Raw genomic sequence first — 56719 nt, forward strand, 5'->3', positions numbered from 1 at the left:
TTCCCTTCGGCAGAGTGCTCCGCGAAGGTGCAGAGCCGTGCAGTTTATCGAGGGGATCGACGCCCGGGAATACCCGACCCCCCACAGCGTTGAACTTGAGTGCACGTCGCTCAACTTTAAGAAACAGGAGACATCAGTGCCCGAGAACTTCACTCCCGAGAACAACGGCGAGAACTCGTTCGACGAGTTCCTGGCCCGGTATCTCGCGGGTGAGCGTGCGCGCGCCGCACGCTCCATCGACATCAGCCGGTTCCTGAGCCGGCGCACGCAGGAGCTCCTCGCGGAGGCCGGTCGGTACGCCCTGGCGCACGGCCACCGCGAGCTCGACGCCCTGCACATCCTCCGCACCATGGCGGAGCAGGAGCCGGCCTCCGACGCGATGCGCCGCATCGGCGTCGACCCGGCGAAGGTCGCCACGGCCGCCGAGCTGCGCCTCCCCGCCTCCGGCTCGGCGATCGACGCCGACGGCGCCTCGATCACGGCGTCCGCGCAGCGCGCGCTGTTCCACGCGTACCAGGTGGCCCGCGCCTCCGGCTCGACCTACATCGACCCCGAGCACCTCTTCTTCGCGCTCGTGATCGGGCAGGACGTCCCCGCCGGGCAGGTGCTGCAGGCGGCCGGCGTCACCCCCGACGCCCTCACCTCCGCCATGCGCCAGACCGAGACCGTCGGCGGCGTCAGCGGAGAGCAGGAGGCCGCCGAGAGCGAGTCGGCGACCCCGATGCTCGACAAGTTCGGCACCGACCTGACCGCGCTCGCTCGCGAGGGCCGGCTCGACCCGGTCATCGGCCGGCTCGACGAGATCGAGCAGACCGTCGAGATCCTCTCCCGCCGCACCAAGAACAACCCGGTGCTGGTCGGCGAGGCCGGCGTCGGCAAGACCGCGATCGTGGAGGGCCTGGCCAGCGCGATCGTCGCCGGCGACGTCCCCGAGCAGCTGCGCGACAAGCGTGTCGTCACGCTCGACCTGGCGGGCATGGTCGCCGGGACCCGGTACCGCGGCGACTTCGAGGAGCGGCTCACCAACCTGATGGACGAGATCAGCGCCGCCGATGGCGACCTGATCGTGTTCATCGACGAGCTGCACACCGTGGTCGGCGCCGGAGGGTCCGGCGAGTCCGGCGGCATGGACGCGGGCAACATCCTGAAGCCCCGCCTTGCCCGCGGCGACCTGCACCTGGTCGGCGCGACGACGCTGAAGGAGTACCGCCGCATCGAGAAGGACCCGGCGCTGGAGCGCCGCTTCCAGCCGGTGACCGTCGGCGAGCCGTCGGTCGAGGACGCCGTCCTCATCCTCGACGGCCTGCGCGGTGCGTACGAGGAGCACCACGGCGTCCGCTACACCGAGGACGCGATCCGCGCCGCGGTGGAGCTGTCCGACCGCTACATCTCCGACCGGTTCCTGCCGGACAAGGCGATCGACCTGATCGACCAGGCCGGCGCGCGGCTGCGCCTGTCGCTGGGCAAGCGCGTCGACTCCTCCGAGCTGATGGCGAAGCTGGCGACCCTGGAGTCCGAGAAGAACTCCGCCGTCGCCGCTGAGCACTACGAGGAGGCGTCCCGCCTGCGCGACCAGATGGAGGACGTGCAGCGCGAGCTCGACGGGCTCAGCGCCTCCCCGCGCCCCGACGCGGTCGTGGACGAGGCCGAGATCGCGGCGATCGTGTCGCGCTCGACCGGCATCCCGGTCTCCCGCATCGGCGAGGCCGACCGCACCCGGCTGGCCCGCCTGGAGGCGGAGCTGCACGAGCGCGTCATCGGCCAGGACGACGCGGTGACCGCGGTCGCGAAGGCCGTGCGCCGCAACCGCACCGGCCTCGGCGACGAGCACCGCCCCGTCGGCAGCTTCCTCTTCCTCGGCCCGACCGGCGTCGGCAAGACCGAGCTGGCGAAGGCCCTGGCGGCGTCGCTGTTCGGCGACGAGAAGGCGATGCTCCGGTTCGACATGAGCGAGTTCGGCGAGCGCCACACCGTCGCCCGCCTGGTCGGCGCCCCTCCCGGGTACGTCGGCTACGACGAGGCCGGCCAGCTGACCGAGCGTGTCCGCCGCACCCCCTACTCCGTCGTGCTGTTCGACGAGATCGAGAAGGCGCACCCGGACGTGTTCAACCTGCTGCTGCAGGTGCTGGACGACGGGAGACTGACCGACGGCCAGGGCCGCACGGTCGACTTCCGCAACACGGTCGTGATCATGACCTCCAACCTCGGGTCGGAGTTCCTGGCGTCGCGCAGCGGCGCGATGGGCTTCGTCGCCGGCGGCGCGGACGGCTTCGCCTCGGAGAAGGACATCCGCGACCGGGTCATGGGCAAGCTCCGCGAGGCGATGCGGCCCGAGTTCCTCAACCGCATCGACGAGCTGGTGCTGTTCCGCAAGCTCGACCAGGAGCAGCTGCGCTCCATCGTCCGCCTGCTCCTGGGTGCGACCTCGGGCCGTCTGGCGGCCCGCTCCGTCGCCCTCGAGGTCACGGACGCCGCGGTCGAGTGGATCGCCGAGGCCGGCTACGAGCCGGAGTACGGCGCCCGCCCGCTGCGCCGCGTCATCCAGCGCGAGGTCGACGACCGCATCGCCGACCTGATGGTCTCCGGCTCCCTCGAGGACGGCGGAACCGTGGTCCTCGACGCGGCCGACGGCCAGCTGCGGGTCACCGCGGCCCGCGCGGAGGTGCCGCTGGCGGCGTGAGCCGCGCGGCCCAGCCGCACCCGACGCGAAACGGCGCCGGTCCCGAAGGGGGCCGGCGCCGTTTCGGCGTTCTCTGAACGACCTTTCATCCGCACTCACCCCCCACCCACCCCCTCCACAGCCCGCGCGGGCACCCTGTGGGACGATGACCACCCGTGACCCCGCCCGCCCGCTCGCGCCCCGCGTGCCCGCCCGCCTCGATCGTCTGGCCGAGCCCCTGCGCGGCTTCGAGCTGCGCATTCCGCGCACCCGGGCGGGGGCGGTGTGGAAGTTCCTGGCGTTCGCGCTCGTCGCGGCCGTCCTGAGCACGCTGTTCCTGCTGCCCGGTGTGCTGGGAGCGGGGGCGACCGCGGCCGCGGGGGTGAGCGACTTCGAGTCACTGCCGGACGACCTCACCATCGGGCAGTTCGCCCAGAACTCGACCGTGTACGCCAAGCAGGGCGGGCAGGATGTGCCGATCGCGCAGTTCTACGCGCAGGACCGGCAGGACGTCGGCTGGAAGGACGTCGCGCAGGACGTCAAGGACGCAGCCGTCTCCGCCGAGGACCCCCGTTTCTACTCAGAGGGTGCTGTGGACATCCTGGGCACGATCCGCGGCGCGCTCGCGACCGTCGTCGGCGGGGATGTGCAGGGCGGGTCCTCCATCACGCAGCAGTACGTGAAGAACATCGGGGTCGAGAAGTGCGAGGCGCTCACCGACCAGAAGAAGCTGCAGGCCTGCTACGACGATGCCGCCGGCGTCACGCTCCAGCGCAAGGTGCAGGAGATGCGGTACGCGGTGGGGCTCGAGAAGAAGTACAGCAAGCAGGAGATCCTGCTCGGCTACCTCAACGTCGTCGGCTTCGGCGGCCAGGTGTACGGCGTCCAGGCGGCGGCGCACTACTACTTCGGCACGACGGCCGCGCAGCTGACTCTGCCGCAGGCGGCGACGCTCGTGGCGATCCTGAACAACCCGTCGAACCTCCGCATCGACCATGCCGACGACAAGGACAACGGCGCCGCGAACGGCTACAAGCTCACCAAGGAGCGGCGCGACTACGTCCTCGACCGGATGTACAAGACGCACACCATCACCGCGGCCGAGCGCGAAGCGGCGAAGAAGACGCCCGTCCAGCCCGTCATCACCCCGACGACGAGCGGATGCGCCGCCGCCGCCCAGTACAACGCAGCGTTCTTCTGCGACTACGTGCGCGACGTCGTGCTCAACGACTCCGCGTACGGCAAGACAGCGAACGACCGCTGGGCCACCCTCAACCGCGGCGGCCTGAAGATCTACACGACCCTGAACCTCGACCTGCAGGCCACGGCGCAGCAGGCGCTCAGCGCGTACGTCCCCGCCTCCCGCCCCGACATCGACCTCGGCGGCTCCAACGTCTCGGTCGAGGTCGGCACCGGGCGCATCGTCACGATGGTGCAGAACCGGGCCTTCAACAACACCGACCAGCCGGCCGACGGCACGACCGCGGTGAACTACAACACCGACGAGGACTACGGAGGCTCGCAGGGCTTCCAGACCGGCTCCACGTTCAAGGCGTTCGACCTGGCGGCGTGGCTGGAGGCGGGGCACGGGCTGTACGAGACGGTGAACGCGTCGCAGCACCTGTTCCCGACCTCCGACTTCACGAACTCCTGCCAGAACATCGACGGCCCGGACTGGCCGGTCACCAACGACGAGGGGTCGGCCAGCCGGCTCTCGGTGCTGGCGGCGACCGCCGAGTCGGTGAACACGGCGTTCGCGAGAATGGGGACCGAGACCGACCTGTGCTCGATCCTCAACGCCGCGAAGAGCCTCGGCGTGCACCCCGCGTCGGCGGAGAACCCGCTGACGTCGACGCCGTCGATGATCCTCGGCACGAACTACCTCTCGCCGCTGACGATGGCGACCGCGTACGCGGGCATCGCCAACAACGGCTCCGCGTGCACGCCGATCGCGATCGACCGCGTGGTCAATGCCGACGGCAGCGAGCACCCCGTCACCAAGACGACCTGCACGCCGGGGCTGAAGCCCGACATCGCGGCCGGCGTCGCCTACGCGCTGCAGGGCGTCATGCGCGGCGGCGGAACGGCCGCGAGTGCCAACCCGTACGACGGGACGCCCATCTTCGGCAAGACCGGCACGACCGACGACTCGCTGCAGAACTGGCTCGTCACCTCGACCACCAAGGTCGCGACGGCCACCTGGGTGGGCAACGTGTCGGGATCGACGCCGCTGCGCGACCTCGAGTTCAACGGCGTGAACGGCGGCAACGTGAAGTTCCACGTCGCCGAGCCGATCCTCACCGCGCTCGACGCGCTGTACGGCGGCGACGACTTCACCGAGCCGAGCGACGCGGTGCTCTACGGCGCCGACAACAGCAGCTCGAACTCCGACTCGGGCTCTGGGTCGGGCGACGGGGAGGCCACCCCGACGCCGACGCCCACGCCGACGCCGTCCGCGACCGAGGAACCGCAGCAGACGCCGGAGCCCGTGCCCACGCCGACGCCCGTGCCGACGCAGGAGCAGAACGCGCCCGGCCTCCCTGTGCCCAAGCCGACGCCCTAGACGCGCTCGCTGCCCAGCCACGCCTCCAAGACGCGCCCGCGCAGCGCGTTCGACCGCTCGGCGAAGGCGCGCTGGCGCCGGACGTACTCCGCCTTGCCCTCCGGCGTCTCGATCCGCACCGGCTCCCCGCCCCAGGCGCGGGCGTCGTAGGGAGACGCCTCCATGTCGAGGCGGCGGATGTCGCGCGCCAGCTCGAACGCGTCGAGCAGCAGCTCGCCCGGCACCAGCGGGCCGAGCTTCATCGCCCACTTGTAGACGTCCATCCCGGCGTGGAGGCATCCAGGCTGCTCCAGCTCGGGCTGCGTCTCGCGCGTGGGAGCGAACCGGTTGCGGGGCACCGCGTCGGGCGTGAAGAAGCGGAAGGCGTCGATGTGCGTGCAGCGCAGCTCGTGCGTGTCGACGACCGCGTCGGTGCCCTCCTGCCCGAGCCGCAACGGCACGGGGTGGCGGTGCTCGCGCTGCCGGTACACCATCGCCCACTCGTGCAGGCCGAAGCAGCCGAACTGTCCGGGCCGGGCGGAGGTGGAGCGGAGGATGCGTTCGACCGTACGCAGCATCGGCGCCTTCTCGGCCTCCAGCGCCTCCCCGTCGACGGTCAGGCTGCCGGGCGTCTCGCCGGCGCGGTACCAGCGCCACTCGGCGCGCGGAGTGTCTGCGGCCTCCAGCAGCTCCACCCCGGCGCCGGGATGCCAGCGCCGCAGGAGCGACGGCGAGTACGAGTAGTACGTGTAGAGGAAGTCGTCGACCGGGTCCTTCTCACCGCGCGCCGCGCGCTCGCGGCGACCGGCGGTCAGCGCATCGGCACGCTCGGCGTGCGCGGCCTCGCGGGCGCGCCACTCGGCGGGGGAGAGGAGGATCGGCACCCATCGAGGATAGGCGACCGCCGCCGAGTCGTGACATCACGTCACTTCTCGCGCGCGCAACCCGCAACGGCTCACGACTCGACGCCGGAACCGCCCAGCCCCTCCAGCGGGTTCTCGCGCAGCTTGCGGGCGACGCCGCCGTCGACCAGCCGCCGGGCGGAGGTGTCGGGCTTGCGCTCGGCCTGGTCGGTGACGCAGGCGGTGAACTCCGCGCCGAGCGCCAGGCGCGGGTACGCCGCGAGCACCTCCCGCATGAACGGCTCCGGCAGCACGTCGGCGCGCGCGCCCGAGATGTCGAGGGCGGTCGCGATCTCGAGCAGGTAGCCCTCGACGTCCATCGCCGGGTCGACGGACGGCCAGTTGTGCCGCACGATCACCTCGTGCACGCGCGTGCGCCGGGCCTGTGGCCAGCCGGCGCCCGCAGTCAGAGCAACGCCGACGTGGCCGCCGGCGTCCTCGTAGGCGAGGGTGTGGTTGTCGAAGGCGGTGACGATCCCGATGTCGTGCAGCATCGCAGAGACATACACCAGCTCGCGGTCGTAGCCGGTGCGCCCCTCCACCGCGGCGAACGCCTCCGCCCACAGCCACGACCGGGTGACGTGGTTGAGCAGCGAGGGCGAGTGGTACTCGGCGGCGAGATCGCGGGCGGCGCGGGCCGCGGGGGTGTCGGGAGCGGTGAAGGCGGGGAGGCGCAGATCGGTCACCCCTCCATGGTTGCCGGGAGGCCGGGGTCGCGTCGACAGAGATCGCGCCGGAATCGGAGGATATCCGGCCAGGAGACGCGCGCCCCTCCTCCGTTCCCTGCCAGGACTCGGCGTGGCGGCCCGCGCCTCCTCCCTTCCCGACGGCCTTCGGCCTCAGTCCCGCGTCGGGTCGAGCACCGCGATCCCCACCGGCGGAGCCGTCTCGGCCAGCGGCAGCAGCCGTGCCGCCTCCGCCAGCCCCACCCGCGCGCCGAGCAGCGCCTGCGGCGACACCGCTCCCGACGCGACGAGGTCGAGCATCGCGGGGTAGTCCGTCGCCGACATGCCGTGGCTGCCGAGCACGTCGAGCTCCCACCCGATGACGCGGTCGAGCGGCAGGGCGGGCCCGCCGGTCAGCAGCCCGATCTGCACGTGCCGCCCGCGCCTCCGCAGCGACCGCACCGCGGCTCCGGCTGTCGCGACCGACCCCACGGCGTCGACCGACACGTCCGCTCCACCCCCGGTCAGGTCGGCGATGGCGCCGGGGGTGGAGTCGTCCGACAGCACGGTCTCGGCCGCGCCCAGCTGCCGCGCCAGCTCCAGCGCGGCAGGGGACCGGTCCACGGCGATCGGACGCGCGCCGAGCGCCGCGGCGATCATCACCGCGCTGAGGCCGACGCCGCCCGCGCCGTACACCGCGACCCACTCGCCCTCCCGCACGTGCGCCCGCGCCGTCAGCGCCCGGAAGGCCGTCGCGAACCGGCAGCCGAGGCTCGCGGCCGCGTCGAACGCGAGCCCGTCCGGGACGGCGACCAGGTTGAGGTCGGCGGCGCGCACCACGACCAGCTCGGCGTGCGACCCCCAGTGCGTGAAGCCGGGCTGGGTCTGCTGCGGGCACACCTGCGCCTGCCCGCTGCGGCACCACTCGCAGCGCCCGCAGCCGTTGACGAAGGGCGCGGTGACGCGGTCGCCGGCGCGCCAGTGCTCGACCCCCGCGCCCACGGCCTCCACGACACCGGCGAACTCGTGCCCGGGGACGTGCGGAAGCGACACCGAGTCATCGTGCCCGGCCCACGCGTGCCAGTCGCTGCGGCACAGCCCCGACGCGGCGACCCTGATCAGCGCCGCGCCGTCGGGGACCGCGGGATCGGGCACCTCGGTGACGGTGACGGGGGCGCCGAAGGCGTCGTAGTACAGGGCTCTCATGGTCGTTCTCCCAGGGTTGCAGCCGGATGGAGGAGGGGGTCCGTCACCGCCGCACCGCCCGGCAGGCCAGGTGCACGGCGAGCCGTGTCTCCGGGTCGGCGAGGTCGAGGCCGAGCAGCTCCTGCGCCCGGGCGATGCGCGTGGACACCGTGTTGCGGTGCAGTCCCAGCGCGTCCGCGGTCGCCGCGATGCCGGATTCGTGGTCGAGGTAGGCGGTGAGCGTCTCGACCAGCTCGGGGCCGCGGGCGAGCAGCGGGGCGAGCAGCGACTCCGCCGCCGGCACGAAGGTGTCGCTGCCCGTCCACGACAGCAGCAGCTGCTCCAGCCCGAGCGCGTCGATCCGCAGGAAGTACCCGGTCGCCGAGCGGTCGGCGGCGAGCCGCGCGGCGTCGGCTGCGCCCTCGATGGTGGCGACGAGGCCCGCGGGGCCGGTCTCGAGCGTGCCGATGCCGGTGGCGACGGTGAAGGACCGGCGGGCGGAGGCGTGCAGCATGCGCAGCGCACGCACGGCCTCCTCGACCCGGCTGGGGGCGGGAGGCGCGGCGAAGCTCAGCCACCCCGTCACGCCGCGTCCGCTGGTGGCGACGTGCGAGTCGAGCGGAAGGGCGGTCAGCTCGCGGGTGACGAAGCGGAGCAGTTGGAGGGTGTCGACGCGGCTGCGACCGATCATCCGGAACCCCAGGTGGTAGCCCGTGGTCCGCCAGCCGCGCTCGAGCATCCGCTGCTCGAGCTCGGCGTCGCGGTCGTCGCTGCGCTCGAGGAAGTCGCGCAGCAGCCCGGAGGCGACAGCGGCGTCGTTGACGTCGGCGACCTCGTCGATGAGGATGCGTGCGGCGACCGCCGGCATGGCGACCTCCGCCGCGATGCCGAGCGCGCTGAGCTGGAACGTGCTCAGCCCGGTGCCGAAGACCGCGAGCCGCAGCCCGGCCCGGCTGGGGCTGTCGACGCGGACGGACGCCGCAGAGCCGTCGGCGACCGCCACGGTGTCGAGCCAGGGCCCGAAGTCGATGGCCGCGTGCACCGCCGACGGCAGCTCGCCTCCCGCCTGCAGCAGCACGCCCTCCCCGTCGATCAGGGCGACGCCGTGCCCGACGCTCGCCGAGAGGTGCCGCAGCAGGTCGGCGAGGTTGTCGGCGTGGTACTCGATCGACTGGGCGACCCGGCGCACGTAGCCGAGCGTCAGGGCGTCCCGGCCCTCGACCAGCTCCCACGCCGCGCGGGCGAGCGCCATGGGCTCGTCCACGGCGAGCAGGGCCAGACCGAGCCGTTCCGCGAGCGCCCGGGTTCCCGGCCCGAAGCCCTCGGCGCCGGGGGCGGCGAGCGCGCGGTAGCCGCGGTCGCGCACCCGGCGCACCAGGGCGTCCTGCTGCCACGGCGTGGCCGGGGGAGCGGAGGTGAGCAGCGCGAGCAGGCCGGTCCCGTCATCGGGCAGGTCGGTCTCGCCCGCGCCGACGACGAGGTCGCGCCACTCGGTGGCCGGGTCCGCCCCCGCCACCGGGTGGAGGCCGCCGCCGGCCGGGTGGGCGAGCAGCGCCGCGAGGGTCAGGCGGTCGCTCATGCCGCATCCACCCCGTCCCCGTCGACACCGGCCGATCCGGCCGGCCCGTCCAGCCCGTCGACTCCGCCCGGCCCGTCCACCCCGTCCAGCCCGAACGCGGAGGGCGTGATGCGCCGCAGCCGCGCCGCGCGCTCGGTCCACCACGCCGGGGCGGGCAGCGCGAGCACGGTGACGTGCCGGGCGAGCGTGACGCCGTCGGCCTGCAGGATGTCGCGCGACAGCGTGTCGAGCGCCACGATGATCTCGGGCGTGGCGGCGACGGTCTCGCCGTCGCGCACGACGGCCAGCAGCTCCGACCCGGCGACGAGCCGCAGCAGGGAGCCGTCGTCGCCGTCGACCTGCAGCGCGCTGACATAGGGGTCGTGCGCCGACGGCTCGATCCTCGTCACCCGGCCGGCGCCGACCAGGCGCCCGCCCAGCGCGGAGACGAGGGCGTCGGCGCTGCCGGACACGGCCTCCGTCATCCGCTCGCCGAGCTCGAGCGCCCGCGAGATCGTGCCGTTGACCGCGTGCTCGCGCAGGTCGCCGACGGTGAAGCCGGCCATCAGCACGGCCGCCGTGCCGCCCGCTTGGACGATCGCCGCACGCACCTGCGACTCCACATCGGCGGCGCGCGCGCTCTCGATGACGACGACGCCCCTCCCGGTGTCGCAGACGGTGACGACGCCGGGCACCTCGTCGACCAGCAGCGAGACCTGGTCGAGCCGGGGGAGGGCGCGGCCCATGCAGTCGGCGTCGACCACCGCGAGGCGGTCCGCCACCAGCAGCGGGCTGAGGCCGTTCATGCCGCCGCCTTCCATCGCGCACACGGCCCGCGCCGCCACGCCGGTCCAGCGCTCGGCGGCGGCGAGCAGCGGGTCGAAGGCGGTGGCCGCCGGGATGCGCTCGGTCAGCAGGTGGGTGGAGCCGGCGAACGCGACGGTCGCGCAGGGCGTCGCCGGGTCGAGGTCGGCGACATCGTGGAGGCGCACCGGCCATACCGGCGCCCGCGCCGCCATCAGCCGTAGCAGCGTGGTGGTCCCTCCGCCGCCCGAGCCGAGCAGCGAGAACCCCCGGCTCAGCGCGTCGAGGCGCCCGGGGCCGAGGGTTCTCATGCTCTCCAGGGTAGGCGCTGCGATGCCGGTCGCGGCCGGCTCAGGCCGATCCGACCCGGGCGAGACCCAGAGACTCGACCGGCACGAACTCCTCGGTCAGGCCGAAGGCGCGCGGCCCGAAGGCGGCCAGCGCCTCCGCTGTGCGCATCATCGCCGGCGTCGAGATGCCGAGCACCCTGACCCGCTGGCCGTAGCGCAGCCCCTCGGTCGTGATCGGCTCGCCCGACTCGATGTCGGTGACGCAGATCAGGTCGGGGACGATCGCGACCAGCTCGCCATCGCGCAGGGCGATCAGGTTCTCGTTCTGGAACCGGATCTCGAGGGTCGCGTCGTCGGCAGCGTCGAGCGACGAGATGGTGGCCCTGCCCTTCGCGAAGCCCTCGGTCGTGCGCCGCTCGACGTCGGTGACCTTGCCGCTGAACAGCTCCCGCACCTCCGAGTAGAGGGTGGTGGAGAGGGTGTCCGCGATCGCCTCGAACGGCGAGCGGTGCTGCTCGCGCGCCTCCCGGATCGCCCGGCCCAGCGCCAGCGCCATCGAGAGCGTGCGGGGCACCGCCGTGCGTCGCACGTCGGCGCCGGTCATCGCGTACTCGGCGATGTGGCCGACGCCGCCGAGCCGGATGGTCACCCCGCGGGCCAGCCACTCCATCTGCCGGTCGTCGTCGCCGGTGTCGATCACCACGGTCTCGCCGCGCTCGCCCGCGAGGGCCAGCGGGGAGCCGTGCACTCCGTAGACCGCGAAGGTCTCCATCGACAGCTCCGGGAACGCGCGGCCCATGCCGTCCGCGTCCACGACCGGCAGACCGGTCTCGGCCGCGACGATCAGCGGGATCATCGAGTTGATACCGCCGCACTCGATCGGCATGGTGGCGTCCGCCGTGCGGCCGAGGTGCGCCTCCAGCGTCCGCAGGGCGAGCGTCGGCTCGGTGCCGGCCGGGATCTTCTCGATCATCACCGTCGGCGCGCCCATTTGCGCGGTCGGGATGACGAAGAGGTCGTCGGCGAGGTCGTCCGGGTCGAGGATCGTGATCGAGCGCTCGCCCTCCGGGCGCTGCTCCAGCACGCGGGCGACGAGCATCTGCCCGATGTACGGGTCGCCTCCGCCGCCCGTGCCGAGCAGGGTCGCGCCACGGGCGAGGTCGGGCAGGTCGGCCGCGGTCAGCGTCCAGCTCATGCGCCCGCCTCCACGAGTTCGCGCTCCGGCGTGCCGTCGAAGCGGTGCGAGGGGAGGTCGTAGCCGAAGTATCCGGGGCCGACCATCGCGAGCGCCTCCGCCGTGTGCCAGCGCGGGTCGCTGGGGGCGGCGACCACGCGGACGCGCTGCCCGTAGCGCAGGCCCTCCGTCGTGATCGGCTCGCCGCTCTCGGCGTCGAGCACGATGATCAGGTCGGGCGTCGTCGCGTAGGTCACGTCGCCGGACTGCGCGACGAGGTGCTCGTTCTGGAACGACAGCTCCAGCGCCTCCGCCGCATCGCTCTCGACGGCGGGCGCCTCGATGCGCGCGCGGCCGCGGGCGAACCCGGTGGTCGTCGCGCGCTCGACGTCCACGACCTTGCCTGCGAAGAACTCGCGGCCGCCCAGCCGGGCGACGGTCGCCGCGACCGGGTCGGTCTTGGCGAGCCGCGCCTCCGCGATCCCGGAGCCGATGGCCAGGCTGTGCGAGAGCGAGCCGCCGACGAGCGCCTCCCGTGCGACCGCGCCGCTCATGGGGAAGCCCGAGATCATGACCGAGCAGCCCATCTCGACGCACGCGACGCGGGCGATGCGCTCCGTCCAGTGGTTGTCGACCGTCTGCAGCACGCCGACGTTGCCCTTCTCGTCGCTGAAGGCGAGGGGAGACGCGGTCACGTCGTAGAGCGTCGGCAGCACCATCTGCAGCTCGGGGAACGCCCGGCCCATGCCGTCGGCGTCGAGCAGCGGCAGGCCCAGGGCCGCGGCGGCGGCGACCGGGATGGTGGAGTTGACCCCGCCGATCTCCGCGCACGCCACGTGCGTGACGGGCCGGCCGAGGTAGGTGGCCAGCGCGTGCACCGGCGCCACGACCTCGTCGAGGCTCGGCAGCTTCTCCACCATGACGGTCGGTGCGCCCATCATCGCGACGGTCAGCACCAGGGCGTCGTCGGGCACCTCGTCCAGGCCGACCACGGTGACGGGGCCGTGCTGCGCGAGGGCCTGCCGGGCGAGGAGCGAGCCGATGTACGGGTCGCCGCCGCCTCCGGTGCCGAGCACGGCGGCGCCGCGCGCGAGGTCGCCGATGGCGTCGGCGGTCAGGGTCCAGCTCATACCCGCACCCCCATCGCCAGGTCGCCGACCGCCTTCACACGGATGCGCGTGGCGTTGCCGGGGAGGTAGGGGATGGGCACCTCGTCGAAATCGACGATCGCCACCGACGAGGGGGATGCGCCGGCGGCGATCGCCTTGTCCACCGCCTCCGCCCGAACGGCGGCGATGGCCTGCTCGCGCCGGCCGGGCTCGACGGCGTACACCTTGTCGATCTCGCCCCCGACCTGCGCGATGGATGCGCCGATCGCGTTCGCGACGGCGTAGTTCTCCGGACGGTGCACGGCGCCGAAGATCGGCAGCTCGTCGGGCAGGAGGATGGAGCCGCCGCCCACGGCGACGACGGGGATCGGGTCGGGGGAGGTCCGCATCCGGTCCACCGCCTCCGCGATGCGCTCGGCGATGCGGGCGAGCACCCGCTGCACGAAGGCGGGGTCGAGGTGGGCGACCTTCGACGGGTCGCCGACCTGCGCGCGCCCCGCGGCCACGGCGATGTCGGTGGCGGTCAGCGTCGACCCGCCGAAGACGAGCGCCTCGGAGGTCAGCCGGTAGCCGACCGACTCCGGCCCGACCTCCGCGGTCTCGGTGTCCACGATCGAGCCGCCGCCGATGCCGATGGAGAGCACGTCCGGCATCCGGAAGTTGGTGCGCACGCCGGCCACCTTGACCTCGTTGGCGGTCTCGCGCGGGAACCCGTTGATCAGCAGGCCGATGTCGGCCGTGGTACCGCCGATGTCGACCACTGCGCAGGTCTCGAGTCCGCTGGTGAGGGCCGCACCGCGCATGGAGTTCGTCGGGCCGGAGGCGAAGGTGGCGACCGGGTAGAGGCGCACGTAGTCCTCGTCCATCAGCGTGCCGTCGTTCTGGCTGAGGAAGATCGGCGCATCGATGCCCTGCGCGCGCACGGCGGAGGTGAGGCCGTCCACGATCTCGGAGGCGAGCTCGCGCAGCGCCGCGTTGATGATCGTCGCGTTCTCGCGCTCGAGCAGGCCGATCCGGCCGATCTCGTGCGAGAGCGAGATGGCGACGCCCTCACCGAGCTCGGCCGCGATGACCGCAGCGGCCTGCGTCTCCACGTCGTGGTTCACGGGCGAGAACACCGACGAGATGGCGACGGAGCGCACGCCGGCGGCCGCCATGTCGGCCGCGATGCCCTTCAGCTCGGCCACGTCGAGCGGTGAGATCGGGCGTCCGTCGAACTCGTAACCGCCGTGGGCGAGGTAGCTGCGGCCTCCGATCGCCTCGATCAGGGTCTCCGGCCAGTCCACGAGCGGGGGGAGGGCCTTGGTGGCCGGGAGGCCGAGGCGCAGGGCCGCGGTCGGGGCCAGCCGCTTCGCCTGCACCAGCGCGTTGATGAAGTGCGTGGTGCCGATCATCACGGCGTCGATGTCGCCGCCGTCGAAGCCGCGCGCCTCCCGCAGCGCCTCGATGGCGCTGATGATGCCGCTCGTGACATCCGGGCTGGTCGAGTTCTTGACGCCGGCGAGGGTGGTCCGGCCGTCCATGAGCACTGCGTCGGTGTTGGTGCCGCCGACGTCGATGCCGATGTGCATGTGTTCCGCTTTCTGCTGTGCTGCGTGCGCCGCGGTGGGCGGCGCACGCAGCGGGTGGATCGGGTGCGTGCGAGCCGGGCGGCTCAGTTGGTGGCGACCGCCTCCGGGCCGGCCGTGGCCGGGCCGGCCGTGGCCGGGGTCGTCGCCGCGGAGTCGGCCGGGGCGGCCTGCTGCGTGGTGGCGCGTCCGACGCCGCGGACCCAGCCGAGCTTGCCGGCGATCGTGTAGAGCACGATCGAGAGCAGCAGCGACCAGATCGCGGGGATGCCCCAGGTGACGAAGTAGCCGACCAGCGACGAGACGAGCCACACCACGAGCGTCACCGGGACGATCCGCGGCGCGTACTGCGGCAGGCGGCCGGAGGCGCGGGTCGCGTCGAGGTCGCCGCGCCACTTCCGGACGAAGAAGTACTCGGCCACGATGATGCCCGCGATCGGCGGGAAGGCGACGCCCAGGATGGTCAGGAAGCCGGTGAACGCCGACAGGATGCCCGCCGCCGCCAGCACGGTGCCGACCACACCGAGCACGATCGTCGTGGTCACCCGGTGGAGGTTCTTCGAGAACGCCGTCGAGATGAAGTTCACGAGGCCCAGCGTCGACGAGTAGAGGTTCCAGTCGTTGATCTTGAGCGTGCCGGTGATGACGATGATCAGGCCGACGAAGCCGATGGAGGAGGTCACGATCGCGACGACGTCGCCGGTCGCCGCCGCGTGGGCGAGCAGCACGCCGGCCAGGCCGATAACGAACTCGCCCAGCGTGACGCCGAGCACGGTCTGCTTCACGACGTCGGCGCGGCTGCGGTTGAAGCGGGTCATGTCGGCCGTGATGATCGCGCCGACGATCAGGCCGCCGGCGACGATCCCGGTGCCCTGCCAGATGGTCATGGTCGGGCCGGGCGCGGGCGAGGTCAGCAGCTCGCCGAACGAGTGCTTGGTCAGCTCGCTGATCACCGACCAGCCGACCAGGATCAGGAACAGCGGCACGGTGATATTGGCCAGCCACTGCATCCCGACGAAGCCGAACGCCACGACCGCGGTGACGGCGAGACCGAAGAGCACGCTCCATACCCAGATCGGCATGACGCCGGGCATGAGCGCGTCGAGCGACTGCGCGGAGATGGCGGACTGGATGCCGAACCAGCCGATCAGGCTGATGCCGATCGCGAGGCCGACCAGCGAGGCGCCGATCTCTCCGAAGCCGGTCCAGCGGGCGAGCAGGGCCGTGTTGAGCCCCTCCTTCTGCCCGATGATGCCGACGATGCACATGATGATCTCGAGGATGATCGAGCCGAGCAGGAGCGCGAGCGCGGCCTCCCAGAAGGTCATGCTGTAGCCCAGGGTCGCCCCGAGCAGGAACTGAGAGAGCGCAGAGACCTGGCCGAACCGCTGCACCGCGATCCCGAACCACGGCTTGCGGGCGTCGGGGGTCACGCGGGAGAGGGCGAAGTCGTCGGCATGTGCTGTCCGTGCCATGTGGTGTCCTTCTGACGGGTGTGAGGGGGAGGAGCGGGTTCCGTACACCGTAGAGGGGGTGTTCTGCAGCACGGAATGTGCGATGCGCCTTGATCGAGCGTGTTTCTGTGCCGTTTGCACACCGGCTCGATGGGCCGGGGTCGGTGTTAGCCGCGCGGCGACAGCCTCGCCACCACGGCGAGGTCGGCGTCGGCCCAGTTCAGCGCGCCGAGGTCGCCGGGTGCGACCCACTGCAGCGCGTCGTGATCGGTGCTCGCCGTCGGCGCCCCCTCCGCGAGGGTGGCCGCGTAGCAGGCGAGGTCCACCCGGCCGGTGGTCGTGCGGTCGAGCAGGGCGCCGACGTGGATGGGCACGCCGAGCTCCTCCCGGATCTCCCGCACCAGCGCCTCCTCCGGCCGCTCGCCGGGCTCGACCTTGCCGCCGGGGAACTCCCACCGGCCCGCCGCGTCCTTGCCGGGCGCGCGACGGCAGGCCAGCAGCCTCCCCTCGCGCTCGATCACCGCGGCGACGACGTGGACGGGAACGAGGGGCATGCGTTCATCCTGGACGCTAGCATCCACGTATGTCGACCGTCGCCACCGCCCGCCGCCCCCGCGTGGTGCTCGGTCTCGTGGCGAGCCTGGCCGCGCAGCTCGCGATGATCGCCGTCGGCCTGTGGGCGGTGGTGCTGGAGGAGGACGCCGAGAACACCATCGGCCTGCTCGCCACCTGGTGCGCGATCGGGACCGTGTACGAGATCGTCGTGCTGATCGTCCTGGGGCGTGCCGCCCGGCGTCCCGCGACGGACGTGGGCCGGCCCTCGCGCTTCGAGGTGGGCCGTCTGGCGCGCACGGTCTCGATGACGGCGACCATCCTCGCCAGCCTGATCGGCTTCACCGCGGCGCTGCAGGTGCTCGGCCTGCACAACGACCCGCAGATCGGCTCGCTGATCGACCTCGTCGGGGTGTGGTCGATGCTCCTGGCGTGGGGCTTCCTGCACTGGGGCTTCGCGCAGATCTACTACCAGCGGTACTACTCGGCGGAGGAGCCGATGCTGCGGTTCCCGGCGCCGGTGGCTGCTCCCGCTCCGGCGCCGCGGTTCGTCGACTTCGTGTACTTCGCGTTCACGCTCGGCACGACCTTCGCCGCCTCCGACGTGGAGGTGCTCACCTCCCGCGCCCGGTGGACCGTCGTGTGGCACTCGGTGCTCAGCTACTTCTTCAACGGCCTCATCATCGTGCTCGCGCTCAACACGATCATGTCGGTCGGGCGCTGAGGCCGCGGCCGCCTCCGCCGCGTCGCCTGGCAGGATGAAGGCGTGACCTCAGCCATCCCCACCGTCCTGATCGTGATCGACCTGCAGAAGGGCGTGCTCGAAAGCTGCGTCGACGCCGACGGCGTGGTCGCGCGCACCGCCGCACTGGTCGACCGGGCGCGTGCCGCCGGCACCCCCGTCGTCTGGGTGCAGCACGAGGAGGAGGGCGACCTCGAGCACAGCACCGAGCCGTGGGAGTTCGCCGACGCCCTCGTCCCGGCGGCGGGGGAGACGGTGGTGGCGAAGCGCTACCGCGACGCCTTCGCCGACACCGACCTCGACGAGGTGCTGGAGGGACTGGACGCCGCCCGGCTGGTCGTCGCCGGAGCGCAGAGCGACTTCTGCATCCGCACGACCACCCAGAGCGCGGCCGTCCGCGGCTATGACGTCACGCTCGTCGGCGACGCGCACACCACCACGGACGCCGAGTGGGAGGGCGTCACGATCAGCGCCGAGCAGATCATCGCGCACACGAACCGCTACTTCTCCGGCCTGCGCTACCCCGACCAACTCTTCGCCGTGGAAGCGGCGGCGGAGGTCGTGTTCGGGGAGTAGCGGCGGCGCCACCTTCACGCCCGGGCGCGCAGCAGCACCAGCTCGTGCGTGTCGGCGAGGTAGCACCCGTCGTGGGTGCCGTCGGCGACGGCGAACCCGACCGGGTGCCCGAGCACGCGGAGCGACCCACGGACCGCCGAGGTGACCTCGGTGTAGTGCCAGTCGGGCGCCGCCCACCACAGCTCGTGCACGTACGCGTCCCTGCCGACGAAGAGGACGTGCTGCGTCGGCCGGCCGGGGCCGCCCTCGGCGGCGTAGGACGCGGGCTGCGTCGTGGCCTGCGCTGGCGGCGCTCCCGCCGCCGCGGTCAGGTCGCTGTGCTCCCACTCGCCATCGCCCCGCCACAGCTCGTGCACGTGGCCGTCCCCGCCCACGAAGTCGACGTGTTGGGTCGGCTCCGCGGCGAGCACGTACCCGCACACCATCTCGGCGTCGGAGGCCACCGGTGAGCGGGTGGCGAGCGTCAGGTCCGTCCACGCCCACTCCCCGCCCTCCTCCCGGTACTCGAGGAGGTGCCCGTCGGCGGTCCGCACCACCACGTGGGCGCTCCGCCGGGCGTCGAAGCCGTAGCCCGCGGGCGCGGCGTCCGGAGCGCAGGCCGGCGACCCGGTGAGCGCGGTGAGGTCCTGGTGCCGCCACGCCCCTCCGCCCTCCGCCAGCTGGTGGATGTGCCCGTCGCGCCCCTGATACACGACCCGCTGGGTGTCGTCGTACCGCGTCTCGAACCCGGAGGGCTGCGACAGCGCGAGCGGAGCCTCCGTCACCGCGGTGAGGTCGCGGTGCGCCCAGTCGTCCGCCGCGTCGAAGCAGCTCAGCTCGTGCACGTGCCCATCGAACCGCCGCCCCTGATAGACGACGTGCTGCGTCCCGTCCGCGGACCGCGCGTACCCCCGCGCGGTGGTCGCCGCCTCCGGCGCGCCCGTCAGCGCCGTGAGATCGGTGACCGCCCAGGAGGTGTCGGCGGGGAGGTCCGTGGTCCGGTTGCGCTCACCCTGCTCGCCCTCACCAGGCTCACCGCCGCGCGCCGCAGCCCGGAGCAGGTGGAGGTGCCCCGTCCCGCCGGTCACGGGGGAGTACCCCTGGAACACGACGTACCGCCCTCCGGCCGCGTCGGCCCACGCGGCCGGCTGGTGCACGCCGAGCGGAGCACCGACCGCCTCGGTCAGGTTCGTGACGGTCCACGCGTCGGCACCCATGCTCGACTCCATCCCCTCGAGGTGGATCTGAGCGTAGGCACGCGCGCGGTCGGCGCGGCAGCAGACTCCTCGTTCCCCCAGCAAGCTCGCGTCCGCCGTTCAGCCTGCCTCCAGCCCGCGCGCTCGCGGGTGCTCCTACAGCAGCGTCTCCACCCCGATGCGCACCCGATCGCCCAGCTCGACCCCTTCCGCCCGCCGCACCGACCCCTTGATCGGCAGGACGAACGGCCCGTCCGCGCTCTCCGGGAAGATCGACGTCGCCCATCGCGACCCTCCCAGCGTCACCATCACCTTCACCGACCCGAACCCGGCCGGGGGATGCGGCTGGTCGTGGATCTCCTCCGACACCTCGTCGGGCAGTCGCGCGAACACCCACACCTCACGCCGCGCCGCCCACCGGAACAGCTCGGTCTCGAACTCATATCGCACCCCCGCCACACGACCACTCTGCCACGGACCACCGACATCCGACCCCGGCGACGGACATCGGACCCGCCGCCACCCCTTCCCGCAGCACCCTCACCCCACTACCGTTTCCCCATGTCCGCCACGACGCCGCCCGCCTCCTCCGCCTCCGCCGCTCCCGCCCGCCGCCCCGGCTCCGTCACCTTCGTCGCCGTGCTCACCTACATCAACGGCATCGCGAACATCGTCGGCGGCGTCCTCCTGCTGTTCACGCGCGAGTCGATGGCGCGGGAGAGCGGAGGCTCCGTCGTCGGCCTCACCACCTCGGCCGTCCTCGCGCTGATCCTCGGCATCGTCACGCTGATCGTCGCCAGGGGCCTGCTCGACGGCAGCCGGGTCTCGCGGGCGATCGTCACGGTCGTCATGATCGTGAACCTGATCAACGGCATCCTGCTGCTGTTCACGCTCCAGTTCTTCTCGGGCGTGATCGAGGTGCTCTGGACGCTGCTGCTCGTCTCCCTGCTCTACACGCGCCGCGCCAACGCCTTCTTCGCGAGCGGCCGCGGCGCCTGATCGTCCCGCCGCGGCGTCCCGCACACGCCGCCCGGCAACACGCAGCCGGCGCCGAACGCGCCGACCCGCCCTCCTGATCGGGGAGAATGGTCTGGGCGACGCCGCCGGGCGTCGCGAGTCGTGCTCGGGGAGGTGACGCATGCGCTGGCCGTCGTGGTTCCGCAGGCGCTCCGAGCCGTCCGTGCGCACGCGCCGGTTCGATGAGGACGCCCTGCCGGAGCCTCCGGCCCCCACACTGGAGCAGTCCGTCGAAGAGGGCATGCTGCTCGCGGAATACGCCACCCGCATGGCGGTCAAGAATCACATCGTCGTCGACACGATCCAGTACGGCCACGACTTCGACCCGTCCCGGCACACCGCCGAGGCTGCTGCGATGCTGCGCGAGCTCGCCGCCGAGCAGGGGGAGGCCGCCGGCCGCATCGAGGAGGAGCTGGCCGCCGCCTCCGGCCTGCGCGGCGACGCGATGCACCCGCACGACTACCGCGACGTCGACACCGCCAACCTGACCCTGCGGCGCGACGCCGCGCTCGCGCTGGCCGGCGCGCTTCGGGCGAAGGCCGACTCGGAGCAGCAGCTGCTCGACCTCGTCGAGCGCGGCCGCGCCGACGCCTGGGACGAGGTGCGGCGCGCCATCGAGGCCGGGCTCGACGCGTTCTCCGGCCGCGAGGCGCTGCGCGACGACTACGAGCGCGAGCGCCCCGCGCGCCTCAAGCTGCTGATCTGGCGCGACCTCGCCCGGCTGCAGGAGGAGCGCACGGGGTACTGAGCAGCGCCGGGTACTGAAGGCGACCCCGCCTATCCACGCAGGCTCACCGCCGGCACCAGCGCGCCGACCTCGCTGCGCACCCAACGATCCCCGGTCCGCCGCTTCTCTTCGCGCGTCGTGAACCGGTAGAGGTACATCGTCGCCCGCACCGCCCTGGGCGCACGCCCGTCGAAGGGGTCGGCTCGCAGCAGCTTCAGCGTCGCCCGGTCCGCCTCCAGCAGCCGCAGCAGGAACACCTCGAACCACGGCGAGTCGCGCGAGCCCAGCGCCAGGAACCACATCAGCCAGTCGAGCCGGAGGTGGTACGGCGCGAACTGGCGCGGCAGCCTCCGGACATCGCCCGGCTTGCCCTTGAAGGCGTACTCGTACCACGCGGCGTCGGGGTCGTGCGGATCGTCCTCCGTGCCCTCCACCACGACCTCGAACCGCTCCTTCGTCACGCTCCCGAACGCCCCGTACGCGTTGACGAGGTGCCAGCGGTTGAAGCTCGCATTCATGAGCTGGCGCCGCGAGAACAAGTTCTTGAGCGGAGGCCAGCTCAGCACGACCAGGAACACCGTCACCGCGAGCGACACGATCAGGTACCAGAGCGGGAGGGTGGAGGCGCCGAACGCGCCCACAGGCGCGCCACCGAGCAGCCACGACCACACGCCGTCGCTGATCCCGGCGAAGGCGAGCACGATCGTGATCCAGTTGAGCCAGGCGAAGTTGCCCGTCGCCACCAGCCACAGCTGCGTCAGGATGATGATGGTCGCCGCCGCGCTCGCCACCGGCTGCGGCAGGAACAGCAGCCACGGCACGACGAGCTGCGCGACGTGGTTGCCCAGCACCTCCACCCGGTGCCACCACTTCGGCAGCAGGTGCGCGGTGCGGCTGAGCGGGTTCGGCATGGGCTGCGTCTCGTGGTGGTAGTAGAGGGCCGTCAGGTCGCGCCAGGAGCGGTCGCCGCGCATCTTGATCATCCCGGCCCCGAACTCCAGCCGGAACACCAGCCACCGCACGAAGACGATGATCGTGACGGGCGGTGCGGTGTCCCAGGCGCCCAGGAAGGCGACGACGAAGCCGGCCTCGCAGATCAGGCTCTCCCAGCCGAACCCGTAGAAGGTCTGGCCCACGTTCACGATCGAGAGGTAGAGGAACCAGATCACCAGGAAGACCGGCACGAACACCCAAGTCGGGGTGAGCTGCAGCAGGCCGAGGACGACGAGGGCGGAGAGCGCCGCGCCGGTCCAGGCGACCGCGAGCAGCAGGCGGTCGGAGTAGCGGCGGCGGAACAGCGTCGGTTGCTTGCGCGCGTAGCTCAGCTGCAGGAACCGCGGGACCGGCAGGAGGCCGTGCTCGCCGAGGAGCGCCGGGAACTGGTTCACCGCCGAGACGAACGCGACGAGGTACAGGGCCGCGACCCCGCGTTGCAGGATCTCGCGCGCGATCGTGTACTCGTCTCCCGCGAGCCAGCCGAGAACGTCCATGCGCTGTCACCGTACGCCCGGGCCCGCGTGCGTGCGAGGCGTGCATTTCCGCGCGTCGACGCTCTGGTGACGCGCCGGAGGCCGCGGATAGCGTGCTCGTACCCCACCCGATCCGGCGGTGGGGAGGACGTACCAGGGGGAACGGAATGCTGCGCATCACCACGGTCGACGAGGCCTTCGCCGACATCGACGCCACACTGATCAGCTTCGACGGCGACTCGCTCGCGTGCTGGCGGGAGCCGGCCGTGGAGCCGGTCGCACGGTACCGGCTGCTGCAGGTCAGCACCGTGCAGGCGCTGGCGCCGCCCGCGTCGGCGGTGACGGCCGCGACCGGCCGTGCCCGCGCGAGCACAGAGCATCCGAACGCCTTCCGCCGCTGGACGGAGGCCGACGAGCACACGGTCATCGAGGCGTACCACCGCGGCGACTCCCTCGACGAGATCGCGGTAGCGGTCGGGCGGAGGGTAGGCGGAGTACGCGCCCGGCTGGTCGCGCTCGGCGTCGTCGCGGCGGAGCCGGGGGAGCAGTTCCGGTTCGCCACCACGGCGCGGCCGGCGTTCGGTGACCGCGTCGGCGGTGCGGGGGAGCGTCCGCGCCTGCAGGTGCTCGGGGGAGGGCGCGGGGAGGCGGGAGGCGCGGAGTCGTCCGCCGTCGCGGAGTCGTCCGCCGTCGCGGAGGGCGCGCCGTGACGGGCGCGTGGGCCTGGCCGCGGGCCGGCTCTGCTCCTACGCCGCCAGCCGCGCGTCCAGGCTGATGGCGCGGTGGTCGGAGGCGCCGGCGGGGAGCACGTCCACCCGCTCGATGTCGAAGCCGGTCGAGGTGACGAAGTCGAAGTAGCCGCTGAAGAACCGGTACCGCAGGTAGGTCGGCTCGGTGCTGCGCTTGAGGGTGTAGCCCGAGGTGGTGAGGCGGCGCTCCAGGCCGTGGATGAACCACGGGTAGTTGAAGTCGCCCACCATGATCGCGGGGGTGTCGGGGGCGAGGGAGCGCATCCCCTCGTGGGCGGCGGCGATCTGCTTGCGCCGGAGCGAGTTCGAGGCCGTGAGCGGCGCCGCGTGGAAGGAGCCGATCAGCACGTTCTCGCCGGTGTCGCGGTCGCGCACGTGCACCGCGAGCAGCCGCTCGTGGGCGGGGGCGAGCACGCGGTCGTGGAGGGACTTGTGGACGGCGAAGACCTGGGTGTGGAGGATCTCGTAGCGGTCCTCGCGGATGTACACCGCGAGGCCGAGCCGGTTTCCGCGGGTGGCGTCGGCGAGGACCATGTGATGCAGTCGCTCCGGCAGCGCCTCGTAATCGCACTCCTGCAGGCAGAGGGCGTCCACGTCGTACGTCGAGGCGATGTCGGCGAGCTCGTGGCCCGCCGCGTGCTTGCGGAGGTTGTAACTGACGATCCTCAGGTGGACGCACCCCTTCTTCTCTTCGCTCGACCGCGACGCGGACGCGTCATCATTGTGGCCCATCCATCTGGGGAGACAAGCGGAGCGAGGCCATCGCACACGGAATTCACAACGCGGTCACGAGGAGTTCGGGCGGTACGGTGTTCGCATGGCCTCCGACGCAGTCGTCCTCACCATCCCCGGTCCGCACGGCGATCGCGAGCTGCGCCTCTCCAGCCCCGGCCGCGTGCTGTGGCCCGAGCTGGGCATCACCAAGCTCGACCTCGCGAACTACCTGATCGCGGTGGGGGAGCCGTTCGTCCGCGCCAACGGCGACCGGCCGGTGTCGCTGCAGCGGTTCCCGGACGGCATCGACGGCGAGCAGTTCTTCTCCAAGAACCCGCCGCGTGGCGCTCCCGACTTCATCCGGTCCGTGCCGGTCGTGTATCCGAGCGCGCGGTCGCACCCCCAACTGGTCATCGACGAGCCGGCGGCGGCCGTGTGGGCGGCGCAGATGAACACGGTCGTCTTCCACCCGTGGCCGTCGCGCGCCGAGAACTCGGACAACCCCGACCAGCTCCGCATCGACCTCGACCCGCAGCCGGGCACCGGGTTCGCCGACGCCGTCCCCGCCGCCATCGAGCTGCGGGCCGTGCTGCGGGAGGCCGGGCTCGAGCCCTTCATCAAGACCTCCGGCAACCGCGGCCTCCACGTGTTCGCACCGATCGAGCCGACGCACGAGTTCCTCGACGTCCGCCACGCGGTCATCGCGGCCGCCCGCGAGCTCGAGCGCCGGATGCCCGATCAGGTGACGACCGCGTGGTGGAAGGAGGAGCGCGGCGAGCGCGTCTTCGTCGACTTCAACCAGGCGAATCGCGACCGCACCATGGCGGGCGCCTACAGCCCGCGCGCGCTCGCCCACGCCTCCGTGTCGACGCCGATCACCTGGGACGAGCTCCCGGAGGTCGACCCGGCCGCCTTCACGGTACAGACCATCCCGGAGCGCCTGGCGACGACCGGCGACCCCTGGGAGCGCTTCGACGAGAACCCCGGCCGCATCGACGAGCTGCTGTCCTGGTGGGCCCGCGACCTGGAGGCCGGACTCGGCGAGCTGCCGTTCCCTCCCGACTACCCCAAGATGCCGGGCGAGCCTCCCCGCGTCCAGCCGAGCCGCGCGAAGAAGGAGTAGCGCACCGCGACGTTCCGCGGCTGCGCGCCGCCGAGCAGCGCGGAGGGATGCTCCGCTGCCCCTTCATCCACTTGTCACGACACGCCGCCTCAGGCACCGCCGGGGCGGCATGTCTCGCCCTATCGACGCGTCGGGTCAGGACGTCTCAGGTCAGCACGTCGCCCAGGTCGTAGGCGATCGGGCGGTCGAGCTGTTCGAAGGTGCAGGAGCGGGCGTCGCGGTCGGGGCGCCAGCGTTCGAACTGGGCGGTGTGGCGGAAGCGCATTCCCTCCATCTGGTCGTAGCGCACCTCCAGGACCCGCTCCGGGCGGAGCCGCACGAACGAGACGTCCTTGCCGGAGGAGAAGCGGCTGCGGTCGGTCTCGCCGGTGACCGCGTTGCCGGAGGCGTCGCGCTCCACCAGCGGGTCGAGCTCGTCGATGAGGGCGAGCCGGGTCTTGTCCGTGAAGGCGGAGACGCCGCCGACGTTGCGCAGCTCGCCGTCGTCGCCGTACAGGCCGACGAGCAGCGACCCGACGCCGCGTCCGCTGGTGTGGATGCGGTAGCCGAGCGCGACGACGTCGGCCGTGCGGTGGTGCTTGATCTTGAGCATCGTGCGCTTGTTCGGCGCGTACGCGCCCGAGAGCGGCTTCGCGACGACACCGTCCAGTCCCGCACCCTCGAACTCGACCAGCCAGCGCCGGGCGAGGTCGACGTCGGTCGTCGTCCGTGTGAGCTGGATAGGGGCGGGGAGGTCGCCGGCGAACTCCTCCAGTGCGGCCCGCCGCTCGGCGAACGGCCGGTCGACGTACGACTCGTCGCCGATCGCGAGCAGGTCGAACGCGACGAACGTCGCCGGGGTTTGCTCGGCGAGGAGTTTCACCCGGCTGGCGGCGGGATGGATGCGCTGCGAGAGCGCCTCCCAGTCGAGCCGCTGCCCGCCTGGCTCCCCGCTCGGGACGACGATCTCGCCGTCGAGCACGCACGGCCCGGGGAGGATCCGGCGGAACGCCTCCACGAGGTCCGGGAAGTACCGCGTCAGCATCTTCGACCCGCGGCTGCCGATCTCGACCGGGCCGACTCCGCCATCCTCGCCGGGCTCGGCATAGACGATCGCGCGGAACCCGTCCCACTTGGGCTCGTAGCTGAGCCCGCCGGCGACGCTGTCCGGCTCCGGCACCGCGGGAACGGCCTTGGCAAGCATCGGGGCGATGGGGGAGTACGGGGTCGGGCGCATGGACCGATCATCCCGCGCCCGGCCGGAGAGTGGAAGTGCGGTGAGGGACCGTGCGGGCCGAGGGAGGTGCAGCCTCGCCAGCTCCCGGCCGAGCTTAGGTAAGCCTCGCCTATACTCGTCGGTGAGATGTACCGACCCGATCACGCCACCCACACTTCGGACACCGCGCACCACGACGACCGCGTGCAGTTCGTCGTCGTCGGCGACGAGTCCTCGCTGACCGAGCTGGAGGCGGAGCTGGCCCTGCTGCCGCTCTGCGCCCGCGGCCGCGTCTTCGTGGAGGTCGAGGACGACACCCAGATCGTCCCGCTCGCGGCCCCCATCCGGATGACCGTCACCTGGCTGGCCAGGGCGGCCCGCTCCGGTCGTCCGGGAACGGGGGAGCGCTGCCCGCGAGGCGAGGCCGCGACCCGCGCCCTCCGCGCCTGGTCCGCCGAGATGCTGTGCGACGGCCCCGGCGCCACCCGCGCGATCCTCACCGGAGGCGCCGCCCTCGTCGCCGAGGTCCGCGACCACCTGGTCGACACTGTCGGCATGGCGCCGGAGGCGGTCGTCGCCCGCGCCGCCGCGGCGTGACGTCTACCGCATCCTGACTCCGCCGGATCCTGGCGCCGCTGGGTCCTGGCGCCGCTGCAGCTTGACGCTGCTGGGTCCTGGCGCCGCTGCAGCTTGGCGCTGCTGCAGCTTGGCGCTGCTGCAGCTTGACGCTGCTGCGGCCTGGCGCTGCTGCGGCCTGACGCCACATCCTGACGCCGCGGCCTGTCACCGGCGCATCCGGACCCAGCCTCGCCACGATCCATTTGTCGCGACACGCCGTCTCCTGGACCGTCGGCGCGGCATGTTGTGTCAACTCGATCGGGCCAGGCGGCGTGTCCAGCCAACTCGATCGGGCGCGACGGCGTGTCGTGCCAACTCGATGGGGTGCCTTGTCCCGCCGAGCCGCACGCCGTCCCTCACCCGGCCCCTCTCACCCCCGCACCGCGTCCGCCGTCAGCAGTTCCGTCGCCGACCACAGGTCGCGGCCGAGCTGGGCGTCCCTCGCCTGGGCGGCGGTGCGGCCGTTCGCGTGGAGGCGGTCGAAGTAGGTGCCGCTCGGTGCACCGACCGGGGCCGCGCCGGCGAGGAGGAGGAGCGGGGCGGCGCCCACCTCCACCGGGATGCCGTAGGAGCCGCGGGTCACGGCGTTGCCGAAGCGGATGAGTGGCGAGGTCGAGCCGAAGTTCGTCGCGATCGTGCCGGGGTGGAACGAGTATGCGGTGATGCCCGTGCCCGTGAGACGCTCGGCGAGCTCCGCGATGAAGAGGATGGTCGCGAGCTTCGCGGTGCCGTACGCGCGCCAGCCGCCCAGCCACGGGCGGCGCTCCCAGTCGAGGTCGTCGAGGCGGAGGTGGCCGAAGCGGTTCGCCAGGCTCGCGGTGGAGACGACGCGCACGTCTCTGCCCTCGGCCGCCGTCTGCTGCAGGCGCGGCAGCAGCAGCCGGGTCAGGAGGAACGGCGCGAGATGGTTCGACTGGATGGTGCGCTCGTGCCCGTCGACCGTCAGCTCCCGCGTGCTGTACAGACCGCCCGCGTTGTTGGCCAGCACATCGATGCGCTCGTAACGCTGGAGGAGGGCCTCGGCGAGCCGGCGGACGTCGTCCAGCCGCTCGAAGTCGGCGAGGAACGCGGTACCGCCGACGCGCTCCGCCACCTCCCTGGTGCGCTCGGGGTTGCGCCCGACGACGGCGATCTCGTCGCCCGCCTCGGCCAGCCGTGCCGCGGCAACGGCGCCGATCCCCGAGCTCGCACCCGTGATGACGATCGTGCGGCGCTCCGCGTCGGTCATCGGTATCCGCCCTTCTCGAGGCCGGCCTCGATCTCGAATCGATTGCGCAGCGGATCACGCCCGGAGAGCAGGTAGAGCAGCGGGAACAGCATCCCGTACCGCTGCCACTGCCGCTTGTGGACCGCTTCGTGCTCCAAGATGGCGTCGCTCACGTTGTGGTCGGTGAGGTAGCACCCGCCGACGCACGATCCGCCGCGGCCGAAGGTGCGCTTCGGCATCCCGCGGAAGACGAACAGCCCTCCGCGCCGCTCGACCCGCCCGGTGCTCCAGAGGAAGCCCCAGGTGAAGCCGACAGCGGTGGCGTACAGGTAGCCGAGCCTGCTGATCGGGGAGTCCAGCAGGAGCCGGCCGAGAGGCCCGCTCACTTCTCGGGCCGGCCGTAGGTCTCGAGCAGGCGCAGCCACACCTCGCTGACCGTCGGGTACGACGGCACCGCGTGCCACAGGCGGGTGAGCGGCACCTCGCCCACGACCGCCACGGTCGCGGAATGGAGGAGCTCCGCCACATCCTGCCCGACGAACGTCGCGCCCAGAACCACCCCGCGGTCCTCGTCCACCACCATCCGCGCCGTGCCCTTGTAGTTGTCGGCGACGACGTAGGCGCCGCTGACCGAGCCGATCTCGTAGTCGACGACGCGGATGCGGTATCCCGCCTTCTCGGCGCGGGCCGCCGTGAGGCCGACCGACGCGACCTCGGGATCGGTGAACGTCACCTGCGGCACCGCCTGATGGTCGGCCGTCGCGACGAAGGCGCCCCACGGCTCGAGCGACACCTCATGGCCCTTCGCCCTCGCGGCGATCGCGTCGCCCGCTGCGCGCGCCTGGTACTTGCCCTGGTGGGTCAGCAGCGCACGGTGATTGACGTCGCCGACGCCGTACAGCCAGCCGCCGTCGACGGGCTCGCCGTCCGCGCCCAGCACGCGCATGCTGTCGTCGACGTCGAGCCAGGCGCCGCCCTCGAGGCCGAACGCCTCTAGTCCGAGATCGATGGTGTGCGGCACACGCCCGGTCGCGACCAGGAACTGCTCGGTCACGAGCTCCTGCCCATCGCTGAGGGTCACGCGGAAGTGGGACTCCTCGGTCCGGGCGACCGCCTCCACGCCCGAATCGAGATGGAGGGACGCCCCCAGCTCGCGGAGGGACTCCGCCACCAGCTCGCCGGCGAACGGCTCCTCGCCGCCGAGCAGCCCGCTGCGGGCCACCAGGTGCACCTGCGTGCCGAATCCCGCGTACGCGGTCGCCATCTCGGTCGCGACCACGCCGCCGCCGAGGATCGTCAGCGATTCCGGTGCCCGCTCGGCGCTCGTCGCCTCGCGGCTGCCCCACGGCTCGCTCTCGCGCAGACCGGGGATGTCGGGGAGGAGCGGCGCCGACCCCGTGCAGACGGCCACCGCGTGCTTCGCCGTGAGGACGGTCACCGAGCCGTCGTCGGCCGTGACCGTCACCTCGCGCGGGGCCGTGATCACTCCGCGGCCGCGCACCAGGTCGATGCCGGCGCCGTTCAGCCACTCCACCTGGCCGTCGTCGTTCCAGTCGTTCGTCATGTAGTCGCGCCGACGGAACACGGCGGCCACGTCGAGCTGCCCGGTCACGGCCTCACGGGTGCCGCCGACCCGCTGGGCCGCCCGCAGCAGCGCACCGCTGCGGAGCAGCGTCTTGGACGGCATGCACGCCCAGTACGAGCACTCGCCTCCGACCAGCTCGGCCTCGACGATGACCGTGCGCATCCCGCCCTGCGCTGCCCGGTCGGCGACGTTCTCGCCGACCGCTCCTGCGCCGATCACGATGACGTCGTACTCGGTGGTGGTCATGGGTTCTCCTGACGTGGTGCTGCTCGGTGGACGGTGCTCAACGGCCGACGAACTCGGCCTCGGTACGGGTGAGGAACGCCTCCATGCCGATCCGTGCGTCCTCGCTGCCGGCGAGTCGCACGAGGGCGGGCTGGAGGTCGGCGGCGGCCGCGTCGTCGCCGTCGCGCACCGCGCGCTTGGCGTTGGCGAGCGCGGCCTGCACGGCGAGCGGCGCCTGCGCGGCGATGCGCTCGGCGATGGCGAGCGCGCGGTCGAACTGCTCGCCGTCGTTCACCACCTCCTGCACGAGGCCGATGCGGTACGCCTCCTGCGCGTCGAACAGGTCGCCGGTGAGGATGTACCGCATGGCGTTGCCCCAGCCGACCGCCCGTGGGAATCGCAGCGTGGCCCCGCCGAACGGCAGGATGCCGCGCGACACCTCGATCTGCCCGAACCGGGTCGACCGTGCGGCCACCGCCACGTCGGAGGCCAGGATCAGCTCGATGCCGAGCGTCAGGCAGGTGCCCTGCACGGCCACCACCACCGGCTTGGTGAGCGGCGGCCCCGACACCTGCCAGGGGTCGACGCCGTCCGGCCCGACGAACGACAGCCCGTCGGCGCCGATGCGCGGCCCGAGGTCGGCCAGGTCGAGCCCTGCGGTGAAGTGGTCGCCCACCGCATGGACCAGCCCGACCCGGAGCGACGGGTCGCGTTCGAGCTCGCCGTACGCGTCGGCGAACTGCGTCAGCAGCTCGTAGTCGGCGGCGTTGCGCTTCTCGGGACGGTGGAGACCGATGAGCAGGACGTGCCCGCGGCGCTCGGTGCGGATCTTGGCTGAGGTCATAGCGACACGGTACCTGTCGCCGTCACACGCCCTCCCCGGCATTCGGCGGATCTGTGGACAAGTGGCGCGGACCGCGAGGTGTGGATGAATCCGGGGCCGCCGAGGGAGCGACGGCCCCCGCTCCACCAGCCGAGCCGCCCGCACCCGCCGAGCCGCCCGCCCTGCGCGCCACCGGGCCCGTCAACGCCCCGAGGATGCGCAGGATCACGGGGAGGTCGCGCCCGGCCGCATCCGTCGACTCCGGCGCGAACTCGGTCACCGCGGCGCCGGCCAGCCCGAACCGCGACCGCAGCGCGCGGATCGCGTCGCACAGCGCCTCCGGCGTGACCCCGAACGGCTCCGGATAGCCGATCCCGTCGATCGCCGAGGGGTCGAGCACGTCGAGATCGACATGCACGTACACGGTCGACGCGCCCGTGGCCTCCACCGCCCGCACGATCGCCTCGGGGTCCTCCAGCTCACCCGCCGCGACGAGCCGCACGCCCACCCGGTCGAGGTAGGCGGACTCGCCGTCGTCGAGGGCCCGCGTCCCCGCGAGAACGAGTTGGGCGGGACGCAGCAGCGCGTCGCCCGTGGAGGCGAGCCCGTCCGGCCCGTCGCCGAGCAGCGCCCGCACGACCATCCCGTGGAACGCGCCCGACGGCGACGACTCCACATCGTTGATGTCGGCGTGGGCGTCGAACCAGACGACGGCCACGTCCGCCGAGGGATGCGCCGCGAGCGCGTGCTGCACGCTCGCCAGGTCGGCCGCGCAGTCGCCGCCGATCGTGACGACAGGAGCCTCCAGCAGGGCCAGCTCCGCCAGCGCCGCTTCGCGCACCGCCGTCAGCGACGAGAACCGGTTCACGCCCGTCCCCAGCGACTCGCCGGCCGACGCGGGCACCGGGACGAGGTGCGTGGCGGTGGCGGGGAGGTCGCCGCGGATCGCGTCGGCGCCGTCGATGAGGCGCATCGCGCGCGACGACCCCGAGCCCTGCCACTGCGGGACGACGAGGAAGGACGCGCTCACTGACCCGGCGTGTACGACGCCGACGCCGAGTCGCCCGACCCGGCCTCCACCGCCGCCTGACCGCCGCCGGTCTTCAGGGCCGCGAGCCGCGCCTCCACCTCGGTCATCTCGCCGAGGTCGTCGAGGTCGTTGAACTGGGCGTCGAGGCTGGAGGCGGCGAGCTCCTGGGCGCCGCGCACCCGGGCCTCCTCGCGCTTGATCTTCTCCTCGAAGCGGGAGACCTCGCTGGTGGGGTCGAGGATGTCGATGCTCTTGACCGCGTCCATCACCTGCGACTGCGCCTGGGCGCTCTTCGCGCGGGCGACCAGCTCGGAGCGCTTGCTCTTGAGCTGCTCCAGCTTCTCCTTCATACCGTTGAGGCCCGCCTTGAGCTTCTCGACGACCTCGGTCTGCGACGCGATCTGCGGCTCGGCGGCCTTCGCCTCGTTCTCGGAGGAGATCTGCCGCTGCAGCGCGACCTTCGCCAGGTTGTCGAACTTGTCGGCGTTCGCGCCGTCGCCGGCCGCGCGGTACTTGTCGGCCTGCGTGCTCGCGGCCAGCGCCTTGCGGCCCCACTCGGCGGCGGCCTCCACGTCTTCGCGGTGGTCGTCCTCGAGCAGGCGGAGGTTGCCGATGGTCTCGGCGATGGCGCTCTCGGCGTCGGCGATGCTGTTCGTGAAGTCGCGGACCATCTGGTCGAGCATCTTCTCCGGGTCCTCGGCCTGATCGAGCAGGGAGTTGATGTTCGCCTTCAGCAGCTGTGAGATGCGGCCGAAGATCGACTGCTTTGCCATTGCTCTTCCTTTCGTCCCGCCCCCGCAGGAGGCGCTGATCGTCGCATTCGGTTCAAGCCCCGGTGGGCGGTCGGTCAGAAGCGGCCTCCGCCGCGCCTGCCACGGGTGCCGCCGCCGCCGAAGCTGCCGGGGCTGAAGCCGCCGCCTCCTCCGCCGAAGCCGCCACCGCCGCCGAACATACCCCCGCCACCGCGGTTGCGGCCGCCCCCGCCTCCGCCGAACATCCCGCCCCCACCGCTCAGCACGGAGTCGATGAGGATGCCGCCGAGGATCGCGCCCATCGCCCCGCTGCCGCCGCCGCGCCCGGAGGTGCCGCCGCCGAACATGCCGCCGAGCCCGCCCATGTCGGGCTGGAACCCGCCGACGTCGCGCTGCGCGAGGTCGGTCGCCTCCTCGGCGAGCTGTGCGGCGCGCTGCGCCTGGCCGAGGGCCGTGACGGGGTCGGAGGCCGCGGTCTGCTCCGCCTGCACGACCAGCCGTCCGGCCTCGGCGAGGCGGGTGCGGGCCTCGGCGCCGACCGCGCCACGGCGGGCCGTGATGAAGTCCTCGCACGCGGAGACGCGGGCGTGCGCCGTCAGCAGCGCCTGCCGCAGCGCCGACTGCGCGCGCTGGGTCTGCATCCGGGCGTCGCGGACGCCCTGCAGAGCCTGGTCGATGGAGCGGTTGGCGGTATCGAGGCGCTGCGCCAGCTCCAGCGGATTGATCGGGGGAGCGGCGAGCCGCGCCTTCACGTCGCTCAGGGTCTGCTCGGTGCTCGCGACGACGCCCGCGATGGAGCCGCCGGGGTCGCCGGCGGCCGCCAGGGCCCTGGCCTCGGCGAGGTCGCTCTCGAGCTCGGGCACGAAGGCGTCGATCGCCTGCTGCGTCTTCGCCAGGTCGGCGCCGACCCGGTCGACGGCGTCGAGGAGGAGCGCGGCCTGGTCGACCGACTCCTCCGCCGCGCGGACGCCGACGGCCGCCGCGCTGGTGTCGCCGGCGGTCGCCTTCTGCTGCGCGGCGGCGAGCGCCGAGACCGCGAAGTCGAGTCGCTGCCCGGCCTGGTCGATGTTGTCGCTGACCGTGCTGAGGGAGGCCGCCGTGTACCGCCGGCCGAGGTCGGCGACGGTCGCCTCCGTCTGCTGCACCCGGGCGCGCGCCTTCTGCTCGGCCGCCGCCACCTCGGCGCTCGCCTCCGGGATGCGCTTCTCGAGCGCGCGCAGCTCGTCGAAGGCGTCGGCCTGGTGGTCGAGCCCCTCGTTGGCGGAGGCGCAGAGCTGGATGATGCGGATGTTCCACGCGCGGCGTTCGTCGTCGGTGTCCGGTTCCGCGTCGTCGAGCTGCTGCTTGAGCCGGAAGGCGTCGCGGAGCTGCGCCTTCGCCTGGTCGAGCGCGGCCTGGAAGGGCACCACCGCCTCTGCACCGTACTGCGCGGTGGCGAAACCCAGCTCCTCCTCGCTGGTGCGGATGGCGTCGTCTGTCTGCACGAGGGCCGAGCCCGCTCGGCGCTCCAGGTCTTTCAGCGGCATGGTCTGCAGCTCGCTCTGCGGCTGCGCCGGCGCACCCGGTGCTCCCGGCGCTCCCGAGCCCGGCGCGCCCGCACCGACCCGCTTGCGCGACCGGCCGCGCACCACGAAGAAGATGATCAGCCCCACCACGATCACGCCGATCAGGAAGAACCAGAAGAAGCCGCTGCCGCCGCCTCCACCGCCTCCCGCCGCGTTGGAGAGCCCGTCGACCGCCGCGAGCGCCGCCCCCGACCAGTCGTCGTCGTGCAGCTTGGGCTCGATGTCGTCCTGCTCGATGCGGGTGAGCTGGTCGGAGGAGACAGGGCCGCTGTCGTCGCCGGAGAGGTAGTAGGTGCGGCCCTGCGTCGCGACCGCGAGCACGTAGTCCGACGGACCGAGCCCGTTGCGGCTCGCCGTCTCGTTGGCCCAGTCCTGCGCGTCCGTCGGGTTGGTGAAGTCGTCGACGTACACCACCCACAGGTCGAGCTTGTGCTGCTGGTACAGCCCGTCGATCGCCTTCTCGACCGCGGCGGTCTCGCTGCCGGAGAGCACGCCGGCCTGGTCCACCACCCGGTTCGTCCCCAGCTCGACAGGGTCCTGCGCAGGGGCGGAGCCCGCCGCCGCCACCGCCGGAGCCACCGCAAGGCCGATCGCCAGGAGCACCCCGGTCAGCACACGTCGCAAGCGCATCCCCACACTCTCCCGGCCGTTCCTGAGTTGCCGCCCTGAATCGCTGCCGAGTCTATTGGCGGCGTCCGACGCTGTCACTGTTTCGACCTGTTACGCGCAGGGATGCGGCCGGCGCGGCCTCCCGCCAGGATCGTATGGTCAGCCCACGGCGAGAGGAGGAGCCCGTGCCCGCATCCGGCGCCCGCTCGCTCGCCGTCGTGGAGGCCACGCGCTTCCGCGGCCACGACCCGGCGTACCACGCGTACGTGCAGCTCCTCGTCGGCTCGGTCATCGCCGAGGCGGAGGCGCAGGCATGGCGCGTCAACCGTCTCGCCGCCGACGAGGGCCGCGAGCTGCTGCTCGCCCGCACCGAGGCGGCCGACGCCGTCGTGATCGTCGGGGGAGAGGACATCGCGCCCCGCTTCTACGGCGGCAGCACCGGCTACCCGCACGAGAGCCGCCACCTCGAGGTCGCCGACGACGCGCAGCTCGCGCTCGTGCACCGCTCGATCGAGCGCGGCGTGCCGCTGCTCGGGATCTGCCGCGGCCTCCAGATCGTCAACGTCGCCCTCGGCGGCACCCTCCTGCAGGACCTCGGCGATCACGCCGGGCACGTCAACCGCGGCGTGCCCATCCCCGAGGTGCTCACCACGCACCCGGTGCTGCTGGAGGAGGGGAGCCTCGCGCAGCGCCTCCTCGGCGGGTCCGTCGTCGACGTCCGCAGCGCCCACCACCAGGCCGTCGACGTCGTGGGGGAGGGCCTGGTCGTCACCGGCCGCGCCCCGGACGGACACGTGGAGGCGATCGAGCACCGCGACGCGCCCGTGCTCGCCGTGCAGTGGCACCCGGAGGACCGGCTCGCCCCGGCCGGCCAGCTGGCCGCCCTCCTCGGTGCGCTCAGCGCGGTGCCCGCGGCCGCCGTCGCCGCCTGACCAGCCGGTCGCGCCCGGCCCGCACTCAGGCCTCCCCCCTCAGGCCTCCGGCCACGCCTCGTCCCCGACGAGCGGCACGAACGCCACCGCGCCGAGGTTCGTCTCCCGCAGCTCCCCGTCGGCCCGCCGCTGGAACACGGCCAGGTGCTGCGCCCCTCCCGGCCGCCCGATCGGCATGACGATCCGCCCCCGCGGCGCGAGCTGCTCGACCCACGCCCGCGGGAGGGAGGGCCCGGTCGCCGCCGCGACGATGGCGTCGTAGGGGGCGCCATCGGTCCACCCCAGCGTCCCGTCGCCGGTGACCACGTTCACCCGGTAGCCGAGCGCCTCCAGAGTGGCCGCTGCGGTGACGGCCAGGCCGGGATGCCGCTCGATGCTGACCACCCGGTGCGCGAGCTGTGCGGCGACGGCGGCCGCGTAGCCGGAGCCGGTGCCGACGTCGAGCACGCTGTCCTCAGGGCCGATCCGTGCCGCCTCCAGCATCAGGGCGACGATGTACGGCTGCGAGATCGTCTGCCCGTCGCCGATGGGCATGGGATGGTCCTCGTAGGCGTACCGCGCCGCCGTCTCCGGCACGAACTCGTGCCGCGGCACGCGCCGCATCGCGTCGAGCACACGCTGGTCCTCGATCCCGCGGGCGGCGAGCTGCTGCTCGACCATCCGCCCGCGCTCGGCCTCGTAGTCGACGTCCATGCGGTCATCGAACCACCAGGGGTGGGCGCCGCGCGACGGTGGCGTCCTGCCGGTCGCGGTCAGATCGAGCGCGCGTGCTCCACGAGCCGGTCGAACGCCGCGTCGAGGTCGGGGTCCAGGCGCTGGCGGGAGGCGTCGGCCAGGTACCACTCGACGATCTCGCCCGCGCCGTGCGCGAACGGCACGCTCGCCTGGAACTCCGGCACCAGCGCCTTCACCTTGCTGTTGTCGAAGTGCATCGAGTGCGCCTTGTCGCCGATCAGGCCGGGGCCGAGGTCGGGCACCTCGCGCGCGATCGTCTCGCTAGCCACGTGCACGAGCTCCGCCTCGACGCCGAGCGCCTCGGCGAGGTCGCAATAGATGCGGTCCCAGGTGGGGGCCTCGTCGCCGGTGATGTGGAAGGAGTCGCCCACCGCCTCCGGCCGGCCGAGCAGCCCGACGAAGGCGACGGCGAAGTCGGAGCTGTGCGTGATCGTCCAGCGGCTGGTGCCGTCGCCGTGCACGACGACGGGAGCGCCGCGCCGCATGCGCTCGAGGTCGGTCCAGTGCCCCATGGTCGGGATCATGGTGCGGTCATAGGTGTGCGAGGGGCGCACGATCGTGACCGGGAAGCCGCGCTCGCGGTACGCCTCCACCAGGAGGTCCTCGCACGCGATCTTGTCGCGCGAGTACTGCCAGAACGGGTTGCGCAGCGGCGTCGACTCGGTCACCGGCACGCGCGACGGCGGCTTCTGGTAGGCGGAGGCCGAGCTGATGAAGACGAACTGGCCGACGCGTCCCTCGAACAGGTCGAAGTCGGTCCGGATGTGCTCGGGCGTGAACGCGAGGAACTCGGCCGCGACGTCGAAGCTCCGCTCGCCGAGCACGTGGTGCACGCTCTGCGGGTCGCGGATGTCGGCGTGGAGCACCTCCACCCCGTCGGGCAGCGGACGGGTGGAGCTCGTCCCGCGGTTGACGACGGTGACCTCGTGCCCCGCCTCGAGCGCCCGTGCGACGCACGCCGAGCTGATCACTCCGGTGCCGCCGACGAAGAGGGTCCGCGTCGCTGCCATGGCTCTCCTTACGTTTCGGGGCGCCCCGATGCACCGGCGCCACGGGGACTCAGACTAGCCCGCGGCACCGGTCACCGGAAGGCGGCGCAGGCGTACACTCCACGGCGACCCGTCCGACCCCGACCCGTCCCCGCCGTCCCTGAGTCCCTCGCCCTGCCGTCCCCGAAGGAGCCCGCCCCGCCGTGTCCGCCCTGCGCACCTGGCCGACGCTCGTCATCGCCTGCGTCCTGGCCGTCGTCGCCGCTGTCGTCATCACCGCCGTCGTCGGCCTGATCCTGAAGGCGGTGTCGCGGCGGCGCACCTGGCGCGAGCTGCTGGCGGCGCACGCGCGCATCCCGTTCCGGCTCTTCCTCGTGGTCGTGCTGCTGTGGATCGCCGTCACGCTGACCCTGCCGAAGGACGCGTCCGACGCCTGGCGCAGCGGCCTCCACCACGTCTTCCTGATCCTCACGATCGCGACCGGCACCTGGCTGGTCGCCGCGCTCTTCGTGTTCGTGGAGGACCTGGGGCTCGCCCGCTACCGGCTCGACGTGCCCGACAACCGCATCGCCCGGCGGGTGCGCACGCAGGTGCTGATCCTGCGTCGGCTGACCATCGTCGCCGCGGTGATCATCGGGCTGAGCGCGATCCTCCTGACCTTCCCCGCGCTGCAGGCTGCCGGGGCGAGCCTCCTCGCCTCCGCCGGCATCATCGGCATCATCGCCGGTGTCGCCGCGCAGTCGAGCCTGTCGAACCTGTTCGCGGGCGTGCAGCTCGCCTTCAGCGACGCCATCCGCATCGACGACGTCGTCGTGGTGGAGGAGCAGTGGGGCACCATCGAGGAGATCACGCTCACCTACGTGGTCGTGCACATCTGGGACGACCGCCGTCTCGTGCTGCCGTGCACGTACTTCACCACCAAGCCGTTCGAGAACTGGACCCGGCAGCACAGCGAACTGCTCGGCTCCGTCGAGTTCGACCTCGACTGGCGGGTGTCGCCCGGAGGGATGCGCGCCGAGCTCAACCGCATCCTCGCCTCCACCGACCTCTGGGACGGCCGCACCGGCGTGCTGCAGGTGACCGACGCCGTGGCCGGCTGGGTGCGGGTGCGCGTGCTCGTCACCGCGAAGGACGCGCCGACGCTGTTCGACCTCCGCTGCCACATCCGCGAGCGCCTGATCGACTGGATGCAGCGGTACAGCCCGGCGTCCCTCCCGCGCACGAGGATCGAGCACGTGGAGGCGCCGGAGCAGTCGGTGCCGCCGCTCGGCGCCCGCACGCAGGCGCAGGACGACGCGCGGCTGTTCGGCGGGAGCCCCGAGAAGGAGCAGCGCGCCGCCCAGTTCACCGAGTCCATCCCGATCGTGCAGCAGGACGACGCGCCGCTGCGGGACGCCCCGCAACTGCAGGACTCCGACCGCAAGGAGAATCCATGACCGACCGCCCCGACCCCGCCCACACACGCCCCGAGGGCGTCGACGACGCGACCGTGGAGGCGCTCGGCAAGCTGTCGGAGGCGCTGGAGGTCGTCGAGCACGCCCGCGGCTACCTGTACGGCTTCCATCGCTTGACGGGCCGCGCCGACTTCGCGCTCGGGGAGGCGGTGGACAAGCTCCGGGAAGCCGGGCACCACGAGCTCGCCGAGCGGATCGACCGCGAGCTCGTGGGGCGCAACGTGATCGAGGGACGCTGGACCTTCCAGATCGTCGAGGACTACGACGACAACTATTACGGCATCTTCCGCGACCTCGAGCGCGAGGCCCGCGACCGGCTCGCCGCGGGCCGCCGCCACCTCTTCGAGTCCGAGCTCAAGGAGCAGCGCCGCACCCGCGGCGAGCATGGTCACGCGTCGCGCCCGGACGCCGGGCGCTAGCCCCGGTCAGGCGACGACCGGGGCGTCCTCCACGTCCACCGACTCCGCCGCCGCTGCGATGACGCCGGCCACGACGTCCGCCGCCGCGAGCATCGACACGTGACCGGCCGGGGTCTCCACGATGGTCGCGTTGGCGCGCTCGGCCATGCGGCGCTGGGTCGCGGGCGGGATGATGCGGTCCTCGGTGCCGATGAGCGCCCAGCTCGGGAGGCTCTTCCAGGCGACCGCGTCGAGCGGCGTCGTGTTGGCTGCGAGCGCGAGCGGCCGCTGCGTCGTGTAGACGAGGTCGCGCACGTCCTCCGACAGGTCCTGCGCGAACGAGTTGTCGACCGTCTCGCGCTTGAGGTAGGTGTCGACGTCGCCCTCCGGTGCGCCCGGGTAGGCGACGATGTCGAGCACCGAGGTCGGGTCCGGCACCGCCAGCGCCGACCCGGAACCCGGAAGGATGTCGACGATCGCCTCGCCGACCTCCGGGATGAACGCGTCGACATAGACGAGTGCCCGCACGTCGCCGCCCTTCAGAGCGGCCCCGCTGATCACGGCGCCGCCGTAGGAGTGGCCGGCGAGCACGACGGGTCCGCTGGTGTGCTGGGCGAGGAACGCGCCGACATAGGTGGAGTCCCAGACGGCGCCGCGCAGCAGGTTCGGGGCGCCGAGCACGGTGTAGCCGCGCTCGCGCAATGAGGTGATGACGGGGTTCCAGCTGGCGTTGTCCGCCCACGCTCCGTGGACGAGGACGATGGTGGGGAGCGGCATGGGTCGTTTCCTTCGCTTGACGGGTTCGGGTGGGAGGCTGTGGTGCGCAGGAACGGCGTCAGGCTAGAGCGACGGTGCGCCCGGCGTCTAGCCCTGAAACCGCTCTCATAGGGCTTCCCCGCTCTCAGCGAACCCACAGCATCGCCGGGACCAACCGCGCCCTCCCCGCTGTTGACATCACTGACGGCGCAGCAGCCTGAACGCCAGGAGCTCGCCGAAGGAGGACATGTGACACAGGACTACCGCAAGACCGCGGAGGCCGTCTCGCGACTCAGCCCGCAGCAGTACGCGGTCACGCAGGAGGCGGCGACAGAGCCGGCCTTCCGCAACCGGTTCTGGGACAACCACGACGCCGGGCTCTACGTCGACATCGTGTCGGGGGAGCCGCTGTTCGCGTCGGTCGACAAGTACGACAGCCGCTCCGGCTGGCCGAGCTTCACCGCTCCGGTCGACTCGGGCAACATCGTCGAGAACGTCGACCGCACCTACGGGATGGTGCGCACGGAGGTGCGCTCCGCCCACGGCGACAGCCACCTCGGCCACCTGTTCGACGACGGACCCGCCGAGGCGGGCGGGCTCCGCTACTGCATCAACTCCGCCGCCCTCCGCTTCATCCCGCTCGCCGAGCTGGAGGAGCAGGGCTACGGCGACTACATCCGACTGTTCGAGAAGGAGGACAAGTGATGACGACCGAGAAGGCGATCCTGGCCGGAGGCTGTTTCTGGGGCATGCAGGACCTCATCCGCAAGCGCGACGGCGTCGTGAGCACGCGCGTCGGCTACACCGGAGGCGACGTCCCGAACGCGACCTACCGCAACCACGGCACCCACGCCGAGGCGATCGAGATCGAGTACGACCCGTCGAAGACGTCGTACCGCGAGCTCCTGGAGTTCTTCTTCCAGATCCACGACCCGTCGACCAAGAACCGGCAGGGCAACGACATCGGTATGAGCTACCGCTCGGCGATCTTCTACGAGGACGACGCCCAGCGCCGCGTCGCCGAGGACACCATCGCCGACGTCGACGCCTCCGGCCTCTGGCCGGGCAAGGTCGTGACCGAGGTGGCCCCCGCCGGCCCGTTCTGGGAGGCGGAGCCGGAGCACCAGGACTACCTGGAGCGCATCCCGTGGGGTTACACCTGCCACTTCGCGCGCCCGGGCTGGGTGCTCCCGAAGCGCCAGGAGGCGACGGCGAGCTAGTGTGCTAGCCAGTCGCGATGACGCCTACGGGCGGCCGACCGTTGTGACAAGCCAGGGCCACGAATCGTGGCCCTGGCTTGCTCAATCAAGATGAATACCGACATACTTCAAATACATATATTTGTACCAAGAATACGTACCTCTAGGTTCCTAATGTGCGACATCGGCGTCGCAGAGAGAGCAGGTGCCAATGAGGCGACCACCAGTTCGAGAAAAGACCAGACGGACCCTTCGTAGCCGAACATTGGGTGCAGCATTCACTGCCGTGGCACTCGTCGCAGCGACGCTCGCGTGGGCTGCTCCAAGCTGAGGGCTCACCGGATCAGCCCTCGGTGCCCTCGCGGGCGATCCGAACTCCTGGGCCTGGTTCGCGGGCGGAGCGACGATCCCTACCCTCTGCGCCATCGGCGTGTACACGAGAGAGCGCAAAGCGCGACCCCGCCATCACTGAGCGGCGCCCACCCGCTCCAGCAGCACCGCCACCTCCATGTGCCCGGTCTGCGGGAACATGTCGAGCACGCGCCCGGCACGGAGGGTGTACGACGGCATCCCGGCGAGGTCTTTCGCGAGGCTCGCCGGGTTGCAGCTGGAGTACACGACGTGCCGGGCGCCGCTGCGTTCGAGCCAGCCGGTGAGGTCGGCGCCGATGCCGCGGCGGGGCGGGTTGACGATGACGAGCTCGGGGGCTGCGGCGGCGCCGAGGGCGAAGGCCGTGGCGTCCTGGGCGCGGAACGCCACCTGCGGCAGGCCGGCGGCGGCGGCCGTCGCGCGGGCGCTGCGCACGGCCTCCTTGCTGGTCTCCACACCGACGACGCGGCGGCCGGGGGCGGCGACGTGGAGGGCGAAGCCGCCGACCCCGCAGTACAGGTCCCACACGCTCGCGGGGGAGACCGCGTCGACCCACTCGGCGACCTGGGCGTAGAGCCGCTCGGCGACCGCCGTGTTGGTCTGGAAGAAGCTCTGCGGCCGGAGGCGGAGGCTCACGTCGCCGAGCCGCATCACGAGCGACGCGTCGGGGGTGAGCACGATCTCCCGGTCGCCCTCCACGACAGCCTTGTGGTCGGGCTGGAGGTTGGCCGACACGACGCGCGCGTTCGGCAGTTCGCGCAGCAGCCCGGGCAGCCCGCGGCGGATGCGGGCGACGGCCGACTCGTCGCGCAGCACGAACCGGATCATCAGCTCGTCGTCGGGGGAGGCCGTGACGAGCACGTACTTCAGCTCCCCGCGCCGCGCGGGCACGTCGTAGGGGACGAGCCGCGTCCGCGTCACGAACCGGGCGAGCACCGGCAGCGCCGCCCGCACGCCGGCAGCGCAGATGCCGCACTCGCGCAGGTCGACGCCGCGCCCGGCCTCGTCGAGGATGCCGATGGTGGGGGCGTCGACCGTGCCGCCGACGACCATCTTGGCCTTGTTGCGGTAGCCGGAGGGGCTGCTCGCGACCGGCGGGAGCCACTCCGGGTCGCCGAACGGCGCCAGCAGCTCGCGCGCCAGGCGGTCCTTGTCGGCCAGCTGTGTGCCGTACGGCACGTCGAGGAGGGTGCACGAGCGGCACCGGCCGGCGTCGTAGTACGAACAGTCCATGAGAATGGTGCCCCCAGTAGGATTTGAACCTACGGCCTTCTGCTCCGGAGGCAGACGCTCTATCCCCTGAGCTATGGGGGCCAGGAGTGCCTCACCAGCCTAGCAGCCTCGCGCGGCGGCTCCGAAACGAGCGACGCGAAGCGGCCCGAAGCCGGCGCGGTCAGCCCTGCGGCAGGTTCCCCAGCACGCTCTCCATCAGCTGCGCCGCATCCCCGGGCTCGAAGAACGCGGTCGACTCCGCGACGATCCACCACGCTCCGCGGAAGATCTGCACCTGCCCCGAGCTGCCCGGCTTGAAGTAGCCCTCGAGCGGCGGTGCGCCGTACGTCGGAACCGGCTGGGCCGCAGTGATGGCGGCGTTCTTCAGCCCGTCCATCGCGCTCGCCGGCGGCTGCGCGACCGCGATCTGGATGACGTCGCCGCTGGACTGGTTCGACCAGGCGCAGGTCTGGCCCTGCCAGTCCTTCACCTTCTGCTCCAAGGAGTCCTTCTCCGGCGCATAGCCGGCGTCGACGCCGACGTTGGGGTTGTACGCGTAGAGCTGCTCCGGCGTGAGGATCTGGTCGCAGGTGAGCGTCACCGGCGTCGGCGGGTCGGTCGGCGTCGGGGTGGGGGTCGGCGTCTCCTCTCCGGCGGCGGGGGAGGAGGTGGCGGGGGCGGTGGAGCCGGGCGCGGCCTTCGAGGCGCAGCCGGCCAGCAGCAGCGAGCCGCTGATGGCGACCACGGCGACGGCGACACGGGCGGCGGAGCGGGAGGAGAGGGACATGCTGCGTTCGTTCTTCCGGTTCGTGCCGATCGGGCGTCGGGCGTGGCTGGTCGGGCGCGTCGCGACGACCCTATCAAGCGCCGGTAGAATCGATGCTCATGACTCCCGCTGACCTCTCCGCCGCCCTGCTCGACATCGTCACGACGGTGGTCGACCGGCGACGCGAGGGCCAGGGCGACGCCCAGGGCGAGGGAGCCGGGGGGACGGCCGTGCTGACCCTCACCGTCGACGACGTGCCGCTGGAGCGTCCGAAGAACCGCGATCACGGCGACTGGTCGTCCAACGTCGCCATGCGTCTGGCGAAGCGCGTCGGCGCGAACCCGCGCGAGCTCGCGACCGAGATCGCCGACGCCGCCGCCGGCATCGACGGCGTCGCCTCCGCCGAGGTCGCCGGCCCCGGCTTCATCAACTTCCGGCTCGACGCGGCCGCCGCGGGGCAGCTGGCGAAGACCATCGTGGAGAGCGGGGAGGCGTACGGCCGTGGGCACCTCTACGACGGCCTCCTGGTCAACCTCGAGTTCGTCTCCGCGAACCCGACCGGTCCCATCCACCTGGGCGGAGCCCGCTGGGCGGCCGTCGGCGACAGCCTGGCCCGCATCCTGCAGGCCGAGGGCGCCGACGTGACCCGCGAGTACTACTTCAACGACCACGGCTCGCAGATCGACCGGTTCGCGCGCAGCCTCCTCGCCGCGTATCTCGGCGAGCCGACGCCGGAGGACGGCTACGGCGGCGACTACATCGCCGAGATCGCCGCGGCCGTCGACGCGGAGTACGACGGCGACCTCTCGACGCTGCCGCGCGAGCAGCAGCAGGAGGTCTTCCGCTCGCTCGGCACGCAGCGCATGTTCGCGGAGATCAAGGACCGCCTGCACTCCTTCGGCGTCGACTTCGACGTGTACTTCCACGAGGACTCGCTGCACGCCTCCGGCGCCGTGGAGCGGGCGATCGAGCGGCTGCGCGAGCAGGGCCACGTCTTCGAGGAGGACGGCGCGATCTGGCTGCGCACGACCGACTTCGGCGACGACCGCGACCGCGTCATCATCCGCTCCAACGGCGAGCCCGCCTACATCTCCGGCGACATCGGCTACTACCTCGACAAGCGCGAGCGCGGCTTCGAGCAGAACATCATCATGCTGGGCGCCGACCACCACGGCTACGTGGGCCGGCTGATGGCGATGGTGGAGGCGTTCGGTGACGTGCCGAACGTCAACCTCCAGATCCTCATCGGCCAGCTGGTCAACCTCGTCAAGGACGGCGAGCCGGTCAAGATGTCCAAGCGTGCCGGCACGATCGTCACCCTCGACGACCTGGTCGACGCGGTCGGCGTGGACGCGGCCCGCTACGCGCTCGTGCGCTCGTCGACCGACTCGCAGCTCGACATCGACCTCGACCTGCTCGCCAAGCGCAGCAATGAGAACCCGGTCTTCTACGTGCAGTACGCGCACGCCCGCACCCGCTCGGTCGCCGCGAACGCGACCGCGGCCGGCGTCGACCTGAGCTCCTTCGCGCCGGAGCTGCTGACGCACGAGACCGAGGCCGCGCTGCTGGGCGGCCTGCAGGAGTTCCCGCGCATCGTCGCGCAGGCCGCCGAGCTGCGCGAGCCGCACCGCGTGGCCCGCTACGTGGAGGAGCTGGCCGGGCTGTACCACGCCTGGTACGGCGTCCGCGACGGCTCGACCCGCATCCTGCCGCACGGCGAGGAGCCGGTCACCGACCTCCACCGCACCCGCCTCTGGCTGAACGAGGCGACCAGCCAGGTCATCCGCAACGGCCTGGGCCTCGTCGGCGTGTCGGCCCCGGAGCGGATGTAGGAGGCACGATGACCGCGACCGAGGAGACCACCGCCGCACAGCCCCGGCCGCGCCGCCGGCTGCGCCGCGTCCTGCTCTGGACCCTGATCCCCCTGGCGGTGATCGTCGTGCTGCTGATCGTCGCCGACGTCGCCGTGCGCGCTTACGCCGAGCAGCGGGCCGCGTCGGAGATCGAGAAGAACCTCCCCGCGGACGTGAAGGGCGACGTTGCGGTCCACATCGGCGGCGTCTCGGTCATCCAGCAGTACCTGACCGGATCGTTCGACCGGGTGGAGCTGGACGCGCCGCACCTCACCGCGAAGGGCGCCCCGGTCAGCGCGAACGTGGTCGCCTCCGGCGTCCCCGCCGACTTCAGCAAGCCCGTGTCGAGTGCGACCGGCACATTCGTCATCTCGCAGGACTCGCTCAACAAGCTGGTCGAGATCCCGGGAGCGACCGGCGACATCACCCTCGGCGACGGCACGGTCGGCTACGACGGCTCGATCGACCTCCTCGGCCTCCCGGTCGGCTACACGGTGACCGCGAAGCCGGAGGCCGCCGGCGACCAGGTGCTGCTGCAGCCGGTCGACGCCTCCCTCACGACGGGGAAGGACAACGTCGACCTCACGCGGCTCGTGAAGGCGATCACCGACCGCGGACCGTTCCCCGTGTGCGCGGCGCAGTACCTCCCCGACGGCGTGCAGGTCAGCGACATCGCCGTGACGAAGGGGCAGGCGACCGTGACCTTCACCGCGAAGGACTTCACGCTCGACGAGCAGTTCCTCAACAGCAAGGGCAGCTGCTCCTGAGCCCCGCCGGCGTAACACGTCGTCAAGCGCTTAGCGCGCCTCGCTAGACTTCTGCTACTTCTCCATCGGCTTCAGGGGCCAATCCGGGTCCGCTCGCCTGAGAGACCCTTACTCGTTCCCACCCGTGAGGTTCCCCATGGCTCCGAATCCGCTCGCACCCGCCTGGCTGCACGTCCCGGACGACGCCAACGCGCTCGCCACCGCCGTCTGGCCCCGGACCGCCGCACGCACCGACGGCGAACTGACCGTCGGCGGCGTCGGCGCGACCGAGCTGGCCCGGCGGTTCGGCACCCCGCTCTACGTCATCGACGAGCAGGAGGCGCGCGAGCGTGCAGCCGAGGTGCGCGACGCGTTCCGCACCGCCTTCGCGGAGGTCGGCGGGGCCGCGAAGATCTACTACGCGGGCAAGGCGTTCCTCTCGGTGGAGGTGGCCCGCTGGATGGCGGAGGCCGACCTCCACGTCGACGTCTGCTCCGGCGGCGAGCTGGCCGTCGCCCTCGCGGCCGGCGTCCCGGCCGAGCGTCTGGGCTTCCACGGCAACAACAAGTCGCTCGCCGAGATCGACCGCGCGGTCGCCGTGGGCGTCGGCGCCATCATCATCGACAGCCTGCAGGAGATCGACCGCGTCGCGGAGGCCGCGGAGCGCCACGGCCGCGTCCAGAGCGTCCGCCTCCGGGTCAACTCGGGCGTGCACGCGCACACCCACGCCTTCCTCGCGACCGCCCACGAGGACCAGAAGTTCGGCATCACGCTGGAGGATGCGGCCGACGCCGTCGCCCGCATCCGCTCGCACAGCGGGCTCCTCTTCATGGGCCTGCACTGCCACATCGGCTCGCAGATCTTCGGCGCGGACGGCTTCGCCGAGTCGGCCGCGCGCCTGCTCACGCTGCACCGCGAACTGCTCGCAGGGGGAGACGTGCCAGAGCTCAACCTCGGCGGCGGCTTCGGCATCGCGTACACGGCGGCCGACGACCCCGCGCCGATCGGCGAGCTCGCGCGCCGCATCGCTGAGACGGTCGCGGCCGGCTGCGAGGAGCTCGACATCCCGCTCCCGGTGGTGGCGTTCGAGCCGGGCCGGTCGATCATCGGCACGGCGGGCATCACGCTCTACACGGTCGGGACGACGAAGGATGTCAGCGTGGCCGCTGCGTCGACCGAGTCCGGCGACGACGGCGCGTCCGCGGTCCGCCGCTACGTCAGCGTCGACGGCGGCATGAGCGACAACGCCCGCACCGCCCTCTACGAGGCCGAGTACTCCGCCAGGATCGCGAGCCGCACCTCCACCGCCGCCCCCGAGCTGGTCCGCGTCGCGGGCAAGCACTGCGAGAGCGGCGACATCGTCGTCGACGCCGAGTACCTGCCCGGCGACGTCGCACCGGGCGACCTCCTCGCCGTCCCCGCGACCGGCGCCTACTGCTTCTCGCTGGCGAGCAACTACAACTACCTGACCCGCCCGCCCGTCGTCGCCGTGCGCGACGGCCGGGTCCGCGTGATCGTGCGCGGGGAGACGGAGGAGGACCTCCTCTCCCGCGACGTCGGCTACACCCCCTCCGCACCCACCCCGACCACCACGACCAGGAGCGACGACCAGCGATGATCGAGTACCGCAACCTCCGCGTCGCGCTGCTGGGGGCCGGCTCCGTCGGCTCCCAGGTGGCCCGCCTGCTGCTGGAGCAGGGCGACGAGTTCGCCTCCCGCATCGGCGCCAGGCTCGACCTCGTCGGCATCGCCGTGCGCGACGTCGACGCCCCGCGCGACGCCGACCTCCCGCGCGAGCTGTTCACGACAGACGCGACCTCCCTGATCCTCGGCGCCGACATCGTCGTGGAGCTGATGGGAGGCATCGAGCCGGCGCGCGGCTACGTGCTGGAGGCACTCACCTCCGGCGCCGACGTCATCACCGCCAACAAGGCGCTCCTCGCCACCCACGGCCCCGAGCTGTTCGAGACCGCGGAGCAGGTCGGCGCCCAGCTCTACTACGAGGCCGCCGTCGCCGGCGCGATCCCGATCATCCGGCCGCTGCGCGACAGCCTCGCCGGCGACCGCGTCGACCGCATCCTCGGCATCGTCAACGGCACGACGAACTTCATCCTCGACCGGATGGACGTCAACGGCGAGACGCTCGCCGACGCGCTCGCCACGGCGACCGCCCGCGGCTACGCCGAGGCCGACCCGACCGCCGACATCGGCGGCTACGACGCCGCGCAGAAGGCGGCGATCCTCGCGAGCCTCGCCTTCCACACGACCGTCCCGCTCGACCGCGTCTACCGCGAGGGCATCACGGGGATCACCAAGGAGCAGGTCGACGCCGCGCGCGAGGCGGGCGCCGTCATCAAGCTGCTCGCGATCTGCGAGCGCCTCACCGACCCCGAGACCGGGGAGGAGGGCGTCTCCGCCCGCGTCTACCCGGCGCTGATCGGCCGCGACCACCCGCTCGCCGCCGTGCACGGCGCGCACAACGCGGTGTTCGTGCAGGCGGCCGCCGCGGGTGACCTCATGTTCTACGGCGCGGGCGCCGGCGGCGTCGAGACCGCCTCCGCGGTGCTCGGAGACGTCGTCTCCGCCGCCCGCCGGCACGTCGTCGGCGGACCGGGCGTCGCCGAGTCGACCCACGCCGGCCTCCCCGTGCTCGACGTCGGCCGCGTCGTCACCCGCTACCAGATCACCGCCCAGGTGGAGGACCAGCCCGGCGTGCTGGCTGCTGTCGCCCGCATCCTCAGCGACGGCGGCGTCAGCGTCGAGACCATGCAGCAGAAGGTGCCGAGCACGACCGGCGCCGTCCTGATCGCCGGGCGCTCCGCGTCGCAGGGCGTCGCATCGATTCACGGCGCGGCGGCCCCCACCGCTACCCTGGTGATCGGCACCCACGCCGCCGAGGAGGCCGCCCTCGCGGCCACCGTGGAGGCGCTCGCCGCGAGCGACGTCGTGACCGCCATCTCTTCCGTTCTCCGAGTCGAAGGATCGTAATGCCCCAGTCCCCGAAGCCGAACAGCCGCCAGTGGCGGGGCGTCCTGCGCGAGTACTCGGACCGCCTGAACATCTCGGACGCGACGCCGATCGTCACGCTCGGCGAGGGCGGCACGCCGCTCATCCCCGCCCCGGCGCTCTCCGCGCGCACCGGCGCCGACGTGCACGTCAAGTTCGAGGGCATGAACCCGACCGGCTCCTTCAAGGACCGCGGCATGACCATGGCCATCTCGAAGGGCGTCGAGCACGGCGCGAAGGCCGTCATCTGCGCCTCCACCGGCAACACCTCGGCCTCGGCCGCCGCCTACGCCACGCACGCGGGCATCCAGGCCGTCGTGCTGGTGCCGGAGGGTAAGATCGCGATGGGCAAGCTCAGCCAGGCCATCGCGCACAACGCGCAGCTGCTGCAGGTGCAGGGCAACTTCGACGACTGCCTCGACATCGCCCGCGACCTCGCCACCAACTACCCGGTGCACCTGGTCAACTCGGTGAACCCCGACCGCATCGAGGGCCAGAAGACGGCCGCGTTCGAGGTCGTGGAGGTGCTGGGCGACGCTCCCGACATCCACATCGTCCCGGTCGGCAACGCCGGCAACTACACCGCCTACCACCGCGGCTACACGGAGGACCTCAAGGCGGGCAACTCCACGAAGCTGCCGCGCATGTTCGGTTTCCAGGCCGCCGGCAGCGCCCCGATCGTGCTCGGCCACGCCGTGAAGGACCCGGACACCATCGCGACCGCCATCCGCATCGGCAACCCGGCCTCGTGGGAGCTCGCGCTCAACGCGCGCGACGACAGCGACGGCTGGTTCGGCGCCATCGACGACGCGAAGATCCTGGAGGCGCACCGCATCCTCTCCGCCGAGGTCGGCATCTTCGTCGAGCCGGCGTCGGCGATCAGCGTCGCCGGTCTGCTGGAGCGTGCGGAGGCCGGGGCGATCCCCGCCGGCGCCCGCGTCGTCCTCACGGTCACCGGCCACGGCCTGAAGGACCCGCAGTGGGCCCTCCGCACCGCCGACGGCTCCGACGTGCAGCCGACGGTCGTCCCGGTCGACACGCCCGCCATCGCCGACCTGCTCGGCCTGCGGGCGAACGCCGAGGCGACGGCGTGACGAGGGCCGGCGAGCTGCTCGGCCGCTCGGTCACCGTCAAGGTCCCCGCCACCAGTGCCAACCTCGGCCCGGGCTTCGATACCCTCGGCCTGGCGCTCGCGCTCTACGACGAGCTGACCGTCACGGTCCGGGAGCAGCCCGGCGCGACCGTCGAGGTCGTCGGCGTCGGCGCGGGGGAGGTGCCGACCGACGAGTCGAACCTCGTCGTCCGCGCCATCGCGCACACGTTCGAGTCGGTGGGCGTACCGCTTCCCGGCCTCGACCTGGTCGCGCGCAACAACATCCCGCACGGTCGCGGCATGGGCTCGTCCGGCGCCGCGATCGTCTCGGGCATCATGGCGGCCAAGGGGCTGCTGGAGGGCGTGGTCGACATCGACGCGCAGGGCCTCCTCGCCCTCGCCAACGACATGGAGGGGCACCCCGACAACGTCGCGCCCGCCCTGTTCGGCGGGCTCACGATCGCCTGGGTCACCCCGGACGGACCGCGCTTCAAGAAGCTCATGGTCCACCGCGGTGTCTCGCCGCTCGTGCTCGTGCCGGAGCACGTCATGTCGACCGCGCTCGCGCGCAGCCTCCAGCCGCAGTCGGTGCCCCACGAGGATGCCGTCTTCAACGTCTCGCGCTCCGCACTGCTCGTCGCGGCCCTCATCCAGAGCCCGGAGCTGCTGCACGCGGCCACGGAGGACAAGCTCCACCAGAGCTATCGCGCCTCCGCCATGCCGGAGACCGACCGGCTGATCACGCTGCTGCGCGAGCAGGGGTTCGCTGCCGTGGTGTCGGGCGCGGGGCCGTCCATCCTGGTGCTCGGCAGCGACCCGGGGCAGCGCCTCGCCGCCGCCGAACTGGTCGCGCGGAACGCTCAGACGGCGTGGCAGCCCCTCCACCTCGCGGTGGACTTCAAGGGTGCGACGGTCGTTCCGGCGGCCGTCGTCGCCGCGGACACGCCCGCCGGGGAGCGTCCGTAGCGTCAGGTGCCAGGTGGTAGACTGTGCGTGCATCCGTGAAGAAACCGCGTTACGAGCGGAATCCCGCTTCCGGGTGATCTCTTAGCAATCATGCCGTCATTCCTGCCTGCGCTACCGGATGTCCGGAGCGCGACGCCGCGCGGATCAGAACGCCGGGCGTAAAGGCAGCTCTCATGACGAGTGCTCCACAGCGACGCGCAGATCGCGCGCCGGGGGAAAGGAATCCTCTTCAGTGACTGATGTCGAACTCCACGCCGGGGGCGTGGACACCAGCGACCTGACCTCGCTCAAGGTGGCGGAGCTGCAGGCTCTCGCCGCCGAGTTCGGAATCCCGGGTGCGACCCGGCTCCGCAAGGGCGAGCTGGTCGAGGCCGTCGCGGCCGCCCGTGCCGCCGCGAACGGCGACGCCGCACCCGCGGACGTCGCACCCGCCGCTCCGGCCGCGGCCATCGAGACCGCTACCGCCGAGCCGGTCGTGGAGGCTGCTCCCGCCGCCTCCCAGGTCCTCATCGAGCCGCTCATCGCCGAGCCGGCCGCCGAGGCGGAGCCGACCGTCGGCGAGCCCGTGCTCCCGCCGGTCCAGGCGACCTCCGAGCCGCGCCGCCGCGGCTCGCGCCGCGTCTCCAGCCCGGGCACCGCCATCGACGGTGCCGAGGGCGCCGCGTCCGTCGGCGCCGCCACCCACGTCAACTCCGGCGAGACCGGTGTCGAGTCGCTGATCCCCGATGTGGACGCGCTCCTCGACTCCGCCCTCGCCTCGCGCGAGCAGGCGCAGCGTGGCGAGCAGAACCGCAACGACCAGAACCGCGGCGACCAGAACCGTGCGGAGCAGGGCGGCGGACGCCGTCGCCGCGGCCGTGGCGGCCAGAACCGCGACGACCAGGGCCGTGACGACCAGGGCGGCGACGAGCAGCCCCGCGACGAGCAGGCCCGCGACGACCAGCAGGCCGAGCGCACCGACCGCGACGACCAGCAGGGCGGCGACGGCCAGGGCGAGCAGCAGCAGGGTCGCGGCCGCCGCAACCGCAACCGCAACAAGACCAACGGCCAGCAGGGCGGCGACCAGCAGGGTCAGCAGAACCAGCAGAACCAGCAGGGCCAGCCGAAGGACCTGCAGGGCGGCGACGAGCAGAAGCAGGCCGGCCAGCAGGGCCAGCAGCAGCGCGGCGGCCAGCAGCAGCAGGCCGAGGGCGACCGGTTCGGCCGTGGCCGCGACCGCAACCGCAAGCGCCGCGGCGGCCAGGGCGGCGACGAGTTCGAGCCGGAGCTGTCGGACGACGACGTGCTGATCCCCGTCGCCGGCATCCTCGACGTGCTCGACAACTACGCGTTCGTCCGCACCACCGGTTACCTGCCGGGCGCCAGCGACGTCTACGTCTCGCTCGGCCAGGTGAAGAAGTACAGCCTCCGCAAGGGCGACGCCGTCGTCGGCGCCATCCGCCAGCCGCGCGACAACGAGAACAACAGCCGCCAGAAGTACAACGCGCTGGTGAAGGTCGACAGCATCAACGGCCAGACCGTCGAGGAGGCGGCGGCCCGTGTCGAGTTCGGCAAGCTGACGCCGCTGTACCCGCAGGAGCGCCTCCGCCTCGAGACCGAGCCCGGCAAGGTGACGCAGCGCATCATCGACCTCGTCGCCCCGATCGGCAAGGGCCAGCGCGGCCTCATCGTCGCGCCGCCGAAGGCCGGCAAGACGATCGTGATGCAGCAGATCGCCAACGCGATCACGACCAACAACCCCGAGGTGCACCTCATGGTCGTCCTGGTGGACGAGCGCCCGGAAGAGGTCACCGACATGCAGCGCACGGTGAAGGGCGAGGTCATCGCCTCCACCTTCGACCGTCCCGCCGAGGACCACACGACCGTCGCCGAGCTCGCCATCGAGCGCGCCAAGCGCCTGGTCGAGCTGGGCCACGACGTGGTCGTGCTGCTCGACTCCATCACCCGCCTGGGCCGCGCGTACAACCTCACGGCTCCGGCCTCCGGTCGCATCCTCTCGGGCGGCGTGGATGCGTCGGCGCTGTACCCGCCGAAGCGCTTCTTCGGCGCCGCGCGCAACATCGAGCACGGCGGCTCGCTCACCATCCTCGCGTCGGCGCTCGTCGAGACCGGCTCGAAGATGGACGAGGTGATCTTCGAGGAGTTCAAGGGCACCGGCAACATGGAGCTGCGCCTCTCGCGTCAGCTCGCCGACAAGCGCATCTTCCCTGCCGTCGACGTCAACGCCTCCGGCACCCGCCGCGAGGAGATGCTGATGGGCCAGGACGAGGTCAAGATCACCTGGAAGCTGCGTCGCGCCCTCGCCGGCCTCGACCAGCAGCAGGCGCTCGAGATCGTTCTCGGCCGCCTCAAGGAGACCTCGAGCAACGTCGAGTTCCTCATGCAGGTGCAGAAGTCGATGCCGCAGCCGGCCAACGGCCACGGCAACGGCCACTCGCACGGCCACGAGAACGACCACCGCTAGCTGACAGAGTGCCCGTCCGGGAGCGCCGCGTGCGCGCCCGGGCGGGCGCTTCGTCGTTTCCGGACCCGCCTCCCACGAAAGAAGCCCCATGTTCGAATCGGTGAACGGCCTCATCGCCGAGCACGACGACCTCCAGCAGCAGCTCTCGGACCCCGACCTGCACAGCGACCCGGTCCGCTCCAAGAAGGTGAACCGCCGCTACGCCGAGCTGTCGCGCATCGTGGCCTCCTACAACGAGTGGAAGCAGCTCACCGACGACCTGGCGGCCGCCCGCGAGCTCGCCGCCGAGGACGCCGCGTTCGCCGACGAGATCCCGGGCCTCGAGGAGTCGCTGCAGGAGTCGCAGGAGCGGCTGCGGCGGCTGCTGATTCCGCGCGACCCCAACGACAGCCGTGACGTGATCATGGAGATCAAGATGGGGGAGGGCGGCGCCGAGTCGGCGCTGTTCGCCGGCGACCTGCTGCGGATGTACCTCCACTACGCCGACTCCAAGCGCTGGAAGGCCGAGATCATCGAGCAGACCTCCAGCGACCTCGGCGGCATCAAGGACGTGCAGGTCGCCTTCAAGGGCACCTCCAGCGACCCCGCGGAGGGCGTCTGGGCGCACCTCAAGTACGAGGGCGGCGTTCACCGCGTGCAGCGTGTGCCGGCCACCGAGTCGCAGGGCCGCATCCACACCTCCGCCGCCGGCGTGCTCGTCTTCCCCGAGGTGGACGAGCCGGAGGAGGTCGATATCAACCAGAACGACCTCAAGATCGACGTGTTCCGCTCCTCGGGCCCCGGCGGCCAGTCGGTCAACACGACCGACTCGGCGGTGCGCATCACCCACGTCCCGACCGGCATCGTCGTCTCGATGCAGAACGAGAAGAGCCAGCTGCAGAACCGCGAGGCCGCCATGCGCGTGCTCCGCGCCCGCCTGCTCGCGAAGCAGCAGGAGGAGGCCGACGCGGAGGCCGCCGAGTTCCGCAAGGGCCAGATCCGCACCATGGACCGCTCGGAGCGCATCCGCACCTACAACTTCCCGGAGAACCGCATCGCGGATCACCGCACCGGTTACAAGGCGTACAATCTCGACGCGGTCATGAACGGCGCCCTCGACCCCGTCATCGAGAGCAACATCCTCGCCGACGAGGAGTCCCGCCTCGCGGCCCTCGCCGACGACTGACTCACGCCAGAGGCTCTTGCGGATTCAGCTGATCGGAAGAACGACCTCGACTATTCCCACACGGTGACGTTTAGCTTCACGGTCGCCTCGGTGTAGGCGGCCACCTGAATGGAGGCGAATCGACCCGACGCAAGACGCAAGCATGAGTTGGCTGCAGTAAGCAGGTGCGGCTCGAGAGAGTCGGCGGAGGCGTACGGCGTTGATCGCGAGCACGCGGCAAAGGACGGAGCTGTTTCGGCGGGTAGGCGTAGGTAGTTGACTCCGTAGCCGAACTTCAAGGCCCGGTCGTTGTAATAGACGGCGTCGGAGCTCCACTTGTCTGTCGACCCGGCGTCCAAGACAGGGTCCACCGAGTTGAGATTGATGGCGTCACCCTCCGCCGCGAGTTCTAGGATTCGTGTCGCCCTGACAGCATGTTCCTCGGTCGTGTCAACGGCGGCAGGTAGTGAACTCTGAACTCGTGAAAGCTTCGCCTTGAGGCGGTCGATTTCCTTATCGCGGGCCTCCACATCGTCCTGCAACGAGTTGTTGTCGGCGGTGAGTGTCGAGATCTTCTTGCTCTGTGCCGCGATTCGATGACTGTTGTCCTCGGCCTCGATCTGCTTTTGGACAAGAATCAGACCGAGGACCGCGGCAGTTGCGGTTGCCACGAGAGTTGCCCAGGAGAGGCCACGCTTCAAGTAGGTACCGACAACTTCGAGAAATGGCATCAGACTCCTTGTTCTAGGTAGAACAAGGATGCTATCTCAAATATATGACCTCAGATGTAGATCGCCGGGTCGATCCAGTCGTCGCCCGGGATCTGCTCGTGGCCCGAGCGACGACGGGCGCGCGCCGGCACGCCGGTCAGCACCGAGTTGGCGGGGGCGTCGTGCGTCACCACGGCGTTCGCGCCGATGATGCAGTGCTCGCCGATCGTGATCGCGCCGAGCACCTTCGCGCCCGCCCCGATCGTCACGTGGTCCCCGACCGTGGGGTGCCGCTTGCCGTGCCCGGAGCCGCGGCCGCCCAGCGTCACGCCGTGGTACAGCATCACGTCGTCGCCGATCCAGGTCGTCTCGCCGATCACGACGCCCATCCCGTGGTCGATGAAGAACCGCAGGCCGATGCGGGCGCCCGGGTGGATCTCCACCCCGGTCAGGAAGCGCGCGAACTGCGACAGCAAGCGCGCGGGCATCCGGAAGCCCGCCCGCCACAGCCGGTGCGCGACGCGGTACGCCCACACCGCGTGCAGCCCGGAGTACGCCGCCGCGATCTCGAAGCCGCCGCGAGCCGCCGGATCGTGCTTGCGCGCGTTGCGGACGTCCTCGCGCAGCCGGCTGACCAGCCCCACCCGCTAGTCCAGCAGGTCGGCCCAGAGCGGCGTGGAGATGTACCGCTCGCCGGTGTCGCAGATGACCGCGACGATGGTCTTGCCCGCGTTCTCCGGCCGCTTCGCGAGCTGCAGCGCCGCCCAGACGATCGCGCCCGAGGAGATGCCGGCGAGGATGCCCTCCTGGCTCGCGAGCTTCTTCGCCACGTCGATCGCGTCGTCGAAGGCGACGTCGATCACCTCGTCGTAGACGGTGGTGTCGAGGATCTCTGGCACGAAGTTGGCGCCGATGCCCTGGATCTTGTGCGGTCCCGGCTTCCCTCCGTTGAGGATGGGGGAGTCGATCGGCTCGACCGCGACGATCTGCACGCTGGGCTTGCGCTCCTTGAGCACCTGGCCGACGCCGGTGATGGTGCCGCCGGTGCCGACGCCCGCGACGAAGATGTCGACGCCGCCGTCGGTGTCGGCCCAGACCTCCTCGGCGGTGGTGGCGCGGTGGATGGCGGGGTTGGCCTGGTTGGCGAACTGCTGCGCCCAGATGGCGTTGTCGGTGGAGGCGACGATCTCCTTCGCCTTCTCGACCGCGCCGCGCATGCCCTCCGGCCCGGGCGTCAGCACGATCTCGGCGCCGAAGGCCCGCAGCAGCACGCGCCGCTCCTTGCTCATGGTCTCGGGCATCGTCAGCACGAGCCGGTAGCCGCGCGCGGCGCCGACCATCGCCAGGGCGATGCCCGTGTTGCCGCTGGTGGCCTCCACGATGGTGCCGCCGGGCTTCAGCGCCCCCGACTTCTCGGCCGCGTCGACGATCGCGACGCCGATGCGGTCCTTCACGCTGCCGGCGGGGTTGTAGAACTCGAGCTTGCCGAGCACGGTCGCGCCGGTGCCCTCCGCGAGCCGGTTGAGCCGGACGAGCGGGGTGCGGCCGACGGCCTCGGTGATGT

52 protein-coding genes and 1 tRNA gene (1 of these 53 only partly in view) are annotated in these 56719 nt (G+C 72.0%); 22 read left to right on the plus strand and 31 right to left on the minus strand.

Annotated elements, in window-relative coordinates; all coding sequences use genetic code 11:
• Positions 1-136 precede the first annotated feature (136 nt).
• Together P5G50_RS09255 and P5G50_RS09260 are read left to right on the plus strand one after the other, a co-directional pair.
• A complete protein-coding gene (locus P5G50_RS09255) occupies positions 137-2680 on the plus strand; it encodes an ATP-dependent Clp protease ATP-binding subunit (protein ID WP_301210763.1) in 2544 nt (847 codons plus the stop codon).
• A gap of 145 nt (positions 2681-2825) precedes the next feature.
• Complete coding sequence (locus tag P5G50_RS09260) at positions 2826-5222, plus strand: transglycosylase domain-containing protein (RefSeq protein WP_301210762.1); 2397 nt, start codon at positions 2826-2828, stop codon at positions 5220-5222.
• On the opposite strand, the gene P5G50_RS09265 is transcribed toward P5G50_RS09260, so the two are convergent.
• The 10 genes from P5G50_RS09265 to P5G50_RS09310 all read right to left on the minus strand — a co-directional run bounded on the left by P5G50_RS09265 (position 5219) and on the right by P5G50_RS09310 (position 16464).
• Positions 5219-6079, minus strand: a complete 861-nt coding sequence (locus tag P5G50_RS09265) for a 3-methyladenine DNA glycosylase (protein WP_301211383.1) — start codon at positions 6077-6079, stop codon at positions 5219-5221. The two genes, P5G50_RS09260 and P5G50_RS09265, sit on opposite strands and share 4 nt — an antisense overlap.
• Positions 6080-6156: 77 nt before the next feature.
• Positions 6157-6789, minus strand: coding sequence for an HD domain-containing protein (locus P5G50_RS09270; protein ID WP_435870862.1), 633 nt, complete (start codon positions 6787-6789; stop codon positions 6157-6159).
• A gap of 153 nt (positions 6790-6942) precedes the next feature.
• Positions 6943-7974, minus strand: coding sequence for a zinc-dependent alcohol dehydrogenase family protein (locus tag P5G50_RS09275; protein WP_301210761.1), 1032 nt, complete (start codon positions 7972-7974; stop codon positions 6943-6945).
• Positions 7975-8017: 43 nt separating this feature from the next.
• The gene (locus P5G50_RS09280) at positions 8018-9532 is read right to left on the minus strand and encodes a PucR family transcriptional regulator (protein ID WP_301210760.1); all 1515 of its coding nucleotides are present in this window, start codon (positions 9530-9532) and stop codon (positions 8018-8020) included.
• Positions 9529-10626, minus strand: a complete 1098-nt coding sequence (locus P5G50_RS09285) for a DUF917 domain-containing protein (protein ID WP_301210759.1) — start codon at positions 10624-10626, stop codon at positions 9529-9531. The genes P5G50_RS09280 and P5G50_RS09285 overlap by 4 nt, the downstream gene beginning before the upstream one ends.
• Positions 10627-10666: 40 nt before the next feature.
• Complete coding sequence (locus P5G50_RS09290; RefSeq protein WP_301210757.1) at positions 10667-11800, minus strand: S-methyl thiohydantoin desulfurase family protein; 1134 nt, start codon at positions 11798-11800, stop codon at positions 10667-10669.
• Complete coding sequence (locus P5G50_RS09295) at positions 11797-12909, minus strand: S-methyl thiohydantoin desulfurase family protein (protein ID WP_301210756.1); 1113 nt, start codon at positions 12907-12909, stop codon at positions 11797-11799. The genes P5G50_RS09290 and P5G50_RS09295 overlap by 4 nt, the downstream gene beginning before the upstream one ends.
• Positions 12906-14459 (minus strand): hydantoinase/oxoprolinase N-terminal domain-containing protein, encoded by a 1554-nt coding sequence (locus tag P5G50_RS09300; protein WP_301210755.1) that lies wholly within the window; start codon positions 14457-14459, stop codon positions 12906-12908. The genes P5G50_RS09295 and P5G50_RS09300 overlap by 4 nt, the downstream gene beginning before the upstream one ends.
• A gap of 83 nt (positions 14460-14542) precedes the next feature.
• On the minus strand, positions 14543-15931 hold the full coding sequence (locus P5G50_RS09305; RefSeq protein WP_301210754.1) for a purine-cytosine permease family protein: 1389 nt from the start codon (positions 15929-15931) through the stop codon (positions 14543-14545).
• Positions 15932-16077: 146 nt separating this feature from the next.
• On the minus strand, positions 16078-16464 hold the full coding sequence (locus tag P5G50_RS09310) for a (deoxy)nucleoside triphosphate pyrophosphohydrolase (RefSeq protein WP_301210753.1): 387 nt from the start codon (positions 16462-16464) through the stop codon (positions 16078-16080).
• 29 nt (positions 16465-16493) lie between these two features.
• On the opposite strand from P5G50_RS09310, the gene P5G50_RS09315 reads away from it, so the two are divergent.
• Both P5G50_RS09315 and P5G50_RS09320 read left to right on the plus strand, forming a co-directional pair.
• Complete coding sequence (locus tag P5G50_RS09315; RefSeq protein WP_301210752.1) at positions 16494-17186, plus strand: DUF1345 domain-containing protein; 693 nt, start codon at positions 16494-16496, stop codon at positions 17184-17186.
• Between the two features lie 42 nt (positions 17187-17228).
• The gene (locus P5G50_RS09320; protein WP_301210751.1) at positions 17229-17780 is read left to right on the plus strand and encodes a cysteine hydrolase family protein; all 552 of its coding nucleotides are present in this window, start codon (positions 17229-17231) and stop codon (positions 17778-17780) included.
• 14 nt (positions 17781-17794) lie between these two features.
• Here the strand turns inward: P5G50_RS09320 and P5G50_RS09325 are convergent, their stop codons facing one another.
• Both P5G50_RS09325 and P5G50_RS09330 read right to left on the minus strand, forming a co-directional pair.
• Positions 17795-18976, minus strand: coding sequence for a hypothetical protein (locus tag P5G50_RS09325; RefSeq protein WP_301210750.1), 1182 nt, complete (start codon positions 18974-18976; stop codon positions 17795-17797).
• A 135-nt stretch (positions 18977-19111) separates the two neighbouring features.
• Positions 19112-19414, minus strand: a complete 303-nt coding sequence (locus P5G50_RS09330) for a DUF1905 domain-containing protein (RefSeq protein WP_301210749.1) — start codon at positions 19412-19414, stop codon at positions 19112-19114.
• Between the two features lie 102 nt (positions 19415-19516).
• On the opposite strand from P5G50_RS09330, the gene P5G50_RS09335 reads away from it, so the two are divergent.
• A complete protein-coding gene (locus P5G50_RS09335) occupies positions 19517-19954 on the plus strand; it encodes a DUF7144 family membrane protein (protein WP_301210748.1) in 438 nt (145 codons plus the stop codon).
• Between the two features lie 139 nt (positions 19955-20093).
• Positions 20094-20720, plus strand: coding sequence for a hypothetical protein (locus P5G50_RS09340; protein ID WP_301210747.1), 627 nt, complete (start codon positions 20094-20096; stop codon positions 20718-20720).
• Positions 20721-20749: 29 nt separating this feature from the next.
• On the opposite strand, the gene P5G50_RS09345 is transcribed toward P5G50_RS09340, so the two are convergent.
• Positions 20750-22189, minus strand: coding sequence for a lipase maturation factor family protein (locus P5G50_RS09345; RefSeq protein ID WP_301210746.1), 1440 nt, complete (start codon positions 22187-22189; stop codon positions 20750-20752).
• A 146-nt stretch (positions 22190-22335) separates the two neighbouring features.
• Between P5G50_RS09345 and P5G50_RS09350 the strand changes: the two genes are divergently transcribed.
• Positions 22336-22878: a hypothetical protein gene (locus P5G50_RS09350; RefSeq protein ID WP_301210745.1), complete on the plus strand. Its 543-nt coding sequence runs from the start codon at positions 22336-22338 to the stop codon at positions 22876-22878.
• A gap of 36 nt (positions 22879-22914) precedes the next feature.
• Here the strand turns inward: P5G50_RS09350 and P5G50_RS09355 are convergent, their stop codons facing one another.
• Positions 22915-23586: an endonuclease/exonuclease/phosphatase family protein gene (locus P5G50_RS09355; RefSeq protein WP_435870919.1), complete on the minus strand. Its 672-nt coding sequence runs from the start codon at positions 23584-23586 to the stop codon at positions 22915-22917.
• A gap of 148 nt (positions 23587-23734) precedes the next feature.
• Here P5G50_RS09355 and ligD point away from each other — a divergent pair, with 148 nt between their 5' ends.
• Positions 23735-24754 carry a non-homologous end-joining DNA ligase gene (gene ligD, locus P5G50_RS09360; RefSeq protein WP_301210743.1) on the plus strand — a complete coding sequence of 340 codons (1020 nt, stop codon included), beginning with the start codon at positions 23735-23737 and terminating at the stop codon, positions 24752-24754.
• 145 nt (positions 24755-24899) lie between these two features.
• Here the strand turns inward: ligD and P5G50_RS09365 are convergent, their stop codons facing one another.
• Positions 24900-25970, minus strand: a complete 1071-nt coding sequence (locus tag P5G50_RS09365; RefSeq protein WP_301210742.1) for an ATP-dependent DNA ligase — start codon at positions 25968-25970, stop codon at positions 24900-24902.
• A 126-nt stretch (positions 25971-26096) separates the two neighbouring features.
• On the opposite strand from P5G50_RS09365, the gene P5G50_RS09370 reads away from it, so the two are divergent.
• Positions 26097-26546 (plus strand): SIP domain-containing protein, encoded by a 450-nt coding sequence (locus P5G50_RS09370; protein WP_301210740.1) that lies wholly within the window; start codon positions 26097-26099, stop codon positions 26544-26546.
• 391 nt (positions 26547-26937) lie between these two features.
• Here P5G50_RS09370 and P5G50_RS09375 read toward each other — a convergent pair whose 3' ends face one another.
• From P5G50_RS09375 to P5G50_RS09405, 7 genes are all read right to left on the minus strand, one after another.
• A complete protein-coding gene (locus P5G50_RS09375) occupies positions 26938-27795 on the minus strand; it encodes an SDR family NAD(P)-dependent oxidoreductase (RefSeq protein ID WP_301210739.1) in 858 nt (285 codons plus the stop codon).
• The gene (locus tag P5G50_RS09380; RefSeq protein WP_301210738.1) at positions 27792-28160 is read right to left on the minus strand and encodes a Fe-S oxidoreductase; all 369 of its coding nucleotides are present in this window, start codon (positions 28158-28160) and stop codon (positions 27792-27794) included. Before P5G50_RS09380 ends, P5G50_RS09375 begins: the two co-directional genes overlap by 4 nt.
• Positions 28157-29605 carry a dihydrolipoyl dehydrogenase family protein gene (locus P5G50_RS09385; protein WP_301210737.1) on the minus strand — a complete coding sequence of 483 codons (1449 nt, stop codon included), beginning with the start codon at positions 29603-29605 and terminating at the stop codon, positions 28157-28159. Before P5G50_RS09385 ends, P5G50_RS09380 begins: the two co-directional genes overlap by 4 nt.
• A gap of 37 nt (positions 29606-29642) precedes the next feature.
• The gene (locus tag P5G50_RS09390; RefSeq protein WP_301210736.1) at positions 29643-30428 is read right to left on the minus strand and encodes a crotonase/enoyl-CoA hydratase family protein; all 786 of its coding nucleotides are present in this window, start codon (positions 30426-30428) and stop codon (positions 29643-29645) included.
• Positions 30429-30450: 22 nt separating this feature from the next.
• Positions 30451-31437, minus strand: coding sequence for an arginase family protein (locus P5G50_RS09395; RefSeq protein ID WP_301210735.1), 987 nt, complete (start codon positions 31435-31437; stop codon positions 30451-30453).
• Complete coding sequence (locus tag P5G50_RS09400; RefSeq protein WP_301210733.1) at positions 31434-32210, minus strand: PspA/IM30 family protein; 777 nt, start codon at positions 32208-32210, stop codon at positions 31434-31436. Before P5G50_RS09400 ends, P5G50_RS09395 begins: the two co-directional genes overlap by 4 nt.
• Positions 32211-32284: 74 nt before the next feature.
• Positions 32285-34384 (minus strand): TPM domain-containing protein, encoded by a 2100-nt coding sequence (locus tag P5G50_RS09405; RefSeq protein WP_301210732.1) that lies wholly within the window; start codon positions 34382-34384, stop codon positions 32285-32287.
• Positions 34385-34548: 164 nt separating this feature from the next.
• Here P5G50_RS09405 and P5G50_RS09410 point away from each other — a divergent pair, with 164 nt between their 5' ends.
• Positions 34549-35295 carry a gamma-glutamyl-gamma-aminobutyrate hydrolase family protein gene (locus tag P5G50_RS09410; RefSeq protein ID WP_301210731.1) on the plus strand — a complete coding sequence of 249 codons (747 nt, stop codon included), beginning with the start codon at positions 34549-34551 and terminating at the stop codon, positions 35293-35295.
• Between the two features lie 39 nt (positions 35296-35334).
• Here P5G50_RS09410 and P5G50_RS09415 read toward each other — a convergent pair whose 3' ends face one another.
• Together P5G50_RS09415 and P5G50_RS09420 are read right to left on the minus strand one after the other, a co-directional pair.
• Positions 35335-35988, minus strand: a complete 654-nt coding sequence (locus P5G50_RS09415; RefSeq protein WP_301210730.1) for a protein-L-isoaspartate(D-aspartate) O-methyltransferase — start codon at positions 35986-35988, stop codon at positions 35335-35337.
• Between the two features lie 59 nt (positions 35989-36047).
• Positions 36048-37040, minus strand: coding sequence for an SDR family oxidoreductase (locus P5G50_RS09420; protein ID WP_301210729.1), 993 nt, complete (start codon positions 37038-37040; stop codon positions 36048-36050).
• A 182-nt stretch (positions 37041-37222) separates the two neighbouring features.
• Between P5G50_RS09420 and P5G50_RS09425 the strand changes: the two genes are divergently transcribed.
• Positions 37223-38455, plus strand: a complete 1233-nt coding sequence (locus P5G50_RS09425; protein ID WP_301210728.1) for a mechanosensitive ion channel family protein — start codon at positions 37223-37225, stop codon at positions 38453-38455.
• Complete coding sequence (locus P5G50_RS09430; protein WP_301210727.1) at positions 38452-38892, plus strand: hypothetical protein; 441 nt, start codon at positions 38452-38454, stop codon at positions 38890-38892. Before P5G50_RS09425 ends, P5G50_RS09430 begins: the two co-directional genes overlap by 4 nt.
• Before the next feature lie 6 nt (positions 38893-38898).
• Here P5G50_RS09430 and P5G50_RS09435 read toward each other — a convergent pair whose 3' ends face one another.
• Entirely contained in the window at positions 38899-39648 is a 750-nt protein-coding gene (locus P5G50_RS09435; protein ID WP_301210726.1) for an alpha/beta fold hydrolase, read from the minus strand.
• Between the two features lie 228 nt (positions 39649-39876).
• Between P5G50_RS09435 and msrB the strand changes: the two genes are divergently transcribed.
• A complete protein-coding gene (gene msrB, locus P5G50_RS09440; RefSeq protein ID WP_301210725.1) occupies positions 39877-40332 on the plus strand; it encodes a peptide-methionine (R)-S-oxide reductase MsrB in 456 nt (151 codons plus the stop codon).
• The gene (gene msrA, locus P5G50_RS09445) at positions 40332-40847 is read left to right on the plus strand and encodes a peptide-methionine (S)-S-oxide reductase MsrA (RefSeq protein WP_301210724.1); all 516 of its coding nucleotides are present in this window, start codon (positions 40332-40334) and stop codon (positions 40845-40847) included. The genes msrB and msrA overlap by 1 nt, the downstream gene beginning before the upstream one ends.
• Before the next feature lie 444 nt (positions 40848-41291).
• Here the strand turns inward: msrA and rlmC are convergent, their stop codons facing one another.
• The 3 genes from rlmC to P5G50_RS09460 form a co-directional block, all read right to left on the minus strand.
• Positions 41292-42428 (minus strand): 23S rRNA (uracil(747)-C(5))-methyltransferase RlmC, encoded by a 1137-nt coding sequence (rlmC, locus tag P5G50_RS09450; protein WP_301210723.1) that lies wholly within the window; start codon positions 42426-42428, stop codon positions 41292-41294.
• Between the two features lie 5 nt (positions 42429-42433).
• Positions 42434-42509 (minus strand) — tRNA-Arg (locus tag P5G50_RS09455).
• 79 nt (positions 42510-42588) lie between these two features.
• On the minus strand, positions 42589-43194 hold the full coding sequence (locus P5G50_RS09460) for an iron ABC transporter ATP-binding protein (RefSeq protein WP_301210722.1): 606 nt from the start codon (positions 43192-43194) through the stop codon (positions 42589-42591).
• A gap of 98 nt (positions 43195-43292) precedes the next feature.
• Here P5G50_RS09460 and argS point away from each other — a divergent pair, with 98 nt between their 5' ends.
• From argS to prfA, 8 genes are all read left to right on the plus strand, one after another.
• Complete coding sequence (gene argS, locus P5G50_RS09465) at positions 43293-45005, plus strand: arginine--tRNA ligase (RefSeq protein WP_301210720.1); 1713 nt, start codon at positions 43293-43295, stop codon at positions 45003-45005.
• Between the two features lie 8 nt (positions 45006-45013).
• A complete protein-coding gene (locus P5G50_RS09470; RefSeq protein WP_301210718.1) occupies positions 45014-45793 on the plus strand; it encodes an LmeA family phospholipid-binding protein in 780 nt (259 codons plus the stop codon).
• A 136-nt stretch (positions 45794-45929) separates the two neighbouring features.
• Positions 45930-47390 (plus strand): diaminopimelate decarboxylase, encoded by a 1461-nt coding sequence (gene lysA, locus P5G50_RS09475; protein ID WP_301210716.1) that lies wholly within the window; start codon positions 45930-45932, stop codon positions 47388-47390.
• The gene (locus P5G50_RS09480) at positions 47387-48760 is read left to right on the plus strand and encodes a homoserine dehydrogenase (protein WP_301210715.1); all 1374 of its coding nucleotides are present in this window, start codon (positions 47387-47389) and stop codon (positions 48758-48760) included. Before lysA ends, P5G50_RS09480 begins: the two co-directional genes overlap by 4 nt.
• The gene (gene thrC / locus P5G50_RS09485) at positions 48760-49872 is read left to right on the plus strand and encodes a threonine synthase (RefSeq protein WP_301210713.1); all 1113 of its coding nucleotides are present in this window, start codon (positions 48760-48762) and stop codon (positions 49870-49872) included. Before P5G50_RS09480 ends, thrC begins: the two co-directional genes overlap by 1 nt.
• A complete protein-coding gene (gene thrB, locus P5G50_RS09490) occupies positions 49869-50837 on the plus strand; it encodes a homoserine kinase (protein ID WP_301210712.1) in 969 nt (322 codons plus the stop codon). The genes thrC and thrB overlap by 4 nt, the downstream gene beginning before the upstream one ends.
• Before the next feature lie 232 nt (positions 50838-51069).
• Positions 51070-53301 (plus strand): transcription termination factor Rho, encoded by a 2232-nt coding sequence (gene rho, locus P5G50_RS09495; RefSeq protein ID WP_301210711.1) that lies wholly within the window; start codon positions 51070-51072, stop codon positions 53299-53301.
• Positions 53302-53389: 88 nt separating this feature from the next.
• Positions 53390-54466, plus strand: coding sequence for a peptide chain release factor 1 (gene prfA / locus P5G50_RS09500; protein WP_301210710.1), 1077 nt, complete (start codon positions 53390-53392; stop codon positions 54464-54466).
• A gap of 50 nt (positions 54467-54516) precedes the next feature.
• Here prfA and P5G50_RS09505 read toward each other — a convergent pair whose 3' ends face one another.
• The 3 genes in view from P5G50_RS09505 to cysK are tightly spaced (at most 50 nt apart) and all read right to left on the minus strand, a layout consistent with a single transcriptional unit that may run on beyond the window.
• Complete coding sequence (locus P5G50_RS09505) at positions 54517-55176, minus strand: hypothetical protein (protein WP_301210709.1); 660 nt, start codon at positions 55174-55176, stop codon at positions 54517-54519.
• Between the two features lie 50 nt (positions 55177-55226).
• The gene (gene epsC / locus P5G50_RS09510; RefSeq protein WP_301210708.1) at positions 55227-55799 is read right to left on the minus strand and encodes a serine O-acetyltransferase EpsC; all 573 of its coding nucleotides are present in this window, start codon (positions 55797-55799) and stop codon (positions 55227-55229) included.
• A gap of 3 nt (positions 55800-55802) precedes the next feature.
• Positions 55803-56719: the 3' portion of a cysteine synthase A gene (cysK, locus tag P5G50_RS09515; protein WP_301210707.1), read on the minus strand. It continues 22 nt past the right edge of the window; only the last 917 of its 939 coding nucleotides appear in the window; the start codon falls outside the window, past its right edge; the stop codon is at positions 55803-55805.

It is taken from the genome of Leifsonia williamsii (genome assembly GCF_030433685.1).
GTDB lineage: Bacteria > Actinomycetota > Actinomycetes > Actinomycetales > Microbacteriaceae > Leifsonia > Leifsonia williamsii.

What these genes read in the sequence shown, in the direction of transcription:
- rlmC (WP_301210723.1), bottom strand. Translation starts at nt 42,428, where the DNA reads ATGGACTGTTCGTACTACGACGCCGGCCGGTGCCGCTCGTGCACCCTC.
- P5G50_RS09295 (WP_301210756.1), bottom strand. Translation starts at nt 12,909, where the DNA reads ATGAGCTGGACCCTGACCGCCGACGCCATCGGCGACCTCGCGCGCGGC.
- lysA (WP_301210716.1), top strand. Translation starts at nt 45,930, where the DNA reads ATGGCTCCGAATCCGCTCGCACCCGCCTGGCTGCACGTCCCGGACGAC.
- argS (WP_301210720.1), top strand. Translation starts at nt 43,293, where the DNA reads ATGACTCCCGCTGACCTCTCCGCCGCCCTGCTCGACATCGTCACGACG.
- P5G50_RS09405 (WP_301210732.1), bottom strand. Translation starts at nt 34,384, where the DNA reads ATGCGCTTGCGACGTGTGCTGACCGGGGTGCTCCTGGCGATCGGCCTT.
- P5G50_RS09460 (WP_301210722.1), bottom strand. Translation starts at nt 43,194, where the DNA reads ATGTCCCTCTCCTCCCGCTCCGCCGCCCGTGTCGCCGTCGCCGTGGTC.
- P5G50_RS09290 (WP_301210757.1), bottom strand. Translation starts at nt 11,800, where the DNA reads ATGAGCTGGACGCTGACCGCGGCCGACCTGCCCGACCTCGCCCGTGGC.
- P5G50_RS09505 (WP_301210709.1), bottom strand. Translation starts at nt 55,176, where the DNA reads ATGCCATTTCTCGAAGTTGTCGGTACCTACTTGAAGCGTGGCCTCTCC.
- P5G50_RS09335 (WP_301210748.1), top strand. Translation starts at nt 19,517, where the DNA reads ATGTCCGCCACGACGCCGCCCGCCTCCTCCGCCTCCGCCGCTCCCGCC.
- P5G50_RS09370 (WP_301210740.1), top strand. Translation starts at nt 26,097, where the DNA reads ATGTACCGACCCGATCACGCCACCCACACTTCGGACACCGCGCACCAC.
- P5G50_RS09480 (WP_301210715.1), top strand. Translation starts at nt 47,387, where the DNA reads ATGATCGAGTACCGCAACCTCCGCGTCGCGCTGCTGGGGGCCGGCTCC.
- P5G50_RS09325 (WP_301210750.1), bottom strand. Translation starts at nt 18,976, where the DNA reads ATGGGTGCCGACGCGTGGACCGTCACGAACCTGACCGAGGCGGTCGGT.
- P5G50_RS09260 (WP_301210762.1), top strand. Translation starts at nt 2,826, where the DNA reads ATGACCACCCGTGACCCCGCCCGCCCGCTCGCGCCCCGCGTGCCCGCC.
- P5G50_RS09400 (WP_301210733.1), bottom strand. Translation starts at nt 32,210, where the DNA reads ATGGCAAAGCAGTCGATCTTCGGCCGCATCTCACAGCTGCTGAAGGCG.
- P5G50_RS09390 (WP_301210736.1), bottom strand. Translation starts at nt 30,428, where the DNA reads ATGACCTCAGCCAAGATCCGCACCGAGCGCCGCGGGCACGTCCTGCTC.
- prfA (WP_301210710.1), top strand. Translation starts at nt 53,390, where the DNA reads ATGTTCGAATCGGTGAACGGCCTCATCGCCGAGCACGACGACCTCCAG.
- P5G50_RS09375 (WP_301210739.1), bottom strand. Translation starts at nt 27,795, where the DNA reads ATGACCGACGCGGAGCGCCGCACGATCGTCATCACGGGTGCGAGCTCG.
- P5G50_RS09315 (WP_301210752.1), top strand. Translation starts at nt 16,494, where the DNA reads ATGTCGACCGTCGCCACCGCCCGCCGCCCCCGCGTGGTGCTCGGTCTC.
- thrC (WP_301210713.1), top strand. Translation starts at nt 48,760, where the DNA reads ATGCCCCAGTCCCCGAAGCCGAACAGCCGCCAGTGGCGGGGCGTCCTG.
- P5G50_RS09350 (WP_301210745.1), top strand. Translation starts at nt 22,336, where the DNA reads ATGCTGCGCATCACCACGGTCGACGAGGCCTTCGCCGACATCGACGCC.
- P5G50_RS09275 (WP_301210761.1), bottom strand. Translation starts at nt 7,974, where the DNA reads ATGAGAGCCCTGTACTACGACGCCTTCGGCGCCCCCGTCACCGTCACC.
- P5G50_RS09345 (WP_301210746.1), bottom strand. Translation starts at nt 22,189, where the DNA reads ATGGACGTTCTCGGCTGGCTCGCGGGAGACGAGTACACGATCGCGCGC.
- P5G50_RS09305 (WP_301210754.1), bottom strand. Translation starts at nt 15,931, where the DNA reads ATGGCACGGACAGCACATGCCGACGACTTCGCCCTCTCCCGCGTGACC.
- msrA (WP_301210724.1), top strand. Translation starts at nt 40,332, where the DNA reads ATGACGACCGAGAAGGCGATCCTGGCCGGAGGCTGTTTCTGGGGCATG.
- P5G50_RS09280 (WP_301210760.1), bottom strand. Translation starts at nt 9,532, where the DNA reads ATGAGCGACCGCCTGACCCTCGCGGCGCTGCTCGCCCACCCGGCCGGC.
- ligD (WP_301210743.1), top strand. Translation starts at nt 23,735, where the DNA reads ATGGCCTCCGACGCAGTCGTCCTCACCATCCCCGGTCCGCACGGCGAT.
- P5G50_RS09310 (WP_301210753.1), bottom strand. Translation starts at nt 16,464, where the DNA reads ATGCCCCTCGTTCCCGTCCACGTCGTCGCCGCGGTGATCGAGCGCGAG.
- P5G50_RS09435 (WP_301210726.1), bottom strand. Translation starts at nt 39,648, where the DNA reads ATGCCGCTCCCCACCATCGTCCTCGTCCACGGAGCGTGGGCGGACAAC.
- P5G50_RS09430 (WP_301210727.1), top strand. Translation starts at nt 38,452, where the DNA reads ATGACCGACCGCCCCGACCCCGCCCACACACGCCCCGAGGGCGTCGAC.
- P5G50_RS09415 (WP_301210730.1), bottom strand. Translation starts at nt 35,988, where the DNA reads ATGGACGTCGACTACGAGGCCGAGCGCGGGCGGATGGTCGAGCAGCAG.
- P5G50_RS09470 (WP_301210718.1), top strand. Translation starts at nt 45,014, where the DNA reads ATGACCGCGACCGAGGAGACCACCGCCGCACAGCCCCGGCCGCGCCGC.
- P5G50_RS09365 (WP_301210742.1), bottom strand. Translation starts at nt 25,970, where the DNA reads ATGCGCCCGACCCCGTACTCCCCCATCGCCCCGATGCTTGCCAAGGCC.
- P5G50_RS09420 (WP_301210729.1), bottom strand. Translation starts at nt 37,040, where the DNA reads ATGGCAGCGACGCGGACCCTCTTCGTCGGCGGCACCGGAGTGATCAGC.
- P5G50_RS09285 (WP_301210759.1), bottom strand. Translation starts at nt 10,626, where the DNA reads ATGAGAACCCTCGGCCCCGGGCGCCTCGACGCGCTGAGCCGGGGGTTC.
- P5G50_RS09300 (WP_301210755.1), bottom strand. Translation starts at nt 14,459, where the DNA reads ATGCACATCGGCATCGACGTCGGCGGCACCAACACCGACGCAGTGCTC.
- P5G50_RS09385 (WP_301210737.1), bottom strand. Translation starts at nt 29,605, where the DNA reads ATGACCACCACCGAGTACGACGTCATCGTGATCGGCGCAGGAGCGGTC.
- P5G50_RS09340 (WP_301210747.1), top strand. Translation starts at nt 20,094, where the DNA reads ATGCGCTGGCCGTCGTGGTTCCGCAGGCGCTCCGAGCCGTCCGTGCGC.